This is a genomic window from Pontibacillus sp. HN14 (assembly GCF_021129245.1).
In the GTDB taxonomy this organism is placed as follows: Bacteria; Bacillota; Bacilli; order Bacillales; family BH030062; genus Pontibacillus.
On record NZ_JAJOLR010000003.1, the window covers coordinates 345141 to 402406 of the forward strand.

Sequence of the window (57266 nt, forward strand, 5' to 3'; positions counted from 1 at the left end):
CACATTTCATTCTCGGAACCTGAGAAGGCAAGTTCACAAAATAGTCTACTTTATCCTCTAAGCTCATGTCTTTAAATCGACTACGCCGATTTCGGTTTGTAAAAGAAACACGACGTTTTTCTGCCCGCTCCTCAATCTCTTCATTCTCAGCAGTCGACAATTCAGGCTCACGCTCTTCGGTTTCCTGTAACGATCTTGGTTGCTCTTCTTCTCCAGGCTCTTCTAGCTGAGCTGGTGGCTCTTCATCTTTCTTAGGTTCCTGAAGATCAATTTCCTCTTCTGTTTCATCCGACACCTGGTGATCCCCCGCTACTTCAAAAGGGTCACGGCGACCTAAGAAAGGGTCATATCCAGCTGGTCTCGAACGGTCTGGCTCATTAAGTCCTAACGAATAACGCCGACGCCTCTGTTGGCCACGTTTCACCTTATCTTCCGTCACATTTTCCTGTGTACTTGAAGCCTCCACTGTTTCAGAAGCTGCCTTTGGCTCTGTTTCCACCTCAGGTTTATCTTCCTTTTTCTTCGTGAGCGGCTTCCGTTCCGTGCGGTACACAGACTGCATATTCGGCGCAGCCTGGTCAAACTCAGGCTGTGTAATATACAACATCGGCTGCTTTACACGATCCTTTTTCTTCTTCGCCATATATACACACTCCCCCTATATGATCATCAGTTTACACTATAGCCTATGCAAAAAGCGTGGGAGATGTGCCTAGTTTTTCAGACTCATTTTTGGAGCACTCTTTTTATGGATTGTAATTCGGGATAAGACACCCCTATTAAACAACATTCCATCTTCGCTTTGAACATTCCGTACTGGCTTTCGACAGTGCGGGCGGACCTTTCGTCATACCGGTAGACCTTTTCGTCAGTGCGCGCTGGCTTTCGTCATTGCGCCCGTTCTTTCTTCACTGCGCATCGGCTTTCTTCACTGCGCTCTGGCTTTCTTCACTGTGCCCGTTCTTTCTTCACTCCGCTCTGGCTTTCGTCACTCCGCCCGTTCTTTCTTCAATGCGCATCGGCTTTCGTCACTCCGCCCGTTCTTTCTTCAATTCGCATCGGCTTTCGTCACTCCGCCCACCTCTTTCTTCACTCCGCCTGGCTCTTTCGTCATTCCCAGCCGGCTTTCTTCACTCCGCCCGTTCTTTCGTCACTCCGCCCGGCTCTTTCGTCATTCCCAGCTGACTTTCTTCACTGCGCCCGTTCTTTCTTCACTCCACACCGGCTTTCGTCACTCCGCCCACCTCTTTCTTCACTCCGTCGGGCTCTTTCGTCATTCCCAGCCGGCTTTCTTCACTCCGCCCCAGCTTTCTTCACTACGCCCAGCTCTCTCAACATACCAACCACCTCTTTCGTCATTCCCCTCCCCTTTTAAACAAAACAAAAATGCCCAAGGCTAGGGCCTTGAGCTTTTCTTACATGAATAAAGACTTATCGTCCAATAATGTGGAAACCAGAGTCTACGTGGATCATCTCACCTGTTACACCGCGGGAGAAGTCGCTTAGTAGGAAGTACGCTGTGTCGCCAACTTCTTCTTGAGTCGTTGGACGACGTAGTGGTGCACGTTCTTCGATATCTTTTAGAATCGAGTTAAAGTCACCCACACCTTTAGCAGACAATGTGCGGATCGGTCCAGCTGAAATCGCGTTTACGCGGATACCGTGTTTACCAAGGCTTTCAGCCAGGTATTTCACACTTGCGTCAAGGCTTGCTTTGGCAACACCCATCACATTGTAGTTTGGTACAACGCGCTCACCGCCAAGGTAAGTTAGGGTTACAATTCCGCCTCCCTCTGACATTAGAGGTTGTACAGCGCGAGATACGGCTGTTAAGGAATAAGAACTGATATTGTGAGCAGTTAAGAAACCGTCACGACTTGTATTTAAGAAGTCGCCTTTTAGCTCTTCTTTGTTTGCAAAAGCGATGCAGTGAGCTAATCCGTGGATCACGCCTACATCGTTTTGGATTTGTTGGAATGTTTCCATGATATTTTCATCATCTGTTACGTCACACTGATAGAAAAGAGATTCTTCTCCACCCTCTAGCGTGGCAGCCAGGTCACGTACTGATTTCTCAAAACGCTCTGCAGCGTATGTGAAAATCAAACGCGCTCCTGCTTTGTGTAGGGATTGAGCAATACCCCAGGCAATGCTTCGCTTGTTGGCAACTCCCATCACAACATATGTACGACCTTGTAATGACATATTCATTCTTTCGTCCTCCTCGGAGAAAATGTGTCTATAGTTATTACTTGTTATTAGTACCTGCTACTATTTTAAACAAAATCACATAAAAACACAATTCCTTTCTAGTATCCCCATCCTTTGACCCATTCAAAACCTTTTCACGCAAAAAGTGTGCTCCGCTTGTAGCGGAACACACGATTATGATTTCGATTGTGCAGTAGGAATCGTAACGACAGACCCGCTATAATCAACTGATAGACGCTTCCAATCGAAATCAGGATAATTTTTTTTAGCGTTTTCAGTAATCCGACTTCCCTGATCCGTCGGCATAAGGCTCATAATTGTTGGACCTGCGCCGCTCATAAAGGTGCCATATACACCCTCAAGGCTTAAAAAGCTACGAAGTTCTTCGTAATGCGGCATCAGTTCACCACGATATGGCTGATGAAACCGATCTTTCTCCATCATCTTCCCAGCCAGGGCCCAATCCCCTTTTACTAATGCAGCCACGAGCACATTCGCAATTGCGCTTCCTTCGACTGCTTCTTTGTAAGGAAGATTCGGAGGCAGGACGTTTCTGGCTTCACTTGTTTTTAAATCAAATGAAGGAACGGCGGCTAGGAAACAAACCTTCTCAAAAGTGACCGTCGTCCAACTCACTTCCTTCCCCTCCTGATAGGCTATAACACCACTGCCGACAACAGAAGGAGCGACATTGTCAGGGTGGCCCTCCATTTCTGAGGCGATGGATATTTTTTCTTCATCTGTAAGGGTTAAGTCAAGAATCTGATCCGCTAATTCAATTCCTGCCACCATCGCTGAAGCACTGCTCCCAAGTCCACGGGCGACTGGGATTTCACTCGTTACCTCCACATGGTGAGGTGGAAGGTGATGATAGCCGTACTTGTGAGCGGTAAGCTGAGCAGCTTTATAGATGACATTCTCTTCATCCTCAGGCATCCCCTTCACAAACACAGAACAAGCTTTAAAGCTCCAGGACTGAGCTCGTGTTGCCTGGATTTCAAGAAACAGATTCAACGCTACACCAATCGAATCAAATCCTGGCCCGAGGTTGGCGCAGCTAGCCGGAACACGAACGTGAATCATGATAAGACCCCATTTTGGATCGCATTTGTTACCGTTTCAAGGTCATTTGGTAGAACCGTTGGTTGAATAGCGCTTTTTTCAATCGCTGTGGTTGGATCCTTTAAGCCGTTTCCTGTTAGGACACATACAACTTGCGAACCTTTTTGTACGTCTCCTTGTTTTAAGGACTTAAATAGCCCAGCTATTGAAGCACAAGAAGCGGGTTCTGCAAACACGCCTTCATTCTCTGCGAGCCACTGGTAGGCTTCTACAATCTCTTCATCCGTCACTTCTCCAATGGCACCGCCTGAAGTTCCGGATGCATCAAGCGCTTGATTCCAGCTCGCGGGATTACCAATTCGTATCGCTGTTGCCAACGTTTCTGGTTGTTCAATGATTTCTCCTCGAACAATCGCAGCAGAGCCGCTTGCTTCAAAGCCTCTCATATTCGGCAGACCTGTCTTATAAGCGTTGTGATACTCTTTGAACCCTTTCCAGTAAGCCGTGATGTTCCCCGCATTCCCGACAGGAATCAGCAGATGGTCTGGAGCTTTTCCTAATACGTCGCACACTTCAAAAGCAGCTGTCTTCTGCCCTTCCATCCGATACGGATTAATGGAGTTCACGAGCGTATAGTTATCGGTTTCTGCCAGATGCTTCACAATTTTCAGCGCTTCATCGAAGTTTCCTTCAATGGCATAGACTTCAGCTCCGTACATAACAGCTTGAGCCAGTTTCCCCTGTGCAATCTTCCCGTCTGGAATTACAATAATACAGCGAAGACCTGCTCTTGCCGCATAGGCAGCTGCAGCAGCGGATGTGTTCCCTGTAGAGGCGCAAATGACGGCTTCCGCCCCTTCTTCAACAGCTTTTGCCATCGCCATGACCATGCCACGGTCTTTAAAAGAGCCCGTTGGATTTGCGCCTTCGATCTTCACATAGGCATCAATGCCATATTCTTTTGATAGCTTCTGAAGAGGGAGTAGTGGTGTATTTCCCTCGAGCAACGTAAGCTTAGGCGTATCCTCTGTTACGGGTAAAAGAGATTGATAGTGTGATAGAAGACCTTTCCAAGACATGGTTATTTCCCCTCTCCTTCTACTCGATACACGCTGTGGATCGAACGAACCGATTCAATTTCCTCCAACGCACCAAGAATCGTATCCATTTGGAAGCGACTCGCGTTATGTGTGATTAAAATAATATCTGCTGCATCATGACCTTCAACAGGCATCTGTAAAATCTTATCAAGGGACACACCTGCATTAGCAAACTGCTGTGTAATGGCAAGGAATGTACCCGCCTCGTCTTCTCCTTCTAAACGTACGAAGAATTTTGAGAAGATTTCATCCTTAGCTTTTAATTGTTTATCATATTGTGGATAAACAGATGATTCACCCGTTACACCTAAGCGAACATTTTTCACCACATCCATTAAATCTGATACAACTGCTGTGGCTGTTGGAAGTTTACCGGCTCCAGGGCCGTAAAACATTGTCTCTCCAACAGCTTCCCCGTAAACGTAAACAGCATTGTATTCATCTTTAATACTTGCAAGTGGGTGAGCGTTTGGTACAAGCGTTGGCTGCACGCTCATTTCAACCTTCCCATGCTCACGGCTCGCAATGCCTAATAACTTCATGGTATAACCAAGCTGTTCGGCGTAAGCAAGGTCTTCAGAAGAAATGCCACGGATGCCGCTAACTTCTACATCTTCAAGCTCTGTTTGCATTTTAAATGCCAAAGTTGAGAGAAGGCTAATCTTACGAGCCGCATCTAATCCCTCAACGTCTGAGGTCGGGTCAGCTTCTGCGAACCCAAGATCTTGAGCTTCTTTTAAGACGTCATCAAATGTTCGTTTCTCATCAACCATCTTCGTTAAAATATAGTTTGTCGTTCCGTTCACGATCCCCATCATTTTGTTAATTCGATCAGAGGCAAGACCATTTGTAAGAGAACCGATAATAGGAATGCCACCTGCCACACTCGCTTCATAGCGAATATCACAGTGCTTCTCTCTGGCAAGTTCCATTAACTTTCCACCGTGCACAGCCATCATATCTTTATTGGCAGTAACAACATGTTTGCCATTTTGAACCGCTCGTTCAAGGACGTGATACGTGTCCTCAATTCCCCCCATCACTTCGACAATAATGTCGATTTCCGGGTCATTTACAAGCTCATCTACCTGATCCGTTAATAAAGAAGGATCCACCGATGCTCCGCGAGGTTTATCGAGATTGCTTACGAGGATGCGCTTCACATCAATTGAACACCCCACCTGGTGCACAATATCCTCCTGGTGATTTGTAAGAATCTCCACAACCCCAGTCCCTACAGTTCCTAGTCCACATAATCCTACGTTTAATTTCTGATCTTGCATCGTTTTCCCCTCCTTAATGTCTACACAAAGCGTACATATGTACTTCCATTAAAGACATTATAAAGAGCCTCACCCCTAAACACAACCGTATTCCGAAAATTCCTAATAGAGCATCAATAATCACTCAGGCGAAAGATCAACCAAACCCGAACGCCCATAGCCAGTTAACCGCTTACATAAACCTCAAATAAAAAAATGAAAAAAAGTCCTCAATTACTTCATCGAACTAAAGCGTGTCTGACACCCACTCGTTCGCTAAAGGAATAAAGGGTGTCAGACACCCTCCTCTGCTTTAAAGCGCTATAGAAAAAGCTTCGATCCTTGTTGGATCGAAGCTTTTTTGGTTCAGTTATTCGCAGAATTCTAAATCGAATCGTAATTCTTCAACATATTCAGAAGAACCTGTTACAACGAGTTGGTCACCGATTTTCAATTCGGTATCCCCGTGTGGAATGATGGATTCGTTATCACGGAATATGCGTACCATGATCACATCCCCAGTAAACGGGAAGTTTCGAATGTACATGCCATCGTAGTCCTCATTGTTCATTTCAATCTGATACAGATAGCTTTCCTGGTTCGTTAAGATATCGACAACGTTTGGTGCGATAATAAGTGCTTTTAAGAGGGCCTTCGATGATAAGAAGACCGAGAAGACTTCTACACCATTTTCGCGAAGTTTCTGATCTAACTCAGGAGATTCAGCACGTGCAATGACACGTTCAACTCCTTGTTCTTTTGCATAAAGAGCAATCTCTGCATTTAACTGCTCATCGCCAATGGAGGCAACGAGAAGATCCACGTTGAACACACCGAGCTCTTCTAGCAGTTTTGCATCATATTCTTCCACTTCGTTAATCTCAAAGCAGGAGCGACTGACTTTATCGTCAATCTTGTCCACTTTCGTGTGATAGAGATGCGTTTCGTAAAGTTTCGGATCAAGTTCACGGACAACCGGAAGCGTCATACGGTTTGACCCAATAAAGGCCACCTGTTGAACATGCTCTGTTTCTTCGCCGTGAGAGTAAAGCTTCTTAAAGATCACCGGCGCTACAAGACAGGAAACAACCGAAACAAGGATGAGCGCACCTTCCATTCTTGTGCTTATAAGCCCCATCTTTTCACCGATCGTAGCAGCAGCAATCACAAGAGAAAGCTTCGCCGTCAGGATCGAGCCTGTGGCAAAGACCTCCTTCCATGAGTACCATTTCCGTAAGATCAGCGCTGGAATCATTTTCGCAATCACAAGGGCAATGAATAAGAGCGGCATAAGGAGCAGAATTTTCGGATCCTGGAACAGCTTCGGAATATTGATGCCGACACCGACCATTACAAAGAAGATCGGGATCAAGAAGCCATATCCAAAGCTATCAAGCCGCTTCACCATTTCCTGATTCGGAGATAATAAAGCAACAACTACCCCGGCTAAGAAGGCGCCAAGAATATTCTCAGCCCCTACCGTTTCTGAAATTCCAACGAGGATGAGAATGATCGTAAACACAGCACGAGTATCAATTTGGATCGTCCCTTTCGACATCGTCTCAACAAAGGAGCGATTCTGAAAGTACTTCCCAATAAAGTAAATCGCAACCCCTGCTCCAAATAAAATGAGCAGAAGCCACATGCTCGAACTATCTTCCCCGCCATAGATCGATACAAAGACAGCGAGCAGAATCATCGTTGATAAGTCTGCTATAACCGTAACGAGTAACACGATCTGGCCAATATTACTGCGGAGCATTTGCGCATCTTTTAATGTTGGAACGACAACGCCTAATGAAATCGTTGAAATGATTAATGTCATTAGAAAGACATTATCGATAAATCCTGCTAACACAAATAAATAGGAGAGGCCGAGTGAGAGCACAAGAATGAATAAGAACATGCTTGAAGCTACAACGAGTGTATTCGGCGCTTCTCCACCCCCAGGGAGGGTTTCTTTTTTCTTCTTTCCTGCGAAGGCGGAGAAATCAATCTCTAGTCCACTAAGGAACATAAGGAAGATAAATCCTAATGTGGACAAGGTCTCAAGCCACATACCTTCATTAACTAAGTCAAAGCCACTCTGACCTATAATCAGTCCAACGATGATTTCCGCCACCACAACAGGGATGGCCTTTAAACGAAAACGATGAAGGATGATGGGCGTCAGGAATGCTGCGATGACAACGATCACAAGCGAAGTAAGAGATGCAGAACCGTGCTCCATTCACTCGCCCTCCTTTGCTACTAAGAAATCAATAAATGTAAACGTAGAAACGTTGTTGCCATACCGAAATAGATTAAGATTGATATAATATCGTTAATCGTCGTAATAAATGGACCCGAAGCTACAGCAGGGTCGACGTTTAACTTGTGCATGAGTAATGGAACTAATGCACCCGCAAGCGTTGCGACAATGAGAGTCGACATAATCGAAATGCCAACGAGTAACCCGAGATAGAAATCACCTTGCCAGAAATACACGATAAACGTAACAAGGACACCGCACGTAAGACCGGTGATCAAACCTGTTCCAGCTTCCCTGAAGACGAGCTTAATGATTCCTTCTTTCTCATGTTCGCCCGTTGCAAGTCCTCGAACAGCAACAGCCAATGCCTGTGTTCCTGTATTACCTGCCATACCGGCAATAAGCGGAATGAAGACCGCTAATATGGCTACTTGATTTAAGGTCTCTTCAAATCGGCCGATCAGGCTTGCGGTCATCATCCCTAAGAATAATAAGATGACAAGCCATGGTAACCTTTTCTTAGCGGCCGCGAATGCATTCTCATCTGGTCGATCCAAGTCAGATACACCGGCAAGCTTCGAGTAGTCATCGCTTGCTTCTTCTTCCATAACGTCCATGACGTCATCGACTGTAATAATGCCTAGCATATGATCTTGAAAATCTACAACCGGAAGGGCCAAGAAGTCATAGTCGCGCATAAGTTGAGCCACATCTTCCTGGTCCTCTCCGACTTGCACCGACACGACTCGGTCACTCATAACTTCAGAAATATACCAATCTTCTTCTGCTATAATAAGGTCTCTTAAGGATATAACTCCAACTAAATGCTTGTCTTCATCTATAACGAATACATAATAAATGGTCTCAGCGTCGGGAGCTTCTTTTTTCAGATGAAGCATCGCTTCGCGTACCGTTTGATTGGCTCTTACCACAACGAATTCAGTCGTCATGATACTACCAGCCGTTTTCTCTTCATAATACAGGAGTTCTTTAATATCCGCAGCTGATTCCTTATCCATGATCGTCAGGAAGCTCGCTACTTGGTTTTTATCCAGCTCATTTAAGATATCTGCTGCATCATCCGTAGAGATCTCAGCTAAGATTTGAGCGGCGAAGCGTGGGTCCATCTCTGTGAAGTATTCTTCAATATCATCCACATCAATATGCTCCATGACTTCAGCAATCTCTTCAGGAGATAGATACGTATAGATCTGCATCCGTACATCTTGCGTTTGCTCTTCAAAGATTTTTGCCTGGTCGTAAGGGTGAATTTCTAAAAATTCAGCTCGGAATTGGTCAATTTGGTCGTTAAATAATGCATCTTGAATGTTGTCCCATAGTTCACGTCGTTCATGGTCTTCAAGATATTCCATGGATAACCCTCCTTTTCGCCGTTTAACCAGAAGTGGTTCAATGGTTTATGTTGTACAGACTTTTCCACAATACCTAGTCATTTGACCGTTTTATCGTAAGGTCCACACCTTCATTTGTCAATCTTCCCTTAGCATCCTCATTAAGAAGGAAACCCATCCAATGGAAGAAGTTCTTAAAAAAAAGCGCAGAATAGTGTAAACTTTCTAATGGGTACATATATTAATTCGGAATCTATGGAATAGAAGAAAGGGATCCTCCATGAACAACAATCAAGGTCTTAAGATAGACTTTTCACTCATCATGATTTTAATCGCGATCGCTGCTGTTAGTTGCTTTACGCTCTACACCATCCAGCCGACGCTTCCTGCTAAGTATGACTACGTCAATTTCTTTACCCAACAGCTTCAATGGTATGCACTTGGAACCATTGTAATCTGTGTGGTTATGCTATTTGATTATGACCGTTTCCGACAATTTGCCTGGGTTTTATACGGCTTTGGGGTGCTTATGTTATTAATGGTGGAATTAAATATTCCCCCAGGCCTTGTTTATGAGAACAACGGGGCCAGGAGCTGGTTTATGATCGCCGGCAAAACGATCCAACCTGGTGAATTTATGAAAGTGTTTCTCATCATTTTGCAAAGTCACCTGATTGTCCGGCACAACGAGAAGCGCCCAACAGACCGGAGCGTGAAATACGATCTATGGCTTCTTGTCAAAATCGTCGGCGTCGCTCTGCCTCCAATGGCCTTAATTGCCAAGCAGCCTGACTTAGGGACGTTCCTTGTGTTATCGGCGATCACAGCCGCCCTTATTCTGGTCTCAGGAATCCGCTGGCGCATCCTTTTAAGCATTGTTGGGATTATTAGTATGGTCGCTCTTGTCCTTGTTGGCCTCTTTCAATTTTTCCCCGTTGCGATGGAAAAGTTACTCGTGGAATCCGACTTCGGTCACGTAACTGGACGCTTCTACGGCTGGCTACAGCCTGAAGAATATGAAGATTACGGCTACCAGCTCGTCCGTGCGATGATGGCGATCGGATCAGGTCAGTTAATGGGGAAAGGGATTTCTGAGATGCAAGTCTATATCCCAGAACGCCATACGGATATGATCTTTACCGCTATTGCTGAACAATTTGGTTTTATAGGATCTAGTGTTGTCGTTACGCTTTTCTTCCTATTAATTTACCGTATGATTACAACAGCGCTTGAGAGCAATGAACCGTTCGGTAGTTACCTGACTGTTGGGCTGATTGGAATGTTTACGTTCCAGATCTTCCAAAACATCGGCATGTCGATTCAGCTTCTGCCGATTACAGGGTTGCCGCTTCCGTTTATCAGTTACGGTGGTAGTTCCTTGATTACCTACATGCTGGCGATTGGTCTTGTGCTTAATGTTCGGTCCCGGACGAAAACGTATATGTTTGATTCGTAAAAAAGGTGGAAACGCTAAATTAGCGTTCCACCTTTTTTGGTAATAGTGGAAGGGCGTTGCATTAATGAGTGCTAAGGGGTGTCTGGGGAACGACTCGCTTTCCGCAGGCGAGCTGTCGAGCCTCCTCCCTCACTTCGTTCGCTCCGGGGTCTCGTCGACCTCTTTCTCCTGCAGGAGTCTCCCCGTTCCCCAGACACCCCTTGCCATATTCTTACGAACGCCCCACCTCTTATGAGTTAGGTAAAGCAAAAACACAAATTCATAAAAACAATTACAAAAAAGCAAAATCAAGGAGGACCATACATGAAAAAACTAGATTGCATAGGTGATGTGCATGGTTGTTATGATGAACTGATTGAATTATTTACTAAACTAGGTTATTCCACCACGGGCAAGGTTCCTCGTCACCCTGAGGGTCGGATTCCTGTTTTTGTCGGGGATCTTACGGACAGAGGGCCTGCTTCTCTTGATGTAATTCGGCTTGTGTATCGGATGGTGGTAGTGGAGAAAATGGCGAAATATGTCCCGGGAAATCACTGCAATAAGTTGTACCGCTTTTTTAAGGGGAATCCTGTGAAGCATAAGCATGGGTTGGAAACGACTGTGGCTGAGTATGAAGCTCTTTCGAAGGATGAACAAAGAATCGTTAAAGATCAGTTTATTACGCTTTATGAGGAGTCGCCATTGTATCTTGAAGATCCTGAGGCGAATGTGGTGATTGCTCATGCGGGGATTCGTGAGGATATGATTGGGAAATCGTTTCAGAATAAAAAGGTGCGTACTTTTGTTTTATATGGTGACGTTACTGGAGAGTTTGATGAAAATGGGATGCCCGTTAGACGAGACTGGGCCGCTGATTATGAAGGGGGACAGTGGATTGTATATGGGCATACACCTGTCAGAGAACCTCGGTTCAAACATAAGACGGTGAATATCGATACCGGTTGTGTGTTTGGGGGAGCTTTGACGTGTTTCCGTTTACCTGAAGAAGAGATTAGAAGCGTTCCCTCTAAACAGCCTGAAGTCCCTGAGAAATTCCGTTCCTTTGATGATTAATAAAGGTTTGAGCACTAAGGCTCAAACCTTTATTAAGGATTCCATATCTGGTGGTAAAGGGGCCTCTATACACACCTCTTCACCGGTCGAGGGTAATGGAAACTGAATAGAGCTACAATGCAATGCATGTCGCTCTATTCCCACGTTCACGCCATTATATAACGGATCACCACGCAACGAATGACCAATGTAATCAAAATGGACACGGATTTGGTGGGTTCGTCCTGTCTCTAAGCGGACTTTTACCAATGTTGTGTCACGCTGCTTTTTTACTACTTCATAATGGGTAATGGCCCGTTTCCCGGTATCCGTTACACACCTTTCAATAATGGAGCCTGGCGCTCTGTCAATGGAAGCATCAATTGTCCCCTTGCCCTCGTCTAGGTGGCCTTCGACAATTGCATGATAAGTCCTTCTTACCGCTCCTTCTTCTTGTACTTTAGCTAAGAGAGAATGCACAAACCTATTCTTCGCTACAAGCACAATGCCCGAGGTATCACGGTCGAGACGTGTTACAACATGGAATGTAAATGGAATCTGATGGTCATCGTAATACGCCATCAGTCTGTTTGCTAACGTATCATTCAAATGATGAACAGATGGGATTGTGGCAAGAGCAGCTGGTTTATTTAGGACTACAACATCTTCATCTTCATACAAGATCGAGATCGGTTTATGAACAGGAGCCAGGTGTGGGCCTCGCTCTTCAGGAGGGAATTGAATGAACAGCTCATCCCCTGCCCTCACTCTCGCCCGGACTGTAACAGCGGAGTTATTTAAAAGAATGCCTTCGTCATATTTAATGACTTTAATCATACGACGAGAAAATGCTCGTACGTGATATAAATAATCGCGTACGAGCATTCCGTCGTGCTGCTGGTCAACTATATACTTCATTGCCGAGCCCCCTTATCGTTCGTCTGCTATAAAGGAGTCATGGACGCGTTTCCAGAACGGGAAGGGACGGAAGCGAGCAAACCGGACTTTCTCTTTAGCTACACGGCACTGAATGGATTTCACATCCGAATACTTCCGTGTAATATGGTCAAGGGTAATCATAAAGCTCTTATCATTTTGAGGCTTCAGCATTGCCGTATGATGCTTCGGTAAGATTAGCGGAGAGCCAATCGTACGGAAGACGCGGTTATTAATGGAGGCCATTTCAGCAATCTGGATCGCTTCAAGCGAAGGATGAATAATCGCTCCCCCAAGCGCTTTATTATACGCTGTACTTCCAGATGGAGTCGAGATGCAAAGGCCGTCTCCTCGGAAGGTCTCAAAATGCTCTCCCTTAATCTCCACATCAAGCACTACTGAACCTTCTGCTGTTTTCACAGAACATTCGTTTAATGCGAGGTACTTATCTTCTGGCTGATCGCCTTTTGGTCGGATGATGATCTCAAGTAGCGGATACTCAACAACCTGGAACGGAGTTCTGGCAATTTCGATGATCAACTTCTCTAGTTCCTTCGGCATCCAGTCCGCATAGAATCCAAGGTGACCGGTGTGTACCCCAATAAATGCTGTTTCCTCAAGGCGATGGATATATGTATGGAAAGCCTCGAGCAATGTACCGTCTCCTCCAATCGAAATGACAAGATCTGGCTCATCATGATCCAATTCAAGGTTAAATTCTGTTAAGTAATTTTTCATTTTGGACAGAAATTCGTCAGAGGCACTGTCCCCTTTTGACAAAATCGCAAATTTCACTTGAGTTCTCCCCCTTTAAAATTAGGAATCATCATCGTTATCATTTTGATCGTGCTTCTGGCGGAAGATCGCCTGCGCTTCCTGGATCTCGCTTTTTATTTTTGACATTTCTTCATCTAATCGAAATGCGGCTTCAGAAGCGTTTTTTAGACGACTCTTTACTTCTGCTGGAATTTGACCACTATATTTATAGTTTAACGAATGCTCATTTGTAGCCCAAAAATTCATAGCCAATGTACGGATCTGAATCTCTGCAAGGAGCTTCTTTTCCCCTTCGATGGTTTCAACAGGGTACTCAATAATAATATGATACGATCTGTAACCACTCTCTTTTTTCTTCGTAATATAGTCTTTTTCCTCTAAAATATCGAAGTCATTTCGTTTTCTAATCATATTCACAACCGTGTAAATATCATCTACAAACTGGCAAACGACACGAATACCGGCTATATCCTGAATTTCGTCTTCGAGATTCGCATATGGAATATCCTTTTTTCGCGTTTTATCAAGGATGCTAGTAATAGGTTTTACCCTACCTGTGACGAACTCAATCGGAGAATGCATCGCACCATACTCATACTGTGCCCTCATTCCCTTTAATTTTACCTTTAGCTCGTCAACTGCTTGTCTGTACGGGGCTAAAAACGTTTCCCAATTCAATTCTTGCACCACCTTTTATCCAATCATCGTTTATGTAAATAGGACACGATATTGGCCTGTGCTCTATTGTATCATAAATGATTTCATGATTAATATTTGCAATCTTTATCCCATTCATCAATAATAGAAATGGCAAATAAGCCGCAATATTGGAGGAATTTGTATGTCACAAGAAATCGAAATCGAATTTAAAAATTTGCTTAAAGAAGAGGAATATGAAGCTCTCGTAAGTGCTTTAGCCTTTTCAACTGAAGATCGCTTCACTCAAACCAATTACTACTTTGAAACGGATCAATTTGATCTGAGAGATAAGCTTGCAGCCCTTCGCATTCGCAAAAAAGGTGATACATGGACGGCCACTTTAAAAGAACCACATGTTGACGGCCTCCTCGAAACGCATGATACCCTGACTGAAGAAGAAGCGTATCAGTGGATGAATGAAGCACCTGTTACCGCTCCAAATATCGAGAATCAGCTAGCAGCACTCGGCATTCCATTTTCAAACTTAAGCTTTAAGGGTGCTCTTACAACAGAACGCATGGAAAAAGAGTACAAGGATACACTTGTTGTGCTCGACCGCAGCCATTACAACAACGTCACCGATTATGAATTAGAGCTTGAAGCAAAGGAAGCGAATCACGGTAAAGAAATATTTGAGCAGCTTTTACAACAGCACAACATCCCATCACGAGACACTCCTAACAAAATTCAACGTTTTTTCCAATCTCTACTATAAACAGATTTGTTGATTGTTTAAACAACCCGTTGCTACAATAAAATCAAACAAAGAGGCGATTCCTCCCTTCCTAAAGGGCAAATCGCCTTCTCTATAAAAGTGGGGAACGTCCACTAAAATACAAGTAAATGAGGCATTCTTATGAATGATTACCCAGGTACGCTTTATGAGGCCATAGGTGGTCCTGCTGCTATTAACCAACTTGTAGAATCCTTTTACAGCAGGGTTGCCGAGCATCCGAACTTACAGCCCATATTTCCAAATGATTTAACAGAAACGATTCGTAAACAAAAACAATTTCTAACCCAGTTTCTCGGTGGACCTGCATACTATACAGAAGAACACGGGCACCCTATGCTAAGAGCCCGCCACCTGCCTTTTGAAATTACACCAACACGAAAAGATGCGTGGTTGTATTGTATGAATGGTGCGCTAGAAGAAGCTGAGATCGAAGAACCTTACAGAAGTGCAATCTTTGAACGATTAACGCATACAGCTCATCATATGATGAATACTCCAGAACACGGGAAAGGAGAATCGACGTGAGTTTTAAGGCAACTGGGGAACACAACAACATGAACCAAACATCACAATCCCAGTATGGTTTTGTCGACCTTTTAAAGAAGCCTGTTGAGATCTATGTATTTATAGATCCTTTATGCCCTCAATGCTGGTCTTTAGAGCCATTTCTGAAAAAACTTACGCTTGAATACGGGAGATACTTTACCATTCGACCTATTATCAGTGGAAAACTAACCTCCCTGAATGCAGAAGCCTTTCAAAAACCTGAAGACCTGGCAAAAGTATGGGAAAAGGTCGCGTCTAGAACTGGGATGAGCTGCGACGGTGATTTATGGTTCGAAAACCCTGTCTCCTCCCCTTGGATGGCCGCTTTATCCATTAAAGCTGCTGAACTTCAAGGAAAGAAAGCAGGCATGCGTTTCTTACGCAAAATACAAGAAAACTTATTCCTAAATAAACAAAACATTTCTAACGAAGAAGTTTTACTCCGCTGTGCAAAAGAGAGTAACCTTGATGTTGAGGAATTCAAAGAAGACCTTCATTCTGACTCTGCTAAACGCGCACTCCAATGTGACCTTAAGCTCACACGTGAGATGGAGGTCGAAGAAATTCCGGCCATTGTCCTTTTCAACCAGCAAGAGGAAGAAGAAGGCATTAAGATTACTGGGCTTTACCCGTATAACGTCTATGTAAACGTCCTTCAAGAAATGATGCAGAAAGAACCTCAAGCAGCCATAAAACCATCACTTGAGGAGTTCTTAGAATATTACCGCTTCGTCGGTACCCAGGAAATTTCCGTGGTTTTCGACTGGAGCGAATCGAAAACCGAATGCGAGATGAAGAAACTCCAACTGAAACAAAAAGTCGAAAAGCACCCTGTAAAATACGGAACGTTTTGGCGCTATGTGACCTAAACACGAAGGCCCCATCTTTCAATCGAAAAGATGGGGCCTTTTTTGTACCTTTATATTTTATTAAAATATTTAACTATATAAATATCCATTCCAATCATTTATTTCCATTTAAGTAAAAATAAAAAGCCAGGCGGGGTCAGCCTGGCTTTAATCTATGTCTTTATCTTTAAGACAAAGGGGGATGGGAGAAAGTCTCACGATCAAACAAAGGGGTTATTGTTTGGTATGTGATCCTTTTCACAGATAAATATAACAAGAATCCCTGTCGATATCAATATTTTTTCATCACCTTCACAAAAACGTCACATCTATCACCTATTGGTTGGAAAGTATGGGACATTCTTTACATAGACTAGAATAATACAAGTCTGGAGGTGCACCCATGAATGTATTTCCTTTATTTTGGATCGTTGTGACCTTACTCGCTTTTGGTTTTAATTTATTAGGGCTCATGCGCCTCGTTCCGATTTTCATTTCGATGCCTCTCTTGTTCATCGCCCTATACTTCACCATATTCAGCTTCACCCACCGCCGCTCGTTTAGAGGGTTTAAATAAGGTAAGAGAACGTTTCCGTTACCGCTAATTGGGAGTAAGGCGGTCCTGGAAATCACTCGCTTTCCTAGGCCCCACACGACGTGGGGTCGTTCGACGTTGTCACAGGACGTGACGGTCTTAGTCGAACTTCCGCTTTTATATATTAAGCTCTCTCTCCCTCAGGAGTCTCGCAATTTCCAGGACCACCTTTGCCCATTGAGGAGAAACGGTACGTACCATGTATGAGAAATGGGAGCGCATTAAGCCGATGAACAAGTCCGTTAACCCTTCTAAGGGAGGGGCTGTCTGGAGGACTGCGAGACTCCCGCGGGGTAAGGAGCCTAGGGGAGACCCCGGAAAGCGCGTAGCGATTGAGGAGGCTCCCCAGCTCCCCGCAGGAAAGCGAGTGGTCCTCCAGACAGCCCAAGCACTCTTATCGTAACGGACCCAAGCTGAACCTACACCCCCGATCTACCACCTTGCTCTTTCAAAAGCAAACTGAATCATTTTTTTACTTTTATTAGAAATACACAAAAAAGCGACTCCTTTGAAGGAGTCGCTTTTTATTATTTTTGCTTGATTAACTTCTCAAATTCTGCAAGTTTTTCTTCAAAGACATCAAGAGCTGCTTCTATTGGTTCTTTAGAAGTCATATCTACCCCTGCTTGCTTCAGAACTTCAATCGGGAAGTCGCTGCTACCGGCTTTTAGGAATCCTTTAAAGCGATCAACGGCTGGTTCTCCTTCTTTTAAGATCTGAGAAGCTAATGCTGTAGCGGCAGAGTATCCTGTTGCGTATTGATATACGTAGTAGTTGTAGTAGAAGTGAGGGATACGGGCCCACTCAAGACCGATGTCGTCGTCTACAACTACATTCTTTCCAAAGTATTTCTCATTTAAGTCATGGTATAGTTCTGTTAAACGATCAGCAGTTAATGCTTCTCCGTTCTGCGCACGTACATGAATATCATGCTCAAATTCAGCGAACTGTGTCTGACGGAAGACCGTACCACGGAATCCTTCGAGGAAGTGGTTAAGCAAATAGAGTTTCCGCTTTTCGTCTGTTGTATTCTGTAGCAAGTAATCATTTAATAAAGCTTCATTTGCAGTAGAAGCTACCTCAGCCACGAAAATCGAGTAATTTCCATAACGGTAAGGTTGAGTACTCGTTGTATAGTAACTATGCATCGAGTGGCCTAATTCATGCGCGAGTGTAAACAAGTTATTTAAGTTATTCTGCCAGTTCATTAGGATATACGGGTTTGTTCCATAGGTACCGGATGAATAAGCGCCACTACGCTTTCCTTTGTTCTCATCCACATCAATCCAGCGATTTTTGTACCCTTCTTGGATAATGTCCGTATACTCTTCCCCTAACGGCGCCAGTCCTTTTAGTACCGTCTCTTGGGCTTCTTCGTAAGGAATATCCATATCTACGTCCTGCACAAGGTCAGCATAAAGATCGTACATATGAACATCTTCTAAATCTAAAATCTCTTTGCGTAGCTCTACATAACGATGTAAAGCAGGAAGACGGTCGTTCACTGCTTCTACAAGGTTGTCATATACCTTTTCAGGGATGTTATTAGAATCTAGCGCAGCCTGACGTGCGGAATCATAATTACGTACATTCGCACTGAAATTATGCTTCTTCACTACTCCACTTAATGTTGAGGAGAACGTATTCTTGAAGTTCCCGTAGGTGTCATACATCGCTTCAAACGCCTGCTTACGGACAGAACGATCCTTAGATTTTAAGAAACGAATGTAACGACCATGAGTAAGGTCGACTTCATTTCCATCCTCATCTGTAAGCGTCGGGAAAGTAAGGTCAGCATTATTTAACATGCCAAACGTTTGTTGAGGATTCGACATCACCTCAGAAGCTTGAGCCAGAAGTTCTTCTTCTTTCTCAGAAAGAGTATGAGGGCGCGCACGTGTAATTTCATTTAGTGCATGCTCATACAACTTAAGCTCTTCTTTTTCACTAAGGAACTTCTCCACTGTTCCTTCTTCCATCGCAAGAATCTCTGGGTCAATATAACTCATCGCACTACCCACTTGAGTCAGTAAACTTTCTGCTCTCGTGTTCATATCTTGATAGTGAGAATTCGTCGTGTCCTGATCATAACGCATGTGCGCATATGTAAATAGCTTCCCTACACGATTCGCCACTTCATCTTGTAATTTCAGAAGATCATATAACGTATCTGCAGATTCGTGTAATTTACCTTTATACTCTTTGATTTTAGGAGTTAACTGCTTAACTGCCTCAAATTCTTCATTCCAAGCTTCATCGGTTGAAAATATATCTTCGAGTCTCCAGGTTCGTTCCTCTGGAATTTCGTCTCGTTTTGGTAGTTCTTTAGCCAATGGAATTCCTCCTTCATTTCTTCTTCTATTACATTTCTTTTTCGGGTCCCGAAAAACCTTCCGAAATGTCAGAAAAATTATTATTTTCCTAGTACCATTATACCCGAAAGCCATGCAATCATGCTAAGATATTGCCGCGCACAATGGGACTTCCTGAAAACCAATCTTTCATCCCCCCTTGGTTTCAACTAAGGGGGGATGATGATTTATAGCAGGGAACGATTCAGAAGTTCTTTTAATACCCATTCGTCCTGTTCGATCGCTTCGTGAACAGTTGTGGGCATAGGGAGATCTATGAGCTTCACATACTTACCGGTTTCTAATTTCTTCAGAATTCCAATCTCACATAGAAGGTTTGTGTAAAGCTCGATTGGTTTTTGAGTATCAGGTAGCAATGGTAGATCGGTACACGTCGTTTTGCTGAAGGGATAGACAGGTAATGAGAAAGGTTCCCCCGTAGGCTGGGGGTGAATTTCGTCCATCAGGATTTTGGCCTGCCATTGATAGGGAGGAAGTTCATATACGTAGGAGAACGGGACGGGCAAATGGATTAGAGCTGAAAGAGTACTTGGATGCAAGCGTCGGAGATAAAGCCATTGTCTCCAAGAAAAATCTGAGCTTTTGTTCATTTTTCTTGGTACTTGCTTTCTAAACCGCCTTTTTTCCTTTAACCAGGATTGAAAGACATAAGAAGGTGAGACAGTCTGATGAGGAGATAAAAGAGAAGTTAAACTACATGAGGTGGACGGAAAGAACGAAAGTTTCCCAAGCGACTTACGATTGGTGAGTAACAAAGGGCGATAAAAACGGGCGAACTGATGGGTGGAAGAACAATAAAACAAGAGCATGGGATGAGGAGTGGCTTTAAATTGCTGCAAGAAGAGTTTTTCAAACGAAGTAAGAGAAAGCATATTGGTATGAGCGCGCTTCAGGCGATTTCCACCTAAAATCCATAAAGGGATAATCCCTGCTGATCTATAACCTTCCGTGCGCAATTTGATCATTTCCGGGGAAATACGACAACACTGGTACTCAATAGCGACACGCTTTTCCCGAATGGTTAGCAACAAATCAGGCCGCTGTTGGATCGAAGGCAAATAAGCTTCTAACTCTACATGGTACCCTTGCCGCCGCAGCCATTCGTATAACTGCCATTTTCCTGCTTCATGATAAGCCCCTTCCCCAACCTCTTGCATACGGCACGTTCCATGTGGCTTGTGTGCGTAATGAGGAATAACTTTAGAACCAGCTTTCAGGGTGACTTCTTCAGAACAGGCTGGACAATAAAAGGGTTGTCTTCTTAATTCATAAATCTCCTCCTTTGTGTATCGTGCTAATACATGAGCGATGCCATCTTTTGTGATTGCTTTTAACATACATCACCTCCACCATACCTATTCTCCACCCCTTCTGATATTCCTTCTTTTTCAAAAGAAGCCGTTAACCATTATCATGCAAGTAAGGCAGCTTTAGATCCTCCACCCAGGAAATAGACTGTCTCTTCAGCCCACGGGAGTCTCGCAGTTCCCAGACCCTTCTTTTCAATATTAATATTAACGGAAACACGCCCTTTTAGGGGAAGGTTGAATTCTAGAGAGCAATGAAATGCGGTCCGTTCAACTACTAAACTCCAGGGCTTGATCGGGGACTGCGAGACTCCCGCGGGGTTAAGAGCCTAGGGGAGACCCCACAGAGAGCGATAGCGAACGAGGAGGCTTCCCAGCTCCCCGCAGGAAAGCGAGTTGTCCCCGAGCAAGCCCCTTCTCTTTTCTGGCAACGGACCTCTCCTTCCCCACCCTTACAAACAAAAAAGCCCTGATCCTACGTCGCAGGTCAGGGCTTTGCTTATAAGAGCGGGGATAGGAGGCGGGCTGTGGATTCCATGAAGCGTTTCATAAGTGCGCGCTTACGGAAATCTTCTAAGATAATTTGATTCGATGAATGGAGATCCCGCTCGTAATCATCCACTAATGTTTTAGTACTCTTGGTTCTGTACAAGAAGGCGTTCACTTCGAAATTTAAGTGGAAACTTCTCATATCCATATTGGATGTTCCAATCGAAGCGAGTTCCTGATCAATAATCATAATTTTGCTGTGCATAAACCCTTTATGGTACTCGTAGATGTTTACACCTGCTTCTAGAAGTTCAGGGAAATAGGAACGGGAGGCATGAAAGACAATCCGCTTATCCGGACGGCTTGGCATTAGAATCTTCACATCGATCCCGCTTAACGATGCAGCTTTTAGCGCTGTCAGTATATCTTCATCCGGTATAAAGTACGGAGAAGCGATCCAAATGGAATGCTTCGCTGAGACAATCATGGAAAAGAAAACGTGCTTAATCACTTCCCACTCGTTATCTGGCCCACTAGCAATCATCTGAACTCCGCCTAGGTTTTCGCGCTCGACAAGTTGAGGCGATAAATACTCATTGGTAAGGAGCGTTTCATCTGTCATATAGTACCAATCCTGCAGAAAAATCAATTGCAAGCTTCGGACAGATTCTCCCTGAACATACAGGTGCGTGTCTCTCCAGAATCCGTAATACTCATGACGTCCGAGGTATTCATCCCCAATATTTAATCCACCGACAAACGCTGTATTTCCATCTACTACAATAATCTTCCTGTGATTTCGAAAGTTAATTTTATTATTTAAAAAGGGAAGTTTTACAGGGAGAAATGGCTTCATTTCAACGCCCGCTTCCTTCAACTCTTCTTTATACTGACTAGAAAGTTTCCAGCTCCCGACAGCGTCGTAAAGAAATCGAACTTTCACTCCACTTCGTGCTTTATCCATTAAAATTTGCTTAATCTCATTCCCAATATGATCATGACGCACAATATAATATTCAATATGGATGTGATGAGTGGCTTTTTTCAATTCTTCAAGGATTGCATCAAATGTCTCATCCCCATTTGTTAATACCTTGGTCTCGGTCCTAAACGTGATCGGAGAATGACCAAGGCGTTGCGCCAGGCGGACCAGCATCTTTTGGTGGTCACCCATCTGTTCCACTTGATAAGGCATGATGTCGCTTTCGCCTTCAATTTTCCGAAAGGCTTCTTCATCCAATGCACCCTTTTTACGGAACATTTTCTTCTTTCGATAGTTCTGTCCAAATAAGATGTAAAAGAAGAAACCGACAATAGGCAACGCTGCAAGCACAAGGAGCCACGTCAGCGTCTGTGTCGGATGTCGATTCTCAAAGAAAATCAATAAACCAATAAATATAGCTGAAATCGTAAATAGAATGGAAACGGCTCCGATGAGCCATCCTTGCCACAATTCTTTCGTTACATAAAATACTCCGATTAATATCCCCATAAATACGAGAACCTGAATCCGTTTGAACATACGCTTCGATTCCTTTCTCCAACTAGTATCCCTTCTGCCCTTACTACCTTTGTTTCAATATATGTAGGTAAGATGAGGTTCTTTCTTTTATTTTCGGCGAAAGAATGCTCCTTCATCCTATAGAACGTATAAAAGAGCGGCTCCTTATGGAAAGGTGCCGCTCATCGTTTACTCTGCCGGGAAGTAACTACTGATATGTTCTAACGCATTTTCACCGAAGATCGTTTTACCGTATTCTTCTAGGCGATGAACCGTAAGTGGCGATTCATGGCCAAATTCGAGTAGTTGACTCAGAATATTCTCTTGAGATTCGTCACTTAACTGCCCATCGGCAAATTGAACGTATAGATAATACGAGCCTTCAAAGTGATACAATTGGTCTTCTACATATTGTGCATTCAAGAAGTAATGGCTTAATTGGATTACATCTTCAAAATCGCGGAATCCAATGACAAAGGATAGATTATCGGACTCTACTGCTTCGTCCTCTCCGTCCTGCTCACCTTCTTGATTTGAATTCATTTCTTGATCTAGAAGTGATTCAAGCTTCTCATCCACAGGCATATCTAATGTTTTACCGTCCTCTGTTGGTAATTCAAGCTTATGGCCATCTTTAGAAACTTGCGCTTTCGTTACAACAATTTCTAGGCCTTTATCCATAGCCTGTACTTGAATCCACAACGGACCGTCTATATTAAAGTCTGCTTCATCGTTTACTTCGTCCATCATTTGCCAGAAGAGCTGTTCACTTCTATCTCTATTGTACCAAATCTCTTCGCGGTCAAAACCTCGATCTTCAATATCAATGTAGGAAACATAGAACTTTACTGTATTTTCATTAATGCGTTCGATTTCCATGGAACTCGCTCCCTTCTGTTGATTAGTTAAAGGTGGAAGGGAAAACTTCACCCTTTCAATATTGCTATTACTTTACCTTACCCTCATATGACTATTCTCAACCATTTGATGTGCTCTTTCTACGTGTAATACCATTTTATGATACTACCCTGCTAATTGAAAACAGAATTGCTCAAAAAAGTAAAAACAAACGAATGACCTACATGATCCTTAATCATGATCTCCCATGGTTGTACATATACGTATAACTAGAGGGTTAGTTAATTTAACATTGTAGCTTATTTAGGCGGCTTTGTCACTAGAACTGGGAGGTTTTTTTGTGGATTTTGAGATCATTCAATCTATTCTCATTATTGTTGGAATTGACTTAGTGCTCGGGGGAGACAATGCGATTGTCATTGCCCTTGCAAGCCGAAATTTACCGATGAGTCAACGCAATAAAGCTATTTTACTTGGTACAGGCCTCGCGGTAGGATTACGAATTCTAATGACAGGAATTGCCGTCTTTTTACTGCAAATCCCGTTCTTACAATTTGTCGGTGGAGTACTCCTAGTTTATATTGCTATGACCTTGATCACCGACCAAGAAGACGGGCCTGAAATTCAGGCTCACACAAGCCTGATGGCAGCTGTCAAAACCATTGTCTTCGCTGACCTAGTTATGGGATTTGATAATGTATTAGCCATCGCAGGAGCTGCCAGAGGAGAAGTTTACCTCGTTGTTTTTGGGCTGCTTATTTCTGTTCCCATTATTATTTGGGGCAGTAAGTTAATCCTTCGATTAATGGAAAAATTCCCTTTCCTAATTTACATAGGAGCAGCAGTTCTTGCCTACACAGCAGCCGAGATGATTCTCGGGGAAGCAACGTTACAGTACTTCTACAGCGACTTCCCATTTTTCCATTGGATCATTCCTCCTGCTACAATCATCATTGTTTTAGGAACAGGCTTTTGGTACAACACTCTAAAGAGTCGTCCTTCTTAAAGAACGCGTGTATAAAAGTATGTACAAAAAAACCTGCAGCCCTTTTTACAGAGGATTGCAGGTTTTTATTTAATTCACTAAGCGCTGGGCTTCTTGTAATTGGAATGTACGTACTTTTCTTGGAAGGAAACGACGGATTTCATCTTCATTGTAACCGACCTGAAGGCGTTTTTCATCCACAATAATAGGTCTTCTAAGTAGTCCAGGATGTTGTGCGATCATATCGAACAGCTCTTTCATCGGAAGCTGATCAAGGTCCACATTCATCTTTTGGAAGACTTTCGATCGGGTTGAGATAATTTCATCCGTACCATCTTCTGTCATTCGTAATACTTCTTTTATCTCGTCAATTGTCAAAGGTTCTGAGAAAATGTTACGTTCTTGAAACGGAATTTCATGCTCCTCTAACCATGCTTTCGCTTTCCGACATGATGTACAACTTGGAGAAGTATAAAGTGTTACCATACAAGCTTCACTCCTCAATGAATTTATTACGAAAAAAGTACTTTTAATCGTTTATTAAATTAAAATTAGTTTAAATAAGTATCCTAGAATAAGTATACTACAATTGTTTGAAATTGGATAGATGCTATAGAAAATGTTTTTATGTTACCACAAAGCTTTTAGAATGTCTTCTGATATACAATGGATATTCCACCTTCGTAGTATTATTAAACGTTTCACAGCAAGAAAAGTTTCAAAAAGTTATAAAAAAGTTAAAAAAGTAAACTCGTTTAGTGGAAGTAGGGGCTCAGAGGTCTCAATCAATCCTTCATGTTAGTAAAAACTTCAAAAACTAAAAAAAATAAGCAAGCAGATCCAATCCTACTCTGCTTGCTGTTTTTCGTTTAGATTAAGCGTTTTCAGGCTTTTTCAATGCGTCAAGAATGTTGTCCATATCTCGATCTTCATCAAGCGTCAACACTTCATCTACAGGCTGATACGACTTCCCATACAGCTCTTTATCTTTATACGTGTGAATTCTTTCATACATTTGTTTCATTTTGTCATAGATGGAAGCTTCGGATTCGTGCTCAGGGGACCAGAAGAGGATTTCCATTTCGTTCAACTCATTTGTCGCAAGGGAACGACGAGCGTAACCGATGGAATTTGCGTGTTCGAATCCTTCTTTTTGATAAAAACGGAGGCGTTTTTCGGTGTCAGTGTCTTCATAATCGACCGGTTCAACCTCAAGGATGATCGGTTTACCTTTCTCTTTAAGCTTCTGGATTAATTTATGTCCAGTTCCTTTTCCGCGTGTTTTCGCAGAAACCCAGACATAATCAATAAAGATAAAAGTGTCAAACTCAGCATACATTAAGACGTGCTCATCGCTCTCATCCTTCTTGTATACATCACCTTGTTCCTTCAGAAGCCTTTCCATGTGTTCTCTTGACTTCATTTCTTCGATAGGAAAATACTTATTAAGCTTTTCATACCAATTCATTGATCTACTCCTTATTTTGTAGTCTCTTATATTATAACGAATTTTCTCCATTTTGTTAAATTTAACTCGTCCGAACCCTATTTAATTTCATTCCCTATGCTCTTTAGTATAAAACTTCACTTCACAATCATGTATGAAGTAATTTTTTCGCTTAAAAAGATAGGAAATTCGCTTTATTTTGTTAGAATTTTGTGATAATATAATGCTCAAACGAAAAAACTTTCTAATAATTTTGAATTGTTGGATTTTATTCGCGCGATATTCGTTAGACTAACGGATGTCGATTTTCTTTTTTTGGCGCTTTAATGTGGTAAGCGGCAAAAGAATTTATGGAAGAGAATGACGCCATACGCACAAAAAAAGCCCATCTTTTCTAAAGATGAGCTTCCCAACTACTGTGTTTGAAGTTGCTGTTTATAGGATTCATATTCTTTTTGCGTACAAGATACCCAGTGACCTGGACTAACTTCACGCCATTCTGGTTCCTCGCCATCCATTTCTCTACGATGCTCTTCCACATCATACGTAACACGCTTGCGGTTACGCTCATAATCTGGATCTGGGTGAGGAATAGCGGACATTAGCGATTTCGTGTAAGGATGGAAAGCATTTTTGTATAAGTCTTCACTGTCAGCGACTTCTACAAGCTTACCAAAATACATTACACCAATGCGGTCACTGATGTATTTCACCATGGATAAATCGTGTGCAATGAAAAGGTACGTTAGGTTTTTCTCTTCCTGCAATTCTTTCAGTAGATTTACAACCTGAGCCTGAATCGACACGTCAAGAGCTGAAATCGGCTCATCGGCGATGATAAATTCAGGATCTACAGCCAATGCACGGGCAATTCCAATACGTTGACGTTGACCTCCTGAGAACTCGTGTGGATAACGGTTCGCGTGCTCACGGTTTAGACCCACTGTTTCAAGAAGTTCATAAACTCGTTCCATACGCGCTGTTTTCGTCTTAGCAAGTCCGTGAATATCCACGCCTTCAGCAATAATATCTGAAACCGTCATACGCGGATTTAAAGAGGCATATGGATCTTGGAAAATCATTTGCATTTTCCGATTAAATTTCTTCATTTCTGCCTTAGATTTCTTACCATGAACATCTTCACCGTTGAAGATAACTTGACCATCTGTCGCGTCATAGAGACGAATAATGGTTCTTCCTGTAGTAGATTTTCCGCAACCGGATTCCCCTACAAGTCCCATCGTCTCCCCACGGTAAATTTGGAATGTAAGACCATCTACAGCCTTTACTTTGTTTTGCCCTTTTCCGAAGTGTTGCTTCAGGTTTTTAATATCAACTAGTACTTCTTGGTTTTCGGCCATTATCGTTCACCAGCCTTTTCCTTGAAATGCTCGATACGTCTTTGTACGACTGTTGGAGGTTCAACTGCAGGAGCATCTTCATGCAGGAGCCACGTTGCCGCATAGTGTGTATCACTCACTTTAAACATTGGAGGTTCTTGTTCAAAATCAATCTTCATCGCATAGCTGTTTCTTGCTGCGAATGCATCCCCTTTAGGCGGGTTTGTTAAATCAGGAGGTGAACCAGGGATCGCCTGCAACTCTCCGTCTTCCGCATCTAAGCTTGGCATGGATGCTAGTAGTCCCCATGTATACGGATGTTTCGGATTGTAGAAGACTTCATCAACCGTTCCTGTCTCTACGATTTTACCACCGTACATGACCGATACGCGGTCGGCAACATTCGCTACAACTCCGAGGTCGTGCGTAATGAAGATGATCGATGTATTCGTCTTCTTCTGGATGTCTTTCAGCAATTCTAGGATCTGAGCCTGAATTGTAACGTCCAGGGCTGTTGTCGGTTCATCGGCAATTAATAATTTCGGATCAGAAGCAAGAGCAACTGCAATCATTGCACGCTGTCTCATACCACCTGAGAATTCGTGTGGATACTGATCAACACGTTGTTCAGGTCTTGGGATCCCAACAAGGTCTAACAGTTCAATCGCACGCTTTTTCGCATCTGTCTTTGAGATTTTACGGTGCTTAATCATGCTTTCCATGATTTGTCGACCGATTCTCATCGTTGGGTTCAAGGAAGTCATTGGATCCTGGAAAATCATCGCAATATCTTTACCGCGGATTTTTTCCATTTGTCGGTCTGTCTTCTGAACAAGATCCGTACCTTCAAAATTTATTTCTCCACCTTTGATTTCACCTGGTGGCATTGGGATCAAGCGCATAATTGCCTGGGTGGTTACACTCTTACCGGAACCAGATTCCCCTACAATTGCAAGAGTCTCCCCTTTTTTCACATGAAAGTTTACACCACGGACCGCTTGGACTTCGCCTGCGAACGTATTAAATGAAACTTTCAGATCGTTTACTTCTAGGATATTATCCATTGATTAGTTCACCCCTTCTACTTACGAAGTCTTGGGTCAAGCGCATCTCGCATGCCATCCCCGATTACGTTAAATGCAAAGATCGTTAAACAGATAAATAAGGCTGGGAAGAATAAGCGCCATGGGTAGTACTGCAGTGCAGGAAGACCCTCACTGGCCATTGTTCCCCAACTTGCTAAAGGCTGTTGTACACCTAGACCTAAGTAGCTTAGGAAAGCCTCTGTAAAGATTGCGTTTGGTACTGTTAACGTCATCGTAATCAAGATTGGACCCATTGCGTTTGGAATTAAGTGTCTGAACATGATTCGGCTCGTCTTCGCTCCAAGCGTTTGGGCTGCCATCACATATTCCTGACTCTTTAACTGTAATACCTGACCACGCACAATACGTGCCATGTTAATCCAACCTGTAATGGTCATCGCCAAAATCATCGTTCCTAATCCTTGACCAAGTACTACCATTAAAAGAATAACCATAAGAAGGTAAGGTACGGCCCATAGGATATCAGCAAAACGCATCATGTACTCATCTGTGCGACCACCAATATAACCACTAAGTCCACCCCAAATTACTCCAATAAATAGGTCAATGACTGCTGCTGCAAGACCAATGAATAGGGAAATTTGAGCACCTTTCCATACACGTGTGAAAATATCACGCCCAAGGTCATCTGTACCAAACCAGTGGTTCGCTGAAGGAGCCAGGTTTGAGTTAATTAAATCCGTCGTACGGTAATCATAAGGAGTGAGCATCGGTCCTACAATGGACATAATCGCTAAGATCACTATTAAGATAATCCCCGTAAGTGCTAATCTATTTTTCTTAAATCGCATCCAGACATCTTTCCAAAACGAAATACTGGGACGCGATATCTTTTCAGAATCAGAAGTATCTCCACCAACTTGCTCAAACATTTCTTTTGGTATGTGTTGTTGTTGCATCCGTTACTCTCCCTTCTTATCATCCGCTAATTTGATGCGTGGGTCTATTAAGCTGTACGCAATATCGACAAGAAGGATCGATACAAGCAGAAGAACACTAAAGAATACAGTGACTCCCATAATTACGGAATAATCTCGGTTTTGAATACTTGTTACAAAGTGCATTCCTAGTCCCGGAACACCAAATATCTTCTCAATTACAAAACTTCCTGTCAGAATCGCTGAAATTAAAGGTCCCATATAAGATACAACAGGCATCATCGCATTTCGTATCGTATGTCGCACCGTAATTTCAGTAGAGTTCAGCCCTTTTGACTTGGCTGTCTTAATGTAATCATTGCTTAATACCTCAAGCATACTAGAACGCGTTAAGCGAGCTATAAAGGCCATCGGCGTCGAGGCCAATGCTAAAGCTGGTAAGATCGTGTGAGAGAATGATTCCCACCGAGCAACTGGTAAAATACCTAGTTTAATAGCGAACACGTACTGCAGGAAAGATGCCATAACAAAGCTTGGTACCGAGATTCCTAGTACCGCAAGCACCATCGCTGAGTAGTCTTGCCATTTATTGTGTCGAAGTGCAGCAATTGCACCTAGTAAAACACCTAAACCAAGCGCTAAGAAGATCGCTTCCATCCCTAACGCAAATGAAACAGGGAAACCACTATTAATTAAGTCGTTAACGGATTGGGCTTTATATTTAAATGATGGCCCGAAGTCCCAATTAATTACCGATACTAAGTAATCTAAATACTGACCAAATACGGATTTATCTAATCCATAATACGCCTCTAAGTTCTTTTTAATGGCATCTGGCAGGTCTTTCTCAGATGTAAACGGAGAACCTGGTGCGGCACGCATTAAGAAGAACGTGACAGTAACAATAACCCAAAGGGTAAGCACCATGTACAGAAGCCGTTTGCCGATATACTTTAACAAGTTGGATACACCTCCAAAATATTACATAACCTTCTTATTAAGAAGAGAAGGTATATGAGGGAGCACCCTCATATACCTTAAGAAGTCTTGCTAACTCTTACTCTGCTTCAAAGTAAGCCCATTTAAGCTGAACATCGCCAAGACCAGACATCATTACGTCTTTAAGATTCTCATCTTGTACCCATTTGTTCGTGTAGAAGTAAATAGGTGCGATTGGCATTTCATCCATTAGGATACCTTCAGCTTCTTTAAGCATTTCTAGACGCTTGTCAGAATCAGTCTCTGTTTGAGAGTCTTCTAGAAGTGAAGCGTACTCTTCACTGTGCCAGCGAGTATCGTTGTTACCGCCTTTTTCTTTGTAAAGCTCAAGGAAGTTGATTGGATCGTTAAAGTCACCTAACCAACCCATACGTCCGATCTGGTAGTTACCTTGGTGAAGCGTTTCAATGTAAACCGCCCACTCGTTGTTGTTAAGCGTTACATCAATACCAAGATTTTTCTTCCACATGTCTTGGATTGCTTGAGCAATCTTCGCGTGTGTTTCTTGAGTGTTATAAGAAAGTTCGATAGTAGGTAGGTCTTCAACACTATCGTAACCTAGCTCTTCAAGACCTTTTTCAAGGTGCTCTTTCGCTTTCTCAACGTTTAAAGCATCAAAGTAACCTTCTTCGTTGCTTTCGAACATTGTCGGTGGTACCGCAGCCATTGCTGGGATTTCTTCACCTTTTGTAATACTCTTAACAATTCCTGCACGGTCAATCGCGTAAGCAAATGCTTTACGGATGTTTACGTTGTTAAATGGTTCTTTCTCTGTGTTGAACTTATACCAGTAAGTACCAGCAATTGGTTCAATGTTTAGAGTGCCTTCATCTTTAAGTGAAGGAATCGCTTCTGGTGGAAGAGAGTTGAACGGAGAACCTGTCCAGTCAAATTCACCATTTTGGAAACTGCTTAGACTTGAGTTTTGGTCGTTAATCATAGCGAACTCAATTTTCTCAAGGTTTACATTATCTTTGTCCCAATACTGATCGTTCTTCTCAAGAACGATTTTCTCGTTATGACCCCATTCAGTCATTTTGAATGGTCCGTTAGATACGTAGTTTTCACCAGCATCTGCATACCATTCTGGGTTAGCTTCAGCAATTTCTTGGTTTACTGGGAAGTAAGTATAGAACGCTGTTAGCTGTAGGAAATATGGAGTTGGGTTATTTAACTCAACTTTAAGTGTTTGATCATCTTCAGCTGTAATCGCTACAGCGTCTTTAAGCGCGTCAAGATCATCTGTGTCAGGGTTACCTGAGTTGAAGTCTTCAGCACCTTTAATTGGGTATAACTGATATGCATATTGAGATTGGTTATTTGGATCTAGTGCCCATTTCCAAGCATATTCGAAGTCTTGTGCTGTAACAGGGTCACCATTTGACCATTTTGCATCTTCACGGATTGTGAATGTGTATGTTTTCTGATCATCAGATACTTGAATGTCAGAAGCCATTGCCGGTTGTGGTTCACCGTTCTTGTCCATACGAGTTAAACCTTCAAATGATTGAAGTAGTACGTTACCAGATGTAGAGTCGTTCGCTAGACCTGGGTTTAAAGAGAATGGCTCAGATGAAATGTTTGCAGTGAATACTTGCTCATCCGCCATTTCACCGCTGCCTTCGTCTTGATTATCATTGCTATCGCCAGAGTTGTCTTCTTGTGCCTGATCATCGTTTGAACTATCATCAGAAGATGAATCATCGCCGCCGGAACAAGCTGCAAGGATTACTGAGAAGACAAGCAAAATACTAAATAAAAATAGCTTTTTCTTCATGTGTTTTTCTCCCCCTATTGCGTTTTAAATTTCAATGTCCAGATATTTCGATCCGCTGGGTCGGATCCGCAGTTGAAGAACCACCTCCTTAAATTTCTAATTGTGGCCGTTTTCTCACATTCACAATCAAGTGACAAGAAGCAATGTTCTGACAATTCAAATTATGAAAAAATTATAGCTGCTCATCCGCCAGATCTATGTATGAGAACGAATCCTTATAGTCTTTTAACTCCAGAAATACGTCTGTAGCTTCAATTCCTTCTACCTTTGACAAATATAAATCTGTGAATTCTATAAGTCTTTCATTGCTAGAAAAATAGGCTTGGATCATAATTTCATACTTTCCAGCGAAAGCACCGACGAATCGTACCTCTTTACAATTTGATAATTCCATTGCCACCTTGTCTCTGTAACCAACCTTGGTCACAATTCCTATGATTGCTTGTACATGAAGACCAATCTTACTCGGGTTAGCGTGAATGACGAATTCAAATACTCCACTTTCCATCATACGGTTAATTCGAAATCGAACCTTCCCCTCGCTAATCCCGTATTGCTTCGCAATCTCTGTGTATGGTCTACGGCCGTCTGCTTGCAACGATTGCAAAATTCGCAAATCTGTTTGGTCTAGTTTAAGCAATCCGATCATTCCCCTGCGATTTACGTAAGAAGTTAACAATTTGTTTACGATTTGTTAACAAAATTGACTGTTTTCATTATACACACATTTTTCAGATAGTTTCAACAGAATTTTTGATCCTTTCGCCTCCCTAACTGTTTATTGAAAGCGCTACCAATGTCGACATATGTAGAATTTTGCGATTTCGAAATTCGCAAAAAATTATGCGAATCGAGCATTCTCCCTTTGCGCACCCTTCTTTTATTTACCATAAAACCCATTTTGTCCTAACACTTTCTTCTTCATCCCCTTGCCATTTCCTTTTTTAGTAAGTGGATTTATATAAAATCAACCCCTTTTATTTCAACCAACATGAATAAAAACTAAAGAAAGTGACTCAGATTATCTGAGTCACTTTCTCGTTTATGGCGTATAGTCTACGTTTTCTGTGTAGGAATTCCCTGCATTCCATAGAAGGAACTCGTTAATGCCATTCTCATTTAAAGCACGGATTTGCGCTTCCACTTCAGCTTTCCCGTACTGTTTCGTTGGGCCACTGTATAGCCATGGTGCTTCGAAGTCTTGGATCCAAGGTCTGGATGTTGGTGGGTCTTCGAGTTTCCCAAGTACTTCATTTTCAACTTTCGCATATTCTGATACAAGCTTATACGGCTCTTTATCCGGGAACGGGATGCCGAAGTAAGATGTCCAGTGCGAAGGATAGATCATGGATGAAATAACATCCACATTTGATGCGATTTTAGAGAAGTTCTGACCAATACCTGGCGCTTCCGGAATGGTAGCGGAATATCCGAAGATATCCACTGACACGTCTACATCATAGTTGCTTAATTCAGAACGAGCATACTCTACAAAGTCTGTAACAGCTGTTACACGCTTCTGTACATTGTCTCCTTCAAAGTCAGCATAGTCTCCTTCATCATAGGAGAGAATATCGTCTCTTCGTTCAAATCCTTCCGGGAAACGAACATAGTCAAACTGTATTTCCTGAAAGCCCATTTCTGCTGCTTTCTTTGCTAACTCTACGTTATATTTCCATACTTCCTTTTGGAACGGACTCACAAACGCTTCGCCTTTTCCATTCTTCCAAACTTTCCCGTTTTCTGTGAATGATAAGTCAGGGCGTTTTTCCGCTAACTTTGAATCTTTGAAAACAACAATACGAGCAATTGGATAGATCTCTTCTTTCTCTAATGTTTCCAATAATTTGCGTGGGTCTTTAATGTAATTGGTCCCTACATCTTCGTATGGAGTGCCCTCTTCTGGTTGGTAAGTAATGATACCGGCGTCTTCCTTAATATCAATTACCATACTGTTTAAATCAGTCGTTTGAATCAGATTTACTAATTTCTCAAAACGACTTCCACCAGCACTTGGCCCTGTTACGTAAACGCCGCGTACGGCATCTGGGTATGTAAAGTCTAATCCTGAATCATATACAAAGCGCGGGACTCTGTCTGGTAGGTCTAACGTTTTCTTGGCCATTTTTCGCTCAGTATGGAATTGTGCTTTTTGTCCACTTTCCTCTTCACCTTCTGCATGCGCTAAAGACGGGGAAATAAAACTTAGCAGGAGAATTCCAATGAGGGATAAAATCTTAAGTTGTTTGTTCTCCATCAACATCGACTCCTATATGTGTAGTTATCCCTATTATAAAAGAGAACTAGCATCTTTTGGGAGCCTTTTTTAAAATTTTCCTTTTCTGACATGAAACTTCCCTCCAATTCAGTAATAGCAATGAAAATATTCCCATTTTTTTAGTTCGCAAAACCTAACTTTTGTTTATTCAACCTTTTTCTGGTCATGGTATACTACCCTTACGATCTTATAAAGGATGATTCACATGACTTCACTCATTCAAAGGAAATGGTTCTTGCTAGCTTTTAACGTGGTGCTTACGCTAATTATCTGGGGCTTCTTTGCCCCTGAACGAAACTTGTTCCAACTGATTAATGTTTTGTTTTACATCTCTTTTTTCTATATTGTTGTTGGAACCATTCTTATTCTCGTGCGGGGCCGATTATTCATAAGCCTTTTCCATAAAGAGCAAGATCAGACGAAAGCGTCCTCTTCCACCCCTCTATCTGACATCATGATTCGAGCCGTTCTTTTTCAAGGGGTGCTTTTAGCAGCGGTGATGGTCGTTTCGTTGGTGATCTATTATTAACTTTTTCTAGTGCTACTTGCATTTCGGATGATTTTTAACTATAATTTTTACACAATGTATATGAAGCGATGAGAAAGAGAGTACAATTTCCCCTCTGCATACAGAGAGCCTGCAATGGTGAGAACAGGCAGCACGGTGAATTGGAAGTGGACTTTCTGGCTGTGTTTCAGAACGAATAGTATGAAACACCGTACTCCTGGCGATAACAGGTTAAGTGATCTTAAAGGAATCCCCTTTAGGATAATTAGGGTGGCACCACGGTTCATTCGTCCCTACGTTTCAGACGTAGACGAATGGACCTTTTTTATTGTCAGAAAAAATTAACTGAGGTGAATAGTCATGAAAACAATCTTTTCAGGAATCCAACCAAGCGGAACCCTTACAATCGGGAACTATCTTGGTGCTTTAAAACACTTCCCTGAACTTCAGGAAGAGAATAACGCATACTTCTGTATCGTAGATGAGCACGCCATTACGGTCCCACAGGATCGTCTGAAGCTTCGCGAAAACATTCGCTCCCTTGCTGCTCTTTATATTGCGGTTGGGATTGATCCAGAGAAGTCTACTTTATTTATTCAATCTGAAGTCCCTGCGCATACGCAGCTAAGTTGGTTGCTACAGTGCGTTGCGTATATCGGAGAACTTGAGCGCATGACGCAGTTTAAAGATAAATCCCAAAAAGCAAGTCGTGAAGGAGTTTCAGCCGGTCTCTTAACATACCCTCCTCTTATGGCGGCCGACATCTTACTCTATGGAACAGACATCGTACCAGTCGGCGAAGACCAAAAGCAGCACCTTGAGCTGACGCGTAATTTAGCTCAACGCTTCAACAATAAGTACAATGATATCTTCACTGTTCCGGAAGTAAGCATCTCAGAAGTCGGGGCGCGCATTATGTCTCTTCAAGACCCAACGAGTAAGATGAGTAAGTCCGATGAGAACACGAAAGGATTCATTTCCATGCTTGATACAGAAAAGCAAATGGAAAAGAAAATCAAGAGTGCTGTTACGGATTCTGAAGGCATCGTAAAATACGATAAAGAAAACAAACCAGGGATCTCGAACCTGCTTACGATCTACTCTAGCTTCAGCGGAGAAAGCATTGAGGACCTTGAAGCAAAATATGAAGGAAAAGGATACGGCGACTTTAAACAAGGCTGTGCCAACGCGGTTGTTGAAGGTATGCGCCCAATCCAAGAGCGTTACTACGAGTTAATTGACTCTGAAGAATTAGATGACATTTTAGATCGCGGAGCTGAAAAAGCAAATTACGAAGCTTCTAAAATGATTCGTAAAGCTAAAAAAGCAATGGGATTAGGAAGAGTTAAGAAGAAAAAATAAGAATGGATGAGGGCTCTCTTTCGGTGAGCCCTCTTTTATATATGAGTGCAGCTTGTCTTTATATGGCTCAGTGGATCATTCTAGACGTCAGTTCGCTGGTCTTGACGTGCCGGCTCATTTTCTCGACGTCACAAGCTGGTTTCTCGACGTCGCCGCTCGCTTTCTAGACATCACAGTCCGTTTTCTAGTCGACGCCGCTTGCTTTTTCGACGTCATAGTCCGCTTTCTCGCCGTCTCCACTCGCTTTCTCGTGGTCCCAATCCACTTTCTAGCCATGCCCCACCGCTCTCAAGCCTCAGCCTCCTTCTCCACAAGAAAAATCCGCTCCCCCTAAAAGGAACGGATCATAGGTTATACACCTTTATTCACTTCTTGATTCTGTTCGAGTTCCCACAGCTTTTCAAAGAATGGTTGTCCTTTAACAAGCTTATGACAAAGCTCTTCGTGATTCTTAGACCATCCTTCACTGAGACCGTTGTAAAGGAGTTGCCATGTTTGATCGAAACTCAGGTTGTGCATCGCGCTATACTGGCCTGGATCCCATTCAGTTAGCCAGTAGCGAACTTCAGATATGTTTTGTGTTGTTTGTAATTGATCAAGTGCCATCATTAACAGTTGCTTAAGTTGACGTTCTTTACGCGTTAGCCCCACCATCGTAACAGGGTGCGGAGAAAGAATGTGGTACTCTTTGTCGTCATTACAGGCAAAGTTATAAGACTCTGGCTTTTGTTGATCAATCATGTCATAGACAAGGCGCTCTTGACGTGGAATCAGTCTGCTTTTACGAACAGGGAGGTTGTACCCCATTGTGTCGACAGCGAGTACAGAGGACCCATCTGTTACAACAAATGCATATTCAATAGAGATACGCTCTTGATTCTTCCGTAGGTACGCCCGCTTATATACCGCATCTAGTAGATCTTGAGGTAGGTCTTGGAGGTCGTTTTCTATATAGTGGTATAGTGCTTGATGTACATACAACAGTGGTACCTGGTCCAGGAGCTCGATTCCGTCTTCTTTACGCCATTCATGGAATGGACAAACGTTATACCCATTCTCTTCACCTTCAAACCAATTGACCCATACATCGTGTAGATATAGCATACGAAACCCTCACTTTTTAAACGTTTTCTTCTGTAGAAATCAGTATGAACCAAGCACAACCGTTTTATTCGAAAAAAACCCAACATTTAGCAAGAATCTTGAGGGAACAAATAGACAGCGATTGTAATAAAGAGAATTCCAAAAGGAAGAAGATAGCATTCTGGCCGTTCTTTTATAAACATCATATAGTCCATCCAACTGAATCCTGCAGGCAAAAAGTTTAAATAAGCGATGATCGTCACTCCACCCGACACAGCAAATCCGAACCCAACTAAAAACAAAAATAGCGGAACCATTCCATCCCCTCCACAGCTCGTCCCCACCTTTTTCTATCTATTGTATGCATGGACCTACCCCCTCATTCCAATACGGTCTGTCGAATAATGTGGCATAAAATACGCTCTTTACTTCACATTAAAGAAAGAGTACATTAATAAATAAGTGGTTTTTTGGAGAGGAGGTACGAGGATGGCAGAAACACGTCGAATTATAAGAAGACGCAAAAAGAAAAAACGCAGAAGAAGATTTCTAGCCTTCATCGTAGCGGCACTTTTCTTTAGTATGGTTGCCTATATTTCTTCCCAGTTCATGGCTGGACAAAGTGAAGCTGGCGGAGGGTTTGATAAAAAAGAAGCTGATAAAACAAAACAAGCATTCGAAGACCGTGATCAACTTGAAAACATCGAGGAAAATCAAAAAGATGAAAAAGTGAATGTTCTCCTTGTAGGAAGTGACTCAAGAGGAAACGGGGAACCCGCACGTACTGATACCATTATGGTAGCTCAGTATGACACTGGGAAGGGTACAGTGAAACTTGCATCCATTATGCGTGACTTATGGGTGGATATCCCAGGAAAAGGATACAACCGCATTAATGCCTCTTATTCAGATGGCGGGGTTCCTTTACTAACAGAAACGATTGAGAAGAACTTTGGACTTCACATCGATGAATACGCGGTCGTGAACTTTAACGGCTTTAAAGAGATTGTAGATATTGTGGCACCAGAGGGAATTGAAATTGATGTAGAAAAGCGCATGTACTACCAGGATAATGCTGGAACGGTGAACATCAACCTTCAGCCCGGGGTACAGAAGCTTAATGGTGAAGAACTTTTAGGATATGCCCGTTTCAGACACGATGCAAAGGGTGACTTTAACCGTGTGTTACGTCAACAGAAAGTCATCTCGGCGTTAAAGGAAAAGCTTGTGTCGGTCACAAGTATCACAAAGTTACCTAAAACCGTTGGAGCTTTAACGCAATACGTTAACACGAGTATGTCTACGAATGAGATTGTATTTAATTATGGACGCCGATTCTTAATGGATACACCTGAAAATATCGAAACGGCTCGTATTCCTGCTGATGGCGAATGGTGGCCAATGACCACTCAAGCCGGAGCCGAAGTACTAGGCCATAATGAACAGCAAACACAAGAAACGATTCAGCAATTCTTCAATGCAGAGGATGCTACTACGCAAACCGCAGAGAAGGAAGATAACGAAGAACCTTCCTAGCATAAAGCATAAAAAAAGCCTGTCACCCTATTAATAGGATGACAGGCTTTTTATTAGTCTTGATATTGTTTAAAGATTAATGTTGCGTTATGACCACCAAAGCCTAGTGAATTACTTAAGACCGTGTTCACTTCACGCTCGCGCGCTTCGTTTGGCACGATGTCTAGATCACAATCTGGATCTTCGTTCTCATAATTCGTCGTAGGAGGCAGAATGTTATTCAGAATACTCTTAATCGAAATTACTGCTTCAACTGCTCCTGCCGCACCTAGAAGGTGACCGGTCATAGACTTCGTTGAGCTCATCGCTAATTTGTAAGCGTGGTCTCCGAATACAGCTTTTACAGCTTCCGTTTCGAATTTATCGTTTAAAGCCGTCCCCGTACCATGGGCATTAACATAATCAATGGAATCAGGTGTAAGACCTGCATCCTCAATTGCCTGCTTCATCGCACGAGATGCGCCTTCTCCATTTGGAGCAGGTGCTGTAATGTGGTGAGCATCTCCTGTAGATCCATAACCAACGATTTCAGCGTAGATCTTAGCTCCACGTTTCTTCGCAGATTCCAACGTTTCCATAACAAGGATACCTGAACCTTCACCCATAACAAAGCCAGAACGTTCTTTATCAAACGGACGGCTGGCTTTCGTTGGGTCTTCCACTGGGGATAAAGCTTTCATGGAAGAGAAACCAGCGAATGACATTGGTGTAAGAGGGGCTTCCGCTCCACCTGCGATCATATAATCAGCATCACCACGCTGGATGACTTTAAAGGCATCTCCAATAGAATTGGCACCAGATGCACAAGCTGTAACCGTACAAGAATTAATTCCTTTGGCTCCCGTTGCGATGGAAACCTGGCCAGCTGCCATATCTGGAATTAACATAGGAACGAAAAATGGACTTACGCGGCGAGCACCCTTGTCCATATACTTACGGAACTGTTCATCGTATGTGGTCATCCCACCAATACCAGAGCCGATCCATACACCTGTCCGATGTGCGATATCTTCGTTGATGTCTAATCCTGCGTCTTTTACGGCCATTAGGGAAGCTGCTAACGCATACTGTGTGAATGGGTCCATCCGTTTTGCTTCTTTCTTGTCAAAGAAATTACCTGGTTCGAAGTCTTTTAGCTCCCCAGCAACATTTGCATTAAATTCACTTGGGTCTACTTTTGTAATAGGGGCAATACCCGAATTCCCTTCGACAATATTATTCCACATCGTTTCTACATCATTTCCAAGAGGGGATACTGATCCCATCCCTGTAATGACAACTCGTCTTGAATCCATAAACATGTCCTCCTTGAATTAAACTCCGTATCTTAGTGCTACAGCGCCCCATGTCAGGCCGCCACCAAATCCGACAAGTACAACTACATCGTTATCTTTTATTTTACCGTTTTTTACGTTTTCTGATAAGGCAATTGGGATGGAAGCTGAGGAAGTATTTCCATATCGCTTCACAGAGGTCGCCATTTTCTCTTCAGGAATTTCTAAACGTTGGCGAGCTGCTTCCATAATCCGTATGTTCGCCTGGTGTGGAACTAAGAAATCAACTTCTTCTTTCGTAAGTCCCGCTTTCTCAAGAACCTTCATAGAAGATTCAGGCATTTGGCGAACCGCAAACTTGAAGACTTCTCGTCCATTCATTTGCAAGAACTCACCCTGGTTCTGATAAAGGAATGGCGCTCCAGCCCCATCTGAACCTAATTCAAAGGAAAGGATACCTTTTCCTTCACTAACAGGTCCCATTACAGCTGCACCTGCACCATCACCGAATAAGACACATGTATTTCGGTCTTCCCAGTCTGTGATCTTAGATAGCTTCTCAACACCTACAATAAGGATGTTCTTATAAGCTCCCGTTTGAATGAACTGCTGGGCGCTGATCATGCCATACATAAAGCCAGCGCAAGCTGCTGCTAAGTCCATTGATGCTGCGTTTGTAGCGCCTAAACGCTTTTGCAGGCGGTTCCCTACTGAAGGAAATAACGTCTCTCCTGTTACAGTAGCAATTAGGATCATATCAAGATCTTCTGCTTTGACATTAGCATCTTCTAAAGCGTTCACAGCTGCTTCGTACGCAAGGTCCGATGTATCCATATCATCAGAAGCAATGCGACGTTCTTCAATACCGGTACGAGTGCGAATCCATTCGTCAGTCGTATCGACGATTTTTTCCATATCAAAGTTGGTTAGTACGCGCTCAGGGACGTAGTGTCCAATCCCTAAAATACCTGCACTCTTCATATATTCATCCCCTTAAAGGTAGTAATAATATCTATTCTTATGACTTGGTACTAATAATAAGACATCTAAAGATGACATGCAAGCAGAACTCCTCGTCACATTTAGACAGAAGCCCTCCCAAAACAAAGCCCACCTCCATATCTTATGGGTAAGGAGGTGATTGACCTATGTCGGAGAAATCAACGAATCAACCTAGAGATTTTGAGTCATTCTTATTCGGCAGGCGAGAGCCGAATAAGTCAGAAGAAGTTGACTCCAATAAAGAAACAGATTCATCTTTCGACTTGATCGATACAACGGAGACCCTGATGGAAACCTATCGACAGCTTTCGCCCTATATCAAAGAACTATCCGCTTTATTCAAGAAAACCAAATAACAACAAAAAAAGCTATTTACATAAGGAGAGGTCTTCCCCATTCCTTATGTAGGATAGCTTTTTTACGATTCATTTTCAGTTGTTTCTCTTTCATTTGGCAATTGCCCTGATTCTTTATATTCCTCAACAGCAGATGTGATCTGATTCCTGACATTCTCCGGTACCTTTTCACCGAACTCCCCAAGAGTAATCACGCCTTCCTGGAAATCAAAGTTCAATGTTCCCTCAGGCAACTCACCTATATTGTATTTCTTAGCCGCTAAGACATAGAGCTTGTCCACGTGCTGTACGGTACTCGTTAATACTGTAGAAGCACCAATACTTAATTGATCTGATACATATCCGATCGCATTCGTATTGGTTGACTTGGCCTCTTCAATCACAGGTACGCTAAAGCCATCCCCGGCCGGGTAGAACACATCCACACCTGACTGCCTCATTTGGTTATAAAATTGAAGAGCACGATCCTTGTTGTCCCAGCTATTCACGTATTGAATGTTAACTTCAGCCTCAGGGTTCACATAATTGACGCCTTCGTAGAACCCTTCAATCTCTGGCTGCCACTCAAAAGCAGCGATGACCCCTACTTGATTAGACTCGGTCATTTCCGCTGAAAGCATCCCGCCAAAGAACCCCATGGCATGAGCGTTAAAATTAAGGCTTGTTATATTCTCGCCTTTAATACTTCCGTTAAAGTACACAAAACGAATATCCGGGTACTCCTTTTGTAACTCCTGAAAGTATTGCCCGTACCGGCTTCCGTGTCCAAATATTAAATTGACCCCTTTATCAGCAAACGCTTCAATCGCTTGCTGAGTCTCTAATTGAGTTTTCACGTCTTCTTTAAAGTACACATCTACACTGAGCTCTTCTTTTATTTGCAAAAGCCCTTCATACCCTTTTTGCCCCCAGGCCTGATCGTGCACTGTACTTTCTACTAACATTCCAACCTTTTGGACCTTCCCTTGCCCAAATGTCTCGGTACATCCCGTAAGTGCAAGGAGAAGGATACCCATAAAGATCAACGATCGCATCTTCACTTCGAGCACCTCATTTACGTCTTTATCCCATTAAAGTACATATCTAGTCACATTGTACCGTTAATACCTAGATCCGTAAATGATTGCCCTCTAAAGTTCATGAGGATGCTACAACTTGTAGTAATTCGGGAATTGCTCCTGATGCGTTAAAACACGCTGCCATCCTTCTTTTTGATTCATCGTTTCCTCTACAAACCAGCTGGCCCCTTGACCACCAGATCCCCCTTGTGAAGAGGGGAGGATTTCAACAAAGTCTTTCTTTTCTCCCTGTTCGATAACCTCTAGAATACCTCTTATGAAATCATCTACGTAAAGAGCCTCAGCAGAGGTTGGTTTTACAGGATGAGGCATCCATGGGCCGTATACTTCCTTGGCATAAAGAACCGGGTGCTCCTCATGGTTCTTTTTACCCACCTCAATGATCCATTCAAATGTAATCGGAATCTTGGGATCTTTTATCTCCTTTTCACCGCCTATGTGAACAACAACCAGATCTTCATCCAGCATAGAGTCTTTCACATCACCGACAGAGTCTAAAAGATGGAATGAGGCATTTCTCCCTACATAGAGGGAGAGCCACTCTTTTTGCTCATTCCAGTCAGAATCCACTCCAATCACTGTTTCACCTTCATTTAGCAGAGCTTCTGTTAAGTGATACCCGATCCAATGAAAACATCCCGATAGTAGATATGCCATGTCGTTCCCTCCCCTTCTACATTCTATGAGAAGGGGAATGGTTCATATCACTTTAATATGGGTTTGAGATGCTCTTCTCGTATTGTTTCATAAATTTAATGAGTGTATGGTTAATTCGGGGGAAGAACGGTTGGATGGCCAACTTTAATTCAAAAGGTGCTGAAACCTCTTCCTGTTTCTCCTCAAGTCTTCTGGAATGTTCATGAACGGTGTAATGAGGGTTTGCCATATCGTGAAAAAGGAGGACAGGAGCTTGAACCTCCGGAATCCGCTCTGTCATAAACTGATCCACCTCAAGTTCTGTGCACGAATAAGCTTTAGCCATTTCCTTTGTTAACCGTTTAAAATAGAGCTGGTTTTTCCGTTCTTCGTCGTACATGGCTTTTATATTTAAACAAGGCGTCACAAGGACGAAGGAGCGGACCGGGATTTCTTGTTGCTCATGCCAACGCAATGCGGCTAAAGCTCCCATTCCTTCTGCTACCACGTGGATATAAGGGTTTACAATTTCTTGCCTTACCACATGATGATAAACGCGGTTTAATAAATCGATAGCAGCATCACTTCCCCAGTGATTGCCATAAAGTTCGCTCGTATATAAAGTGTATCCTTGATCGACTAACGCTTGCAGCAGGGTCGATCTTCCCCTGTGTTCTTCCCAAAAAGAACGATCTTCCTCCACGTAATGTCCCGCATCCCCTAAATACAGTATTAAATATCCATTTGGTTGTTCCGGAATGTGCAGTAAACAGTTTTCTCGGTCTAATTGGAAAGAACGCGTAATTGCATTTTGCATGTGTTCTCATCCTTTATTTCAGGGTCATATCCACTATAATGTATGTATTGGATTGAATTTTGTATAGTTAGATGCCTTATTTTACAAGTTCTTTCAGGAAGATTGCGTTTTATATTTATTTTATTGGAAACGTTTGATAAACTAAAATCAGAATGTCAAAGTTGAGGTGAAGAACATGCGTTTAATTTGGTCTATTATTTGGTCATTCCTATTAAGCTGTATGACAGTATACGTTGTTAACAGTATGGATGGACTAGCTTTTAACATGACTCAAGCCATTGTCCTTACAATTGGATTCACCGTTGCCGTTGTCCTTTTAGGTGAAGGTGCATTAGCCGAAGATAAGGAATAAAAAAAATCCTCCTTCCCAGATAAGGAAGGGGGATTTTTCACGTTTAATTTACGGTTTACGTTTAGGAGCCCAAACTCGGTCCTGGTTCGAATTTGAAGGGAATTTGTCACCAGCGTTTAAATGAACCTGCTTAGGTTCTTTCACCATGCTACCGGTTTCTCCAATTTCTACATATATTCCGTTATTCGGTGCTTTGTCACCGTGTTTAAATTGATGTCTTTGTCCCATGTGCTTAACTCCTTTACACGAGTGATATGGATAGTTTGGCACAGAGGTGAGGTTTTATACATCTAATACCACGGCAGCGAACTAATCGCAACAAGACCTGCAAGAGGAAGAATCAGTCGACTAAATCTCGGAGGCGGCGTGTATCCATATCCATATGGTGCGCCAGTCCCGTAACCGCCCCCATAAGGCGAGGCATAACCATATTGTCGCTGGTCTCGATCTGTCATAGGTTGTGGTGAACCATCTCTTTCCTGCTGTTCATTGCCTGTTAATGGAACAGCTAAATAGGCATAATCGCCATCTACACCCGTGACAATTCCATCAATATTCTGGCCATCCACCAATTCCGCCAGGACATATTGATTCATATGTTGATTGCATAATGAATACATATGGTGATAATTCGTGGATGGATTCTTCTTACTTCGCTTCTTCACCCGGGCCACCTCCTCTTTACAAGTAGGATATTCACCCACATAAAAAGTGTGAAGGACGAGAATAGATTTATGTATTTCCTTTAGGGAGGATTATGAACATGCTCGATCAATTATGGACGCTTATTCAATATTTATTTTTAGGAGTATTCCAAGGATTCACGGAACCCATCCCTATTTCTTCAAGCGGACACCTGATTATGGTGAAAGATTTATTTAATATCATTGGTGAAAAAGGGTTAACGTTTGAAGTTCTTGTTAATTTCGGGTCTTTACTTGCTGTCTTTATCGTGTATCGAAATGACCTGGCACGTTTGATTGCAAGCGGAATTGGTTTCTTGTTTCAAAAGAAACGAGACGAAGAAACCATTCGAGATTTTCGCTTTATTATTTATTTATTGATTGGAACCATCCCAGCGGGCGTTATTGGCGTTTTATACGGAGATGCAATTGAAAGCACTTTCGGTGAACAAGCGAGCACTGTTGGAATCACGCTCATCGTCACCGGAATTGCGCTTTGGGTGATCCGCAATCTTAAAGGAAGCCGCGGCGACGGCGATATGACGTTTAAAGACGCGCTCATTATTGGACTAGCCCAATCTGTTGCCCTAATCCCAGGGATCAGCCGATCCGGTGCAACGGTAGTCGCAGCCATGCTTCTTGGGTTGAAGCAAACAACAGCCCTTCGCTTTTCCTTTTTACTTTATATACCTGTCAGTCTTGGAACAGTGATCTTAAAGGGGGAAGCTATTATGAACACTCCTTCTGACCTTTATATCCCTTATGTTCTGGCTTTCTTAGGTTCGATCCTGGCTTCTTACTTCGCTCTGAAGTGGTTTATTAATGTGATGAAGAACAATAACCTGAAATATTTCGCATTTTATTGCTTTATTGTCGGAGCGCTCGCGATTTTATTCTTATAAGAAACGAACAAGCAGTTACGTGTTGGGTGGGCAACCTTCAAAGTTCCCCCCTTACCGTAGCTGCTTTTTTATGTCTCTGTTAAGAGATGATCTTCATTCCCTATTCTTAACACAAAATCAAAGTAAGAGTTGACGGTCTACTCATTTAACGATATACTGAAAACAATTCTCATTGATAATGATTATCATTACCCGTTACCCCCCTAACGGTTTTTGATAGGCCCCTAAAAGAGACACCATCTTGAAAGTAAATTTCAAGATGGTGTCTTTTTTTGTATAGGGATCAGCTAAGAGGTGTCACTGAAGTAAACAGGATGTGTTTGAAATAAAGGATTTCGGGGCAAATTACAAACAAAAGGAGGGATGACACATGCTTTGGACCATATTACTTATCTTATTACTATTCTGGTTATTCGGCGTCATCTTTAAAATCGCTGGCGGTATTATTCATATTCTGTTAGTTGTCGCCCTGGTCTTATTAGTTTACAGATTAATCAAAGGCCGAAAACCTTAACGAACATATATGGAACGGTGAAATCAAGATTCTTGGTTTCACCGTTTTTAATTTTGGGGTTTTGCTTATAAAAGGTATAACCTTTTTGTTTGCTTTAGTGAGAGGAAGGTGGTCCTTTGAAAACACTCGCTTTCCTGCGGACGAACTCCAGAGCTTCCTCATTCGTTTCACTCCCTGCGGGATCTCTGAAGCCCGTCTTTCCGCGGGAGTCTCGCATTTTCAAAGGACCACCTCTACTATGTTAGGGTTAAACAAAAACGTTGCCATATCTGAGCGAAAAAAATTAAGACCTTCCCGTACTTTTAGTGAAGATCATTTCAAATTACAGACTGCGTTTCTTGCTCTTGCACGTTTATAGAATGGGATAAAGTGGTACATATCGTTGTAAGCCATACTTTCACTTAAAAGTGATGAGAGTATACACAATCAAAGCAGTTCCTAAAAAATTAGTGGAGAATTCATCTCCCTTTCAAGGAGGACTTAAACGTGGTTAAAGTATTACTACTAGCTCAATTCCAAGAAGCAGCAGGTCGTGAAAGTGTAGAAATGGAAGCAGGTGGCCAAACGGTTGCTCATGTTAAATCCACATTAAAAGAGAACTATAACGTGCTTGATTTAGATCATGCTCAAGTTACTGTGAATGATGAATACAAAGATATGGATACGGAACTAAGCGACGGCGATACCGTTGCCTTTATTCCCCCACAATCGTAATGTAAGAAAAGCTCTCCCTCTTAATTAGAGGGAGAGCTTTTTTTGATAGTTGGACGGCTACCTACCACCTGGGAGGTATAAGCTTGCTAATTGAATCCAGTCGGGCCGTTCACCTCATAATGCCAGGGCTTGCTCGGGGACTGCGAGACTCCCACGGGGTGAGGAGCCTAGGGGAGACCCCGGAAGACGGCTTGCCGTCTGAGGAGGCTTCCCAGCTCCCCGCAGGAAAGCGAGTTGTCCCCGAGCAAGCCCAACCACTCATCAAACGTAACGGCCCCTTCACAACAAAATATCTCAGCTTAGCTTATACCAAAAAAAACCTTTTGCTAAGACAGCAAAAGGTTCTTTTCTAGAAATCAATCCGGAATGCCTAACGCAATTTTTGCGTAACGGGACATCTTATCTTTCGTCCACGGTGGATTCCATACAATATTAACGTTTACGTCTTTTAGTTCTGGAAGATCGGCTAATACGCGTTTTACGTCAGCTTCAATCGTGCCAGCAAGTGGGCACCCCATTGCTGTTAGCGTCATCGTAACTTGTCCAACGCCTTCATCGTCAATATCAACGCCATATACTAAACCAAGATTGACAATATCAATGCCAAGCTCGGGGTCGATTACATTCTCAAGTGCACCCATCATGTTATCGTGCATAGTCTGATCCATGAATACTCGTTCCCCTTTCTTCTAATCTTTTCTCATTATAACGAAAATCCGCTCATTTTAAAACAGCATGCTTATAGATGCATGTCGAACCAGTTCACCGTTTCTGAAATCGCATAGATTGAAACTTTATGGTCGCGACCGATTTCCCTGCGGAAGCGAATATTCTCAGGGTTCTTATAATGGGCAATGGCATCATTATAAAAGCTGTAGGAATGATCAAATGGAACAACGCGGTCGTCTTCTCCGTGCCAGAAAAATAGCGGGCGTCCATATAGTTTATCGATTTGTTTACTTAAGTCAATAGAGGAAAGATCTCGAATGAGCTTCTGTTGCTCCTCTTCTGATAACGGTAAGTCCACATTCATTTCCTTCAACGTCGCTACTTGTTCCTCAGCGAATCGAACAGGTTGTGGGGATCCCATTAATACTGCGGCAACTTTAATCCAGCTATACTGCGTAAGGGCAGCACTTGTCGTAATGCCTCCCATACTCGTACCAGCAAGTCCGAAACGGCCATCTAATATTAGACCTTTCTCATCAAGTGCATCTTTAATGATCGGAAGCTCTTTCAGGTTCTTTGCAACGACTTCCCATAATCGATAAGAAATTTGCTGGTTATTCAGCCCTTCATCTCTTTCTCCGTGTAACATACAGTCCGGAAGTACAACACGAAATCCTTTCTCAGCCAAGAAGTAAGCGAATGAAAGGTTCTGCTCTTTACGACTCGTTATCCCGTGGATATACGTCACAACAGGTAATGGCTGGTTTTCTTTCTCAGAATCAACAACGACTAGTGCAGGTATGTGTTCAAATCTTTCTCTGTAAATGCCAATCACGATGTTATTCCCTTCCTTTGTGCATAAAAATATGTATTGAATTCTTTCCGTAATTTACTAATTTATATGGTACATCGTAACACTTTCCTTTTTGAAAGAAAAGAAAAACGACCCTATAGTTCTTTACAGATGATAGAATCAAGATATACACTTAAATTCAAATGAGGTGGTGAAGGCAATGGAAAAACATTTAATCGCTTTAGACTTAGATGGAACACTGCTAAGCGATCAGAAAACAATTAGCGAACGCAATAAACAAGCGATTCATAAGGCTCGAGAGGCTGGTCATATTGTATGCATCGCAACCGGTCGTCCACACAGAGCTAGTATTGATTACTACAATGAAATGGACCTCGACACGCCTATGGTGAACTTTAATGGTGCTTTAATTCACCATCCTTTAAATCATAATTGGGATTCAATTCATTCACCGATGTCCATCCGAACGGCTCGCGAAATTATACATACGTGTCACGAAATCGGCGTCCGCAACATTCTGGCTGAAGTTCGGGACGAGGTATACTTAGATCAATATGATCAGGAAATTCTTGATATTTTTCATACGACAGATACACCTATTACGATAGGAAGTATTAAGAATCACCTTAATGAAGATCCAACTTCTATCTTGATCCATCCAAATGTAGAACAAGTTAAACACATCCGCGAACACTTAGACGAGAAGCATGCCACGATGATTGAGCACCGCAAATGGGGAGCTCCTTGGCACGTGATCGAGATTGTACGCGCTGGTTTAAATAAAGCGGTAGGTTTGAACAAGATCGCTCACTACTACCACATTCCTAAGGAACGTGTTATCGCATTTGGTGATGAAGACAATGATCTTGAGATGCTTGAGTTTGCTGGGGTCGGAGTCGCGATGGATAATGCTATTAGCGAACTGAAGGATGTATCAAATGAGGTCACGACTTCTAATGAGCAAGATGGAATTGCTGTCTTTTTAGAGCAGTATTTAAAGCTCACTTAAAAACAAGATCTCCATATTTTTCAATACATTGAAGAGATGCATTTGCTCATACTAAGCTTGAACACAGCAACACGTTGTGTTCGAGCTTTTTTTAATCCACGAGGTGATAAGTGTGAGCAAGAAAAGTAAATCGAAACGATTTGTTCAGCAAGGAAGAGATTCTGTCAAGAAGCACGATGAGCGTTTTCCATATAAGCAAACTTTTGCCGATGTAGAACGCACAGGTGAAGAAGACGATCATAACTCTATAGGAGGTCTTTCGTAATGCAGAATAACTTATTCCAGCAAGCAAAAAGTGCCGTATCTAATATCACTAACCGCAATGGTGAAGCGAGGGAGAAAAATATCCAAACAGCGAAGAACTGTATTAACTCAGCTCGCGCTAACGCTTCCCAAGAAGAACAAGCTCAACTTCAGCAGCTCGAATCAGAACTCGAGCGTCACCAAGGATTAAAATAACACAGCTCAAAAAAGCCTGCCCTCTTAATCAGAAGGCAGGCTCTTTCGTGCTTTAAAGAGAGAAACGGTGTCTGACACCCTTTACTGCTCTAAAGCAAAGACGCGTGTCAGACACCTTTTATCGCGTTAAAGTAAAACATCGTTAGGTAGAGTATTTGGTGTTGTCGTTTGTGGGTGGTGTCATCTGTAGAAGTTTGAAGACGTATACGTAGCCGATGACGGTTACACCGGTTAATACCCAACTCATAACTTGCCTGATGACGATCGCCTGGTCGAACGCTTCGACACCGTATTGGCCGATGAGCCAGGCCTTCCAACCCGCGAAGACGAGTTCACGGAAGACAAATACAAACGTAATAAGCTGAAAGACAAAGAACACTTTCTTCTGCATAAACTTTGCTCTTAACGCCTTCCGGTTCTGTCCTTGCATTTCCATCACATCAAGCATTAAATATAGAGCAATCGGCTTTCGAATGAACATACTTCCTAAGAATATACCTCCGCCTAACAAAGCGAAGTAAACCCTATTCCATAATAGTTGCAGGGCGGAGCCAGCTAGCACGTCGAACAACGTCCCAACGACTAAGTTTGCAAGCATGAAAATGCCGAAGAATTGGACCTTTTTAACCGCTTTAAACCGGATGATCGTATAGACTATACCCGGAACAGAGGACAAGAGCATCGCATAATAATCCCCGATGTCATCTCTGATAAAGTTCCAAACGACTAAAGGAAACACAATATAACAGATTAAATCCCAAACTACGATATTCTTTTGATTCACTGCTGCACCTACTTTTTACGATTTGTCCACTCATCTAGTTTAACAAGTGCCACACCAAAAGCAAGATGAGCAATAAGCCAATATGAAATAGCAGCAAGATCATCAAATGCCGGGGTCTCTTTTATCGCGAGGTCTGTTAGCGGAAAGTACGTTAACGCTGCAAAAGCTGTTAACACAAGGGCCGTAGCCCACCTTGAACTTGCTCTTCCATCCGTTTGGTACTTAACCCAAGCTACATACACAATCGCAATGGACCAGGCAATGATCAGATGAAACAACCATTCCATATAAATCGGCCAATCAATCGAGCCCATAACTGGTATAAAATCCACATTTAAAAGTAATGTATACACCCTTTTACCTGTCGTGTATTCAAAGATCCACAGGATCAACCCTAAGAGAAAGCCCGTTGCTGTTCCGATCCAGAGTCCCTTTTTAATCATGTCCATCCCCCGCTTCCCTATAAGAATCCAATACGTTTAGTATATGAGGACTATACCCTTTCTACCTCTCTTAATCGGCTGAATAAGCCCATCCATCTGTCTTTATTTTAGCAAATTCTTCCTCGTCTCTCTCTAGTTCATGTGAGCGTTCCATGACAAATAGCCCTTCTTTTTGTGCGAACTTCCTCTTTCGTGCTACTATAATGATGGATCTTATACTGAGGAGGTATTCCGGATGAGTGTACAGGCAAAAGAAACGCCGAACCCTAATGCTGTTAAATTTGACAGTGACCGTATGATTTTTGACGGGAATGGAAGCGTATCAGTTATGCCCGGTCAAACGAGCGAACATGCCATTTTGAATGATCTTATGGCGCTGAACGGTGTAGATAATGTATTTGGCTTCCAGAACTTTATCACCGTTAACAAGAAAAACGACGCTTCATGGGATGAACTAAAACAACAAGTCATCGATACAATTGAAGGTCACGGATTTTAATTCCTGACTGAACAAAAAAAAAGGCTGTCCCTCGGGACAAGCCTTTTTTTACTTCTTATTTAAATGTTTCGAGTTTAACAAATTTCTGATTCGTTACAGATCCATCTTTCGCACTCACTTCATACATCATAAGCGTTAATGTACCATTTGATGGAAGATTGTCCTTAGAGATCTCTACAGTGAATTCAAATTCGCCCCAATTCGGTGCGCCCTGGCTCGTTTGAACAGCTGTGTCCGGAACTAACACTCTGTGTCCATCCTCTACGTTATACATAAAGCTTCCTTCAAACACGCGCGCTTCACCTGTTACTGTATATTGACCGTTCTCCCCTTCTACTTTCACATTACGGAAAACTTGATCTTCTGAAGGGATTTCAAACGATTTTTCTACTTGGAATGGCTTCGCTTCAATTGTTTGGCCATTCAGCTTCATAGGCATAACTGTAATTTCCGCTGTATAATTCCCTGGTTGAACGCGTTTCCCGTCCACTTTATAATTCCATTCGGATTTAAACGCTAGTTCTTTCCCAGGCTTAATCTCTTCATTCACCATAGCTTCTGTGAACGATTTTCCTTTTGAGTAACGGTATACTTCTTCTCCGTTTTCATTCTTTACAAGAATCTCATATTGTTGACCAGAAGAAAAATCAAGGTTAATCGCTTTGTCATTACCGTTTTTCAACGCAAAATCAAAAGCTACTTGCTCAATTTCTGGGTTTACTGTAGCCGTCATATCTACTTTTTCTAAAAGAGTTTGAAGGTCTACTTGTTCTTTCTTATCTTCATTTGTTTGCTCACTTGTTTCGTCTTCCGTTTCTTCAGAGGCTTCCGTATCTGGTGATTCTTCTTTTGTTTCATCACCCGTCACGGTCTCAGTGTCCTCAGCGTCTTTCGCTTTCGATTCATTTAAGCTGGCACAGCCTGCGGCAATCAGAAGCATTGCCATGACAATTACAAGAAGTTTTTTCATGCTTGTCACATCCCTTTCTAATAAATTCACCCTGTTAATTAGTCGATGGATCCATCAAATTCGTTTCACTTTTTAGTCACCACGTCGGAAGAACCCGAAAATTCCAGTGGTTTGGACGATGTTTGTAAATGCATTCGGATCAACGTCTTTAATCGTATGTTCGAGATCGTATAATTCATAACGCGTTATGACCATGATGAGCATGTCCTTTTCCTGATTTGTAAAAGCACCACGTGCAGGTACCGTTGTAATCCCTCGTACCATTTTGGAATGGATCGCTCGTTGTAAAGCCTCTGCTTCAGTCGTAATGATCATAGCGGTTAACTTCTCATGACGAGTATGGACAGCATCAATCACACGCGTTGAGACGTAAAGCGTCACAATCGTATAAAGGGCCTTTTCTTCATCATACAATAAACCGGCTAAGATGATAATCAATCCATTTAAAATAAAGAAATAAGTCCCAATTGGTCGATCTTTAATGCGAGACAATACCATCGCCACGATATCCATACCACCTGTAGAAGCACCCCACTTCAATGTGAGGCCTACACCTAACGCCCCGATCACTCCACCAAATACGGAGTTTAAGAGAATATCTGTTGAAAGTTGTTTAACAGGAATCACTTCGAGGAAGAAGGTGGTAAACACAACAGAGATGATACTATAAATTGTAAACCCTTTTCCCACTTTGTACCAACCTAAAATAATTACCGGAATGTTTAAAATAAAGAGTAACACACCAGTCGTAATACCAAATCCTACGTAATCCTGCATAACGCTTGAGAGAAGCTGTGCTACCCCTGTAAATCCACTTGCGTAAACATTCGCTTTAATAAGGAAAAAGTTTAGGGAAATAGCATTTAAAACAGCACTAATTACCACAATTAATATTCGTTTTATTTCTAGAAAAAACATAACGCCCTCCTAATCTACGATCTTTATTCTGTTTAGTATGAGGATGAAAACTATTTCAAACTCCCCTCTTTTCTATATATCATAGAACCCCTATCGTTTAAACCACTTTTTTCTAAATGCTTTGACTATCTTCTTTCCTGCGATTACACTTATGACAATAGGACCACGGTCTTCTAAGATTTATTATAGAAAAGGGTGAAAATGATGACTGTACAAATTATAGCCGATTCGGCATGTGATTTGCCTGCTTCTGTTATGGACGAGTATGGAATTAAGCGTCTTTCTTTAACCGTTCACTTAGACGATCAAGATTATAAAGATGGCGAAACCATCCAACCTAAAGAAGTGTATGACGCAATGAGAAATGGCAAAGCACCTAAAACATCTCAAGTCTCACCGCAGAGTTTCAAGGAACTGTTCGAAAACCTTGCCAAAGAGGGACAGGACTGTTTATATCTCGCCTTCTCATCAGAACTTTCCGGAACCTATCAAACGGCTAAGATGATGCAACAGGAAGTACAAGATGACTACCCTGACTTTAACCTGAACGTTGTGGATACCCACTGCGCCTCGCTTGGTCACGGACTCGTTGTGCTACGAGCCGTGCAATTAGCGAAAGAAGGAAAGTCCCTAGATGAAATTACAGAGCTCTCTACTTACCACCTTCAACATATGGAACACATCTTCACCGTTGATGACTTAGAATACTTAAAACGAGGAGGCCGTATTAGTAAAGCCGCGGCATTCTTTGGCACCATGCTAAAGATTAAACCCCTCCTCCATGTTGAGAACGGCCAATTGATTCCACTTGAGAAAATTCGCGGTGCCAAAAAAGTACTGAAACGAATGACCGAAGTGATGGAAGAAAGAGGCGTAGACCTATCGGATCAACCAATCGCCATCAGCCACGGAGATGACCTCGAACGAGCTGAAAAGTTAGCTGACATGATCCGAGACCAATTTGGCACAAAAGAAATTCATATCCACCAGGTTGGCGCATCCGTAGGCGCCCATGCCGGACCTGGAACCATTGCATTATTTTTCTTAAATGCACCTTATAAATAATCTACCCTCTTTTCACACAATCTAATGATGCATTCTGATCATTAGAGAAAGAGGTGTCTGACTATGGCAACAAGAAATACCGGGGACAACAACAAAAAACCCCTTGATAACAACGCAAAACGAGCACATAAAAACGAACAAAGAGAAGCAGCCCGCCAAAACGGCGAACGCCAATTCTCGAAGAAAACGGATCATAAATAACAAAAGCGTAAGCCCCCGTTTACCCCCGTATAGACTGGACTGAACCGGCGCGAGATAAAGGAAACACGATGAGCCAAAGGCGAATCGATGTTGACTTATCGACCAGAGGTGAGGGAAGTCTACTAGGGGCTGGGGGCTGGAGCTGGACGTAAACAAAAGCCCAAGCCCCCGCTTAGCCCCATATAGACTGGACTGAACCGGCGCTCTGCTTTTGTACAAGGTTATATGATCATCTCTACAATGCCTGAGGTAACCCCCTCAGGCATTTTTCTATAATGGATTGTCTTTTTCCTGAAACTTTTTCCACTAAGAGTCGACTCATACTGTAAACCAAGATGAAAGGGTGACTGAAATGAAACGGGTCCTAATCGCAGCCATTGCTTTTGTAGCCGCTCTGTTTGTTATCGTGTATGGGGTAACCAACTGGGGCGTTTCAGCAGAAGTAAAGGAAGAAAACGAGATTGTGCCGGTCCACAAAGACTGGACGATTACCTTTTCAAAGGAAATGAAGAAAGACAGTTTCACAGATCAGACCGTTCAGGTAAAAAAGAAGAAAACAGGAGAAACCGTCCCTGTTACATTTAAGGTAAGTGAGGATGGAGAATCTGTAAGCATCTACGCACCGAAAGAGGGATACGAGGTGAACGAAGACTATGTCCTTACCATTTCAAAAGGAGTCACTTCTGTCCGAGATGTGGAAATGTCAAAAGACTTTACGTACTCTTTTACAACCTCTAAAGACCTGCCAGCCATCGGCTCAAAAGAAGAATTAGAGGCGCTTTTAAAGAAACTCCAAGAAGAAAATAAGACAGATAATCGATTCCAGCTAGAACAAGCTGAAAACGCAACCGCCGACAGTGCTTCATCGGAATCCGCTAGCACCTCTTCTAAAACCAACGTTCAGGTTAACGGAGTAGATGAAGCTGACCTTGTGAAGAACGACGGAACATACATTTATTATGCCAGGAATCAAGACATTGTCATTGCCAAGGGCACACCAGCCGACGAAGCCCAAGTGGTCACTAGAATTGAAGAAAAGAACTTTATTCCGAATCAATTATTCCTTCATGAAAACAAACTCGTTGTCATGGGCTATAAACACCAGCCCCGAGAGCGACAGGTTGGCGAGGATGAGGCTACAGCCGCCAAGTCTATGATTATGCCTAACTTCAGTAGTCAAGTCGCTGTGCGCGTCTATGATGTGTCTGATCACGCATCACCTGAAAAGGTACGCGAGCTATCCGTCGAGGGGAGCTATTTAACTTCCCGCATGGTTGAAGGACAGATGTATCTGTTAACCAACAAGTACGCCTCCTTCTACCATTTGGAAGAGAAAGAACAACAAGATAAAGAGGTTCGACCACTCTACATGGATTCCGCTGTAAGCGAAGAATTTCAGCCGATCCCCTACGCCAACATGCACCAGTTACCAGGAAGTAAAGACACTTCCTTCCTTACGATGACAAGCTTTAATGTGACGGACAACAGTGAGCCTGCCCATGTAAAAACGTACCTCGGGGCCGGGGACACGGTTTATATGTCAAAAGACAATCTCTATATCGCAGCACGATCGATGAATTACAGGGTTGAGCCGTTCTTTAGAGCAGCTTCCTCTTCCCTTCCTGAAGAGCGTGAACAAAGTACAAAGATTTATCAATTCGCAGTTAACGGCGGAGACGTCACGTACAGCGGAGAAGCTGAAGTTCCGGGTCATCTCATCAATCAGTTCGCGATGGATGAACGGGGTGATTCTTTCCGAGTAGCCACTACAACAGGGCAGTTTTGGAATGATGAGTTGCCGTCATTCAACAATATGTACACATTCGACTTATCCATGACCCCGATTGGCAAACTCGAAGGTCTAGCAAAAGGCGAACGAATCTACAGCGTTCGGTTTATGCAAGAACGAGCCTATATGGTTACGTTTGAACAAGTGGACCCGCTTTTTGTCATCGATCTTAAAGAGCCTATTGAACCGGAAGTCCTTGGAGAGTTAAAGATTCCAGGCTTTAGTGATTACCTCCATCCTCTCGGCGATGACCACTTAATCGGAATTGGTCAAGACACAGAAGTTGTCACGGATAATGGCAGAGAACGAGTCGTTCAAAAAGGGGTTAAGCTTTCTTTATTTGATGTCAGCGACGTTTCGAACCCGATTGAAAAAGACGTGACGACTATAGGCGGAAGAGGAAGTCATACGACTGTTAGCCATGACCATAAAGCCCTCTATCTTCATCCTGAGAAAGATTTATACGGCCTCCCTATAGAGGTATCAGAAGATTACGAGCACAAATATCAGGGAGCCTATTTGTATAAGATTACACCTGAGAACGGCTTTGAACTTCAAACAACGGTGACAAACGAGGAGAATCAAACACCAGAACGACGCTTTGAGTCTCGCATTACTCGTATGG

The 57266-nt window shown here is 42.7% G+C and carries 60 protein-coding genes and 1 other annotated feature (2 of these 61 cut by a window edge); of the genes, 22 read left to right on the forward strand and 38 right to left on the reverse strand.

What is annotated here, in order from left to right:
• The 7 genes from LQ226_RS12960 to mgtE all read right to left on the reverse strand — a co-directional run.
• Window positions 1-643, reverse strand: partial view of a CotO family spore coat protein gene (locus LQ226_RS12960; RefSeq protein WP_231418383.1) — the 5' portion only. It extends 143 nt beyond the left edge of the window; only the first 643 of its 786 coding nucleotides appear in the window; the start codon lies at window positions 641-643; its stop codon lies off the left edge, out of view.
• Between the two features lie 788 nt (window positions 644-1431).
• Entirely contained in the window at window positions 1432-2211 is a 780-nt protein-coding gene (gene fabI, locus LQ226_RS12965; RefSeq protein ID WP_231418384.1) for an enoyl-ACP reductase FabI, read from the reverse strand.
• A gap of 174 nt (window positions 2212-2385) precedes the next feature.
• Window positions 2386-3294, reverse strand: a complete 909-nt coding sequence (gene thrB / locus LQ226_RS12970; RefSeq protein ID WP_231418385.1) for a homoserine kinase — start codon at window positions 3292-3294, stop codon at window positions 2386-2388.
• Complete coding sequence (gene thrC / locus LQ226_RS12975) at window positions 3291-4352, reverse strand: threonine synthase (RefSeq protein WP_231418386.1); 1062 nt, start codon at window positions 4350-4352, stop codon at window positions 3291-3293. The genes thrB and thrC overlap by 4 nt, the downstream gene beginning before the upstream one ends.
• Window positions 4353-4354: 2 nt before the next feature.
• Window positions 4355-5656: a homoserine dehydrogenase gene (locus LQ226_RS12980; RefSeq protein ID WP_231418387.1), complete on the reverse strand. Its 1302-nt coding sequence runs from the start codon at window positions 5654-5656 to the stop codon at window positions 4355-4357.
• A 349-nt stretch (window positions 5657-6005) separates the two neighbouring features.
• Window positions 6006-7865, reverse strand: a complete 1860-nt coding sequence (locus LQ226_RS12985) for a monovalent cation:proton antiporter family protein (protein WP_231418388.1) — start codon at window positions 7863-7865, stop codon at window positions 6006-6008.
• Window positions 7866-7885: 20 nt separating this feature from the next.
• Complete coding sequence (gene mgtE, locus LQ226_RS12990; RefSeq protein ID WP_231418389.1) at window positions 7886-9259, reverse strand: magnesium transporter; 1374 nt, start codon at window positions 9257-9259, stop codon at window positions 7886-7888.
• A gap of 259 nt (window positions 9260-9518) precedes the next feature.
• Between mgtE and LQ226_RS12995 the strand changes: the two genes are divergently transcribed.
• The gene (locus LQ226_RS12995) at window positions 9519-10694 is read left to right on the forward strand and encodes an FtsW/RodA/SpoVE family cell cycle protein (RefSeq protein ID WP_231418390.1); all 1176 of its coding nucleotides are present in this window, start codon (window positions 9519-9521) and stop codon (window positions 10692-10694) included.
• A 303-nt stretch (window positions 10695-10997) separates the two neighbouring features.
• Window positions 10998-11750, forward strand: coding sequence for a bis(5'-nucleosyl)-tetraphosphatase PrpE (prpE, locus tag LQ226_RS13000; RefSeq protein WP_231418391.1), 753 nt, complete (start codon window positions 10998-11000; stop codon window positions 11748-11750).
• 21 nt (window positions 11751-11771) lie between these two features.
• Here prpE and LQ226_RS13005 read toward each other — a convergent pair whose 3' ends face one another.
• Genes LQ226_RS13005 through yjbM form a run of 3 tightly spaced genes read right to left on the reverse strand, consistent with a single transcriptional unit; the run spans window position 11772 to window position 14120 of the window.
• On the reverse strand, window positions 11772-12647 hold the full coding sequence (locus tag LQ226_RS13005; protein WP_231418392.1) for an RluA family pseudouridine synthase: 876 nt from the start codon (window positions 12645-12647) through the stop codon (window positions 11772-11774).
• A 12-nt stretch (window positions 12648-12659) separates the two neighbouring features.
• Window positions 12660-13460, reverse strand: coding sequence for an NAD kinase (locus LQ226_RS13010; protein WP_231418393.1), 801 nt, complete (start codon window positions 13458-13460; stop codon window positions 12660-12662).
• A 21-nt stretch (window positions 13461-13481) separates the two neighbouring features.
• A complete protein-coding gene (gene yjbM, locus LQ226_RS13015; protein WP_255688586.1) occupies window positions 13482-14120 on the reverse strand; it encodes a GTP diphosphokinase in 639 nt (212 codons plus the stop codon).
• Window positions 14121-14283: 163 nt separating this feature from the next.
• Between yjbM and LQ226_RS13020 the strand changes: the two genes are divergently transcribed.
• From LQ226_RS13020 to LQ226_RS13035, 4 genes are all read left to right on the forward strand, one after another.
• Window positions 14284-14856 carry a CYTH domain-containing protein gene (locus LQ226_RS13020; protein WP_231418395.1) on the forward strand — a complete coding sequence of 191 codons (573 nt, stop codon included), beginning with the start codon at window positions 14284-14286 and terminating at the stop codon, window positions 14854-14856.
• Between the two features lie 141 nt (window positions 14857-14997).
• Window positions 14998-15402 (forward strand): globin domain-containing protein, encoded by a 405-nt coding sequence (locus LQ226_RS13025; RefSeq protein ID WP_231418396.1) that lies wholly within the window; start codon window positions 14998-15000, stop codon window positions 15400-15402.
• Window positions 15399-16292, forward strand: a complete 894-nt coding sequence (locus tag LQ226_RS13030; RefSeq protein WP_284526855.1) for a ClpXP adapter SpxH family protein — start codon at window positions 15399-15401, stop codon at window positions 16290-16292. Before LQ226_RS13025 ends, LQ226_RS13030 begins: the two co-directional genes overlap by 4 nt.
• A 382-nt stretch (window positions 16293-16674) precedes the next feature.
• Entirely contained in the window at window positions 16675-16848 is a 174-nt protein-coding gene (locus tag LQ226_RS13035) for a hypothetical protein (protein ID WP_231418397.1), read from the forward strand.
• 545 nt (window positions 16849-17393) lie between these two features.
• Here the strand turns inward: LQ226_RS13035 and pepF are convergent.
• From pepF to mecA, 4 genes are all read right to left on the reverse strand, one after another.
• Window positions 17394-19199 carry an oligoendopeptidase F gene (pepF, locus tag LQ226_RS13040; protein WP_255688589.1) on the reverse strand — a complete coding sequence of 602 codons (1806 nt, stop codon included), beginning with the start codon at window positions 19197-19199 and terminating at the stop codon, window positions 17394-17396.
• Between the two features lie 206 nt (window positions 19200-19405).
• Window positions 19406-20575 (reverse strand): competence protein CoiA, encoded by a 1170-nt coding sequence (locus tag LQ226_RS13045; RefSeq protein WP_231418398.1) that lies wholly within the window; start codon window positions 20573-20575, stop codon window positions 19406-19408.
• A gap of 469 nt (window positions 20576-21044) precedes the next feature.
• Window positions 21045-22556, reverse strand: coding sequence for a cardiolipin synthase (gene cls / locus LQ226_RS13050; protein ID WP_284526854.1), 1512 nt, complete (start codon window positions 22554-22556; stop codon window positions 21045-21047).
• A 168-nt stretch (window positions 22557-22724) separates the two neighbouring features.
• Complete coding sequence (gene mecA / locus LQ226_RS13055; RefSeq protein WP_231418399.1) at window positions 22725-23414, reverse strand: adaptor protein MecA; 690 nt, start codon at window positions 23412-23414, stop codon at window positions 22725-22727.
• Between the two features lie 319 nt (window positions 23415-23733).
• On the opposite strand from mecA, the gene LQ226_RS13060 reads away from it, so the two are divergent.
• The gene (locus tag LQ226_RS13060; protein ID WP_231418400.1) at window positions 23734-24399 is read left to right on the forward strand and encodes a TerC family protein; all 666 of its coding nucleotides are present in this window, start codon (window positions 23734-23736) and stop codon (window positions 24397-24399) included.
• A 69-nt stretch (window positions 24400-24468) separates the two neighbouring features.
• Here the strand turns inward: LQ226_RS13060 and spxA are convergent, their stop codons facing one another.
• The 9 genes from spxA to LQ226_RS13105 form a co-directional block, all read right to left on the reverse strand.
• A complete protein-coding gene (gene spxA, locus LQ226_RS13065) occupies window positions 24469-24864 on the reverse strand; it encodes a transcriptional regulator SpxA (protein WP_231418401.1) in 396 nt (131 codons plus the stop codon).
• A gap of 388 nt (window positions 24865-25252) precedes the next feature.
• Window positions 25253-25846 carry a GNAT family N-acetyltransferase gene (locus LQ226_RS13070; protein ID WP_231418402.1) on the reverse strand — a complete coding sequence of 198 codons (594 nt, stop codon included), beginning with the start codon at window positions 25844-25846 and terminating at the stop codon, window positions 25253-25255.
• 392 nt (window positions 25847-26238) lie between these two features.
• A complete protein-coding gene (locus LQ226_RS13075) occupies window positions 26239-27186 on the reverse strand; it encodes an ABC transporter ATP-binding protein (protein WP_231418403.1) in 948 nt (315 codons plus the stop codon).
• Window positions 27186-28229 (reverse strand): ABC transporter ATP-binding protein, encoded by a 1044-nt coding sequence (locus LQ226_RS13080; RefSeq protein ID WP_231418404.1) that lies wholly within the window; start codon window positions 28227-28229, stop codon window positions 27186-27188. The genes LQ226_RS13075 and LQ226_RS13080 overlap by 1 nt, the downstream gene beginning before the upstream one ends.
• Window positions 28230-28246: 17 nt before the next feature.
• Window positions 28247-29170, reverse strand: coding sequence for an ABC transporter permease (locus tag LQ226_RS13085; protein ID WP_231418405.1), 924 nt, complete (start codon window positions 29168-29170; stop codon window positions 28247-28249).
• 3 nt (window positions 29171-29173) lie between these two features.
• Entirely contained in the window at window positions 29174-30109 is a 936-nt protein-coding gene (locus tag LQ226_RS13090) for an ABC transporter permease (protein ID WP_231418406.1), read from the reverse strand.
• Window positions 30110-30206: 97 nt separating this feature from the next.
• Window positions 30207-31925, reverse strand: coding sequence for a peptide ABC transporter substrate-binding protein (locus tag LQ226_RS13095; protein ID WP_231418407.1), 1719 nt, complete (start codon window positions 31923-31925; stop codon window positions 30207-30209).
• Between the two features lie 172 nt (window positions 31926-32097).
• Complete coding sequence (locus LQ226_RS13100; protein WP_231418408.1) at window positions 32098-32565, reverse strand: Lrp/AsnC family transcriptional regulator; 468 nt, start codon at window positions 32563-32565, stop codon at window positions 32098-32100.
• A gap of 402 nt (window positions 32566-32967) precedes the next feature.
• Window positions 32968-34182, reverse strand: a complete 1215-nt coding sequence (locus LQ226_RS13105; RefSeq protein ID WP_231418409.1) for a putative glycoside hydrolase — start codon at window positions 34180-34182, stop codon at window positions 32968-32970.
• 226 nt (window positions 34183-34408) lie between these two features.
• Between LQ226_RS13105 and LQ226_RS13110 the strand changes: the two genes are divergently transcribed.
• Both LQ226_RS13110 and trpS read left to right on the forward strand, forming a co-directional pair.
• Window positions 34409-34732 carry a hypothetical protein gene (locus LQ226_RS13110; protein ID WP_231418410.1) on the forward strand — a complete coding sequence of 108 codons (324 nt, stop codon included), beginning with the start codon at window positions 34409-34411 and terminating at the stop codon, window positions 34730-34732.
• A gap of 59 nt (window positions 34733-34791) precedes the next feature.
• Window positions 34792-35009 (forward strand) — a binding site (T-box leader).
• A gap of 62 nt (window positions 35010-35071) precedes the next feature.
• Window positions 35072-36073 carry a tryptophan--tRNA ligase gene (gene trpS / locus LQ226_RS13115; RefSeq protein WP_231418411.1) on the forward strand — a complete coding sequence of 334 codons (1002 nt, stop codon included), beginning with the start codon at window positions 35072-35074 and terminating at the stop codon, window positions 36071-36073.
• Between the two features lie 351 nt (window positions 36074-36424).
• Here trpS and LQ226_RS13120 read toward each other — a convergent pair whose 3' ends face one another.
• Together LQ226_RS13120 and LQ226_RS13125 are read right to left on the reverse strand one after the other, a co-directional pair.
• Window positions 36425-37177 (reverse strand): YjbA family protein, encoded by a 753-nt coding sequence (locus tag LQ226_RS13120; protein ID WP_231418412.1) that lies wholly within the window; start codon window positions 37175-37177, stop codon window positions 36425-36427.
• Window positions 37178-37263: 86 nt separating this feature from the next.
• Complete coding sequence (locus tag LQ226_RS13125) at window positions 37264-37473, reverse strand: YuzI family membrane protein (protein ID WP_231418413.1); 210 nt, start codon at window positions 37471-37473, stop codon at window positions 37264-37266.
• A 172-nt stretch (window positions 37474-37645) separates the two neighbouring features.
• On the opposite strand from LQ226_RS13125, the gene LQ226_RS13130 reads away from it, so the two are divergent.
• A complete protein-coding gene (locus LQ226_RS13130) occupies window positions 37646-38692 on the forward strand; it encodes an LCP family protein (RefSeq protein ID WP_231418414.1) in 1047 nt (348 codons plus the stop codon).
• 53 nt (window positions 38693-38745) lie between these two features.
• Here LQ226_RS13130 and fabF read toward each other — a convergent pair whose 3' ends face one another.
• Together fabF and LQ226_RS13140 are read right to left on the reverse strand one after the other, a co-directional pair.
• Complete coding sequence (fabF, locus tag LQ226_RS13135) at window positions 38746-39987, reverse strand: beta-ketoacyl-ACP synthase II (RefSeq protein ID WP_231418415.1); 1242 nt, start codon at window positions 39985-39987, stop codon at window positions 38746-38748.
• 18 nt (window positions 39988-40005) lie between these two features.
• A complete protein-coding gene (locus tag LQ226_RS13140; protein ID WP_231418416.1) occupies window positions 40006-40947 on the reverse strand; it encodes a beta-ketoacyl-ACP synthase III in 942 nt (313 codons plus the stop codon).
• Between the two features lie 167 nt (window positions 40948-41114).
• Between LQ226_RS13140 and LQ226_RS13145 the strand changes: the two genes are divergently transcribed.
• On the forward strand, window positions 41115-41324 hold the full coding sequence (locus LQ226_RS13145; protein ID WP_231418417.1) for a hypothetical protein: 210 nt from the start codon (window positions 41115-41117) through the stop codon (window positions 41322-41324).
• 62 nt (window positions 41325-41386) lie between these two features.
• Here LQ226_RS13145 and LQ226_RS13150 read toward each other — a convergent pair whose 3' ends face one another.
• The 3 genes from LQ226_RS13150 to LQ226_RS13160 form a co-directional block, all read right to left on the reverse strand.
• The gene (locus LQ226_RS13150; protein ID WP_231418453.1) at window positions 41387-42358 is read right to left on the reverse strand and encodes a BMP family ABC transporter substrate-binding protein; all 972 of its coding nucleotides are present in this window, start codon (window positions 42356-42358) and stop codon (window positions 41387-41389) included.
• A 114-nt stretch (window positions 42359-42472) separates the two neighbouring features.
• Window positions 42473-43060, reverse strand: coding sequence for a Rossmann-fold NAD(P)-binding domain-containing protein (locus tag LQ226_RS13155; protein ID WP_231418418.1), 588 nt, complete (start codon window positions 43058-43060; stop codon window positions 42473-42475).
• A gap of 52 nt (window positions 43061-43112) precedes the next feature.
• Window positions 43113-43856, reverse strand: coding sequence for an alpha/beta fold hydrolase (locus LQ226_RS13160; protein WP_231418419.1), 744 nt, complete (start codon window positions 43854-43856; stop codon window positions 43113-43115).
• A 175-nt stretch (window positions 43857-44031) separates the two neighbouring features.
• Between LQ226_RS13160 and LQ226_RS13165 the strand changes: the two genes are divergently transcribed.
• Complete coding sequence (locus tag LQ226_RS13165) at window positions 44032-44208, forward strand: YjzD family protein (RefSeq protein WP_231418420.1); 177 nt, start codon at window positions 44032-44034, stop codon at window positions 44206-44208.
• 48 nt (window positions 44209-44256) lie between these two features.
• Here LQ226_RS13165 and LQ226_RS13170 read toward each other — a convergent pair whose 3' ends face one another.
• Window positions 44257-44436 (reverse strand): YjzC family protein, encoded by a 180-nt coding sequence (locus LQ226_RS13170; protein WP_231418421.1) that lies wholly within the window; start codon window positions 44434-44436, stop codon window positions 44257-44259.
• A gap of 62 nt (window positions 44437-44498) precedes the next feature.
• On the reverse strand, window positions 44499-44873 hold the full coding sequence (locus LQ226_RS13175; protein WP_231418422.1) for a hypothetical protein: 375 nt from the start codon (window positions 44871-44873) through the stop codon (window positions 44499-44501).
• A 92-nt stretch (window positions 44874-44965) separates the two neighbouring features.
• On the opposite strand from LQ226_RS13175, the gene LQ226_RS13180 reads away from it, so the two are divergent.
• The 3 genes from LQ226_RS13180 to LQ226_RS13190 all read left to right on the forward strand — a co-directional run bounded on the left by LQ226_RS13180 (window position 44966) and on the right by LQ226_RS13190 (window position 47021).
• Window positions 44966-45793, forward strand: coding sequence for an undecaprenyl-diphosphate phosphatase (locus tag LQ226_RS13180; protein WP_231418423.1), 828 nt, complete (start codon window positions 44966-44968; stop codon window positions 45791-45793).
• Between the two features lie 370 nt (window positions 45794-46163).
• The gene (locus LQ226_RS13185) at window positions 46164-46307 is read left to right on the forward strand and encodes a lmo0937 family membrane protein (RefSeq protein ID WP_231418424.1); all 144 of its coding nucleotides are present in this window, start codon (window positions 46164-46166) and stop codon (window positions 46305-46307) included.
• A gap of 486 nt (window positions 46308-46793) precedes the next feature.
• Entirely contained in the window at window positions 46794-47021 is a 228-nt protein-coding gene (locus tag LQ226_RS13190; RefSeq protein ID WP_231418425.1) for a MoaD/ThiS family protein, read from the forward strand.
• Window positions 47022-47377: 356 nt separating this feature from the next.
• Here the strand turns inward: LQ226_RS13190 and LQ226_RS13195 are convergent, their stop codons facing one another.
• Complete coding sequence (locus tag LQ226_RS13195; protein WP_231418426.1) at window positions 47378-47689, reverse strand: metal-sulfur cluster assembly factor; 312 nt, start codon at window positions 47687-47689, stop codon at window positions 47378-47380.
• A gap of 71 nt (window positions 47690-47760) precedes the next feature.
• Entirely contained in the window at window positions 47761-48525 is a 765-nt protein-coding gene (locus LQ226_RS13200; protein ID WP_231418427.1) for a prolyl oligopeptidase family serine peptidase, read from the reverse strand.
• A 178-nt stretch (window positions 48526-48703) separates the two neighbouring features.
• Here LQ226_RS13200 and LQ226_RS13205 point away from each other — a divergent pair, with 178 nt between their 5' ends.
• The 3 genes from LQ226_RS13205 to LQ226_RS13215 all read left to right on the forward strand — a co-directional run bounded on the left by LQ226_RS13205 (window position 48704) and on the right by LQ226_RS13215 (window position 49972).
• Window positions 48704-49513: a Cof-type HAD-IIB family hydrolase gene (locus LQ226_RS13205; RefSeq protein ID WP_231418428.1), complete on the forward strand. Its 810-nt coding sequence runs from the start codon at window positions 48704-48706 to the stop codon at window positions 49511-49513.
• A 112-nt stretch (window positions 49514-49625) separates the two neighbouring features.
• Complete coding sequence (locus tag LQ226_RS13210) at window positions 49626-49778, forward strand: hypothetical protein (RefSeq protein ID WP_231418429.1); 153 nt, start codon at window positions 49626-49628, stop codon at window positions 49776-49778.
• Window positions 49778-49972, forward strand: a complete 195-nt coding sequence (locus LQ226_RS13215) for a DUF3813 family protein (RefSeq protein WP_231418430.1) — start codon at window positions 49778-49780, stop codon at window positions 49970-49972. The genes LQ226_RS13210 and LQ226_RS13215 overlap by 1 nt, the downstream gene beginning before the upstream one ends.
• A 142-nt stretch (window positions 49973-50114) precedes the next feature.
• On the opposite strand, the gene LQ226_RS13220 is transcribed toward LQ226_RS13215, so the two are convergent.
• Both LQ226_RS13220 and LQ226_RS13225 read right to left on the reverse strand, forming a co-directional pair.
• Window positions 50115-50756, reverse strand: coding sequence for a VC0807 family protein (locus LQ226_RS13220; protein WP_231418431.1), 642 nt, complete (start codon window positions 50754-50756; stop codon window positions 50115-50117).
• A gap of 8 nt (window positions 50757-50764) precedes the next feature.
• The gene (locus tag LQ226_RS13225; protein ID WP_231418432.1) at window positions 50765-51205 is read right to left on the reverse strand and encodes a hypothetical protein; all 441 of its coding nucleotides are present in this window, start codon (window positions 51203-51205) and stop codon (window positions 50765-50767) included.
• Between the two features lie 229 nt (window positions 51206-51434).
• Between LQ226_RS13225 and LQ226_RS13230 the strand changes: the two genes are divergently transcribed.
• Window positions 51435-51698, forward strand: coding sequence for a NifU N-terminal domain-containing protein (locus LQ226_RS13230; RefSeq protein ID WP_231418433.1), 264 nt, complete (start codon window positions 51435-51437; stop codon window positions 51696-51698).
• Window positions 51699-51753: 55 nt separating this feature from the next.
• Here the strand turns inward: LQ226_RS13230 and LQ226_RS13235 are convergent, their stop codons facing one another.
• Both LQ226_RS13235 and LQ226_RS13240 read right to left on the reverse strand, forming a co-directional pair.
• A complete protein-coding gene (locus LQ226_RS13235) occupies window positions 51754-52668 on the reverse strand; it encodes a BsuPI-related putative proteinase inhibitor (protein WP_231418434.1) in 915 nt (304 codons plus the stop codon).
• Window positions 52669-52740: 72 nt separating this feature from the next.
• Window positions 52741-53586 carry a YitT family protein gene (locus LQ226_RS13240; protein ID WP_231418435.1) on the reverse strand — a complete coding sequence of 282 codons (846 nt, stop codon included), beginning with the start codon at window positions 53584-53586 and terminating at the stop codon, window positions 52741-52743.
• Window positions 53587-53790: 204 nt separating this feature from the next.
• On the opposite strand from LQ226_RS13240, the gene LQ226_RS13245 reads away from it, so the two are divergent.
• From LQ226_RS13245 to LQ226_RS13255, 3 genes are all read left to right on the forward strand, one after another.
• A complete protein-coding gene (locus tag LQ226_RS13245; protein ID WP_231418454.1) occupies window positions 53791-54651 on the forward strand; it encodes a DegV family protein in 861 nt (286 codons plus the stop codon).
• A 63-nt stretch (window positions 54652-54714) separates the two neighbouring features.
• Entirely contained in the window at window positions 54715-54852 is a 138-nt protein-coding gene (locus tag LQ226_RS13250; protein WP_231418436.1) for a DUF3941 domain-containing protein, read from the forward strand.
• A gap of 352 nt (window positions 54853-55204) precedes the next feature.
• On the forward strand, window positions 55205-57266 hold the 5' portion of the coding sequence (locus LQ226_RS13255; protein WP_231418437.1) for a beta-propeller domain-containing protein. It continues 116 nt past the right edge of the window; the window shows 2062 of its 2178 coding nt (coding positions 1-2062); the start codon lies at window positions 55205-55207; its stop codon lies off the right edge, out of view.

Coding starts and splice junctions, on each gene's coding strand:
- fabI (WP_231418384.1), bottom strand. CDS start 2,211: ATGAATATGTCATTACAAGGTCGTACATATGTTGTGATGGGAGTTGCC.
- thrB (WP_231418385.1), bottom strand. CDS start 3,294: ATGATTCACGTTCGTGTTCCGGCTAGCTGCGCCAACCTCGGGCCAGGA.
- thrC (WP_231418386.1), bottom strand. CDS start 4,352: ATGTCTTGGAAAGGTCTTCTATCACACTATCAATCTCTTTTACCCGTA.
- LQ226_RS12980 (WP_231418387.1), bottom strand. CDS start 5,656: ATGCAAGATCAGAAATTAAACGTAGGATTATGTGGACTAGGAACTGTA.
- LQ226_RS12985 (WP_231418388.1), bottom strand. CDS start 7,865: ATGGAGCACGGTTCTGCATCTCTTACTTCGCTTGTGATCGTTGTCATC.
- mgtE (WP_231418389.1), bottom strand. CDS start 9,259: ATGGAATATCTTGAAGACCATGAACGACGTGAACTATGGGACAACATT.
- LQ226_RS12995 (WP_231418390.1), top strand. CDS start 9,519: ATGAACAACAATCAAGGTCTTAAGATAGACTTTTCACTCATCATGATT.
- prpE (WP_231418391.1), top strand. CDS start 10,998: ATGAAAAAACTAGATTGCATAGGTGATGTGCATGGTTGTTATGATGAA.
- LQ226_RS13005 (WP_231418392.1), bottom strand. CDS start 12,647: ATGAAGTATATAGTTGACCAGCAGCACGACGGAATGCTCGTACGCGAT.
- LQ226_RS13020 (WP_231418395.1), top strand. CDS start 14,284: ATGTCACAAGAAATCGAAATCGAATTTAAAAATTTGCTTAAAGAAGAG.
- LQ226_RS13025 (WP_231418396.1), top strand. CDS start 14,998: ATGAATGATTACCCAGGTACGCTTTATGAGGCCATAGGTGGTCCTGCT.
- LQ226_RS13035 (WP_231418397.1), top strand. CDS start 16,675: ATGAATGTATTTCCTTTATTTTGGATCGTTGTGACCTTACTCGCTTTT.
- LQ226_RS13045 (WP_231418398.1), bottom strand. CDS start 20,575: ATGTTAAAAGCAATCACAAAAGATGGCATCGCTCATGTATTAGCACGA.
- cls (WP_284526854.1), bottom strand. CDS start 22,556: ATGTTCAAACGGATTCAGGTTCTCGTATTTATGGGGATATTAATCGGA.
- mecA (WP_231418399.1), bottom strand. CDS start 23,414: ATGGAAATCGAACGCATTAATGAAAATACAGTAAAGTTCTATGTTTCC.
- spxA (WP_231418401.1), bottom strand. CDS start 24,864: ATGGTAACACTTTATACTTCTCCAAGTTGTACATCATGTCGGAAAGCG.
- LQ226_RS13070 (WP_231418402.1), bottom strand. CDS start 25,846: ATGAATTGGTATGAAAAGCTTAATAAGTATTTTCCTATCGAAGAAATG.
- LQ226_RS13075 (WP_231418403.1), bottom strand. CDS start 27,186: ATGGCCGAAAACCAAGAAGTACTAGTTGATATTAAAAACCTGAAGCAA.
- LQ226_RS13080 (WP_231418404.1), bottom strand. CDS start 28,229: ATGGATAATATCCTAGAAGTAAACGATCTGAAAGTTTCATTTAATACG.
- LQ226_RS13085 (WP_231418405.1), bottom strand. CDS start 29,170: ATGCAACAACAACACATACCAAAAGAAATGTTTGAGCAAGTTGGTGGA.
- LQ226_RS13095 (WP_231418407.1), bottom strand. CDS start 31,925: ATGAAGAAAAAGCTATTTTTATTTAGTATTTTGCTTGTCTTCTCAGTA.
- LQ226_RS13105 (WP_231418409.1), bottom strand. CDS start 34,182: ATGGAGAACAAACAACTTAAGATTTTATCCCTCATTGGAATTCTCCTG.
- LQ226_RS13110 (WP_231418410.1), top strand. CDS start 34,409: ATGACTTCACTCATTCAAAGGAAATGGTTCTTGCTAGCTTTTAACGTG.
- trpS (WP_231418411.1), top strand. CDS start 35,072: ATGAAAACAATCTTTTCAGGAATCCAACCAAGCGGAACCCTTACAATC.
- LQ226_RS13120 (WP_231418412.1), bottom strand. CDS start 37,177: ATGCTATATCTACACGATGTATGGGTCAATTGGTTTGAAGGTGAAGAG.
- LQ226_RS13125 (WP_231418413.1), bottom strand. CDS start 37,473: ATGGTTCCGCTATTTTTGTTTTTAGTTGGGTTCGGATTTGCTGTGTCG.
- LQ226_RS13130 (WP_231418414.1), top strand. CDS start 37,646: ATGGCAGAAACACGTCGAATTATAAGAAGACGCAAAAAGAAAAAACGC.
- fabF (WP_231418415.1), bottom strand. CDS start 39,987: ATGGATTCAAGACGAGTTGTCATTACAGGGATGGGATCAGTATCCCCT.
- LQ226_RS13140 (WP_231418416.1), bottom strand. CDS start 40,947: ATGAAGAGTGCAGGTATTTTAGGGATTGGACACTACGTCCCTGAGCGC.
- LQ226_RS13145 (WP_231418417.1), top strand. CDS start 41,115: ATGTCGGAGAAATCAACGAATCAACCTAGAGATTTTGAGTCATTCTTA.
- LQ226_RS13150 (WP_231418453.1), bottom strand. CDS start 42,358: ATGCGATCGTTGATCTTTATGGGTATCCTTCTCCTTGCACTTACGGGA.
- LQ226_RS13155 (WP_231418418.1), bottom strand. CDS start 43,060: ATGGCATATCTACTATCGGGATGTTTTCATTGGATCGGGTATCACTTA.
- LQ226_RS13160 (WP_231418419.1), bottom strand. CDS start 43,856: ATGCAAAATGCAATTACGCGTTCTTTCCAATTAGACCGAGAAAACTGT.
- LQ226_RS13165 (WP_231418420.1), top strand. CDS start 44,032: ATGCGTTTAATTTGGTCTATTATTTGGTCATTCCTATTAAGCTGTATG.
- LQ226_RS13170 (WP_231418421.1), bottom strand. CDS start 44,436: ATGGGACAAAGACATCAATTTAAACACGGTGACAAAGCACCGAATAAC.
- LQ226_RS13180 (WP_231418423.1), top strand. CDS start 44,966: ATGAACATGCTCGATCAATTATGGACGCTTATTCAATATTTATTTTTA.
- LQ226_RS13185 (WP_231418424.1), top strand. CDS start 46,164: ATGCTTTGGACCATATTACTTATCTTATTACTATTCTGGTTATTCGGC.
- LQ226_RS13195 (WP_231418426.1), bottom strand. CDS start 47,689: ATGGATCAGACTATGCACGATAACATGATGGGTGCACTTGAGAATGTA.
- LQ226_RS13205 (WP_231418428.1), top strand. CDS start 48,704: ATGGAAAAACATTTAATCGCTTTAGACTTAGATGGAACACTGCTAAGC.
- LQ226_RS13215 (WP_231418430.1), top strand. CDS start 49,778: ATGCAGAATAACTTATTCCAGCAAGCAAAAAGTGCCGTATCTAATATC.
- LQ226_RS13225 (WP_231418432.1), bottom strand. CDS start 51,205: ATGGACATGATTAAAAAGGGACTCTGGATCGGAACAGCAACGGGCTTT.
- LQ226_RS13230 (WP_231418433.1), top strand. CDS start 51,435: ATGAGTGTACAGGCAAAAGAAACGCCGAACCCTAATGCTGTTAAATTT.
- LQ226_RS13235 (WP_231418434.1), bottom strand. CDS start 52,668: ATGAAAAAACTTCTTGTAATTGTCATGGCAATGCTTCTGATTGCCGCA.
- LQ226_RS13240 (WP_231418435.1), bottom strand. CDS start 53,586: ATGTTTTTTCTAGAAATAAAACGAATATTAATTGTGGTAATTAGTGCT.
- LQ226_RS13245 (WP_231418454.1), top strand. CDS start 53,791: ATGACTGTACAAATTATAGCCGATTCGGCATGTGATTTGCCTGCTTCT.
- LQ226_RS13250 (WP_231418436.1), top strand. CDS start 54,715: ATGGCAACAAGAAATACCGGGGACAACAACAAAAAACCCCTTGATAAC.